Below are 55,917 nucleotides of genomic sequence, written 5' to 3'. Positions count from 1 at the left end.
CCAAATTTTTAGACTGTTATTTTATTGATTTTCAATTATTTAACTGTTTTGTCATGTACTAAGGGCAAAAATATAGATTTAATCTGTGGAGGCATGATGTTTTTTGCATTTACTATCAAAAGTTCTTTCAAAATACAGCTTGACAGCACACTAATATATTAGACGTGCTGTATGGTTGTGCTGATAGTTTAGATCTAACCTATATTATATATGAGGTAGGTAAGGTGTAAACAGGCTGAATGCCTGAGAGAGATAGGAGGCTGTCCAAAAAGTCCAATTTTTATGTCATTCTGAGTGGCTACCCCAAATAATTTTGGGTCATAATGCGGATATGACTGAATTGTCGCGTCCCCGCAGGGAGCAAATTTGAATAACCCCGGGTGGATAACCCGGGGTAACTGGAACAAATGAAACCAGGTCCCCGAATGTGGGTCAATTGTCAACTTGTTGATAACTTGGTTTTTACAAAAAAACTGTCATTGGTAGCTTGTCGAAGAATCTGTTCGTTTGAAAGACAGATGTTTCCACAACGCTCAACATGATACTTTTTTAGTGCTTTGGACTTTTTGGACAACGCCTTTAGAGGTATCCCCACGCCCCCTCTCTTCCTGGTTGTTTTGCGACCAGGAAGAGAAAAGTCATAATCCTGCTTTTCGGACGGTTGCTTTCTGATTATTAGAATTTGTTTGCTCTTTGCCACATTGGGATACTGCATTTGGGATTATTCGAAGATTTACAAAAATGCAAAAACCACCACCAGTGCAATTCCGGCCACAAACCACCAGACACCTCTGCGCATAAATCCGTTCTTTCCGGGAACCATGAACAGGCCTGAGAGTGCCAGAAATACCAGAACACCGGCATAAATGTCTGCAATAAAGCCCCAGCCTTTTACCTGATTTTCGTGCAACTGACTCATAAATAGGACCAGCGGACGGTCTTTATAGGTCTCATAATTGGTGGTACCGGTAGCCTTTTGATAGTCACCCATGCCGCCTGGAAAGTAAAATACAATCTGTTCAGAACGTTCTTCCAGGTAAGTGATGGCTTTTTCAGAGGCTGCGGAAGCCCATGCGTTTTTGAGGGCATCAGACGTTAAATCCGGAGACAGCTGAACAGTTTCTTCTGTTGTTTTAACGCCCATCTTGTGGTGAAGGAAAAATCCCGAAAGTGCATATACCAAAGTAATTCCCACAACAAAATAGCCTGCGTCGCGGTGAATGCGACGCAGCCATAATCTTACTTTATTTTTTGCCAGCATATTGTTTATATTAGGGCCTGCTGAAAAAGTCAAAAGAGGAGAATTTACAAGCCGACCCAATCGAAGGAGTATTGAAATACTTCGAGTTTGGGGCGGTGAAGTAAATTTTATTCTTTTGATTAGCTGTTTGTATGAGTAAGTGCAAAGAAATCCGTCTGGGAGATAAAATAACCTTGCACTTAAGTGTTTGTTGATATAATTTAAAATTCTAGTAGATAATAAAACAGGCGTTTTTCAGCGCCCTATTCTATCACTTCATAATTGATACCATCCACATAAAAAACTGAATAGAAGTTTTTGTTGTTGGCAGTCATCCAGTCACGCATCTCTTTTATGTTTGCCAATTCGGCACTGCATTGGTTTTCATTGATTTCAGCCTGCTCTTTCTGGTTAATGGTTTTCTGTTCCCATTGGTTGATATACTCCTCCGAAAGGCGGTTTTCACGTACAACGCCTTTAACCACAAGTCGTGTCCCGTTGAGTTCTGAATTGAAGCCGCCGATTTCTCCTTTGGCTTCTACGCGAATGGAGTTATCGCTGCTTTCATCTTTGAGGAAACAGCGTTTCCCGGAATGTTTACAAACGTGGGTAACCACTCCTTTGATGACCACTTCTTTGTCCACATTTTCTGCTGCTATTTCCATCAGGCTGGCTACATTGACCGCTTTGGAGATATCTACTGACGGGGCCTCTGCCGCTTCAGTAGTGTTTTTTGTTTCTTTATTGTCTGATTTGCTGCCTGATGAGGCGCAGGATGTTAATAAAAAGAGTGATGCAAAAAGGAAAAATAACTGTTTCATTTTGATGATTGTTTAGTTGGTGAATTATTTAATTTTCTTCAGTGTTTCCAATAATGATTGATGCCAGCAGCCCAAATGTTCCCGTAAGGAAAATTAACGCTGCCGTCCAAAAGCGTATGGACTTCTTCTGGTACCGGCGAATAAGAATGTACCCCAAAAGTAGTAAAACCGCTGAGATCAGATATCCGAAACCGGTGAATTCTATCCTGGGTTTAACAAATTCATTGTTTACGGATGTGAAACGCAGGCTGAAAGGGAAAAGGATATTGTACAGCTTTTCATTTTCTTCGGGTGCAGAAAAAGTTATGCTGTCTTTCAGCTGGTAATCAGATGCACCCACGGCAAAAAGAGTTTGTGCTGTTTCCGAAGTGACTTCCACATTCCAGTGAAAAAGGTTACCCATAATCAGGAGGTTGTCTCTTTCAGGATTGAAAGCGGGAACCGGTATTTCTTTTACTTCATATCCTCCTGTGAAAATGGTAAACAAGCGGCCATCATCTGTAATTAGAAAAGCATAAAACTGTCGGGCCGGATACTCTGTTACTGTAATCCAAACAGGATTTATATTTTCAGGGAGATCAACAGAGCTCACATAAGGACGTCCGTTGACCATTTTCAGATGAAAGAGTTTGTTTTGGCTGTCCACAATGAAATAGCCTTCGTCATAAGCTTTCCGGGTAGTGGGGTTACCGGCAACGATTTTGGGAGGTCCCAGAAAACCTTTTTCCCGGAGAGCGGCATCAAATTGGTTGCTCTTTTCTATGTCGATGGTGTTGGTTTCCGGTTGCACAAACTCCAATTTTCGGGTAAGCCGGAATCTGTCTCCCGGCATTTCCAAATCCACTCTTTTGGGCATCGATTCGAAAAGTGTGTATAAGGGGATAACCGGTTTGTTTTTATCGGCCGGACGGTAGCGGAAGTAGAAATTGTTCATGGCAATGATTTTCTGATTCATTTCCACACCTTGTAATGAGTCGGGGAGATTGCCTTCCCGTGTCAATTGCCGGAAATAGACCATCGGCAAAATGCTGTCGAACTGTGCCTGTGTATAGGTGTTTCCTTGGGCATCTTTGAGGGTGGTTTGTTCGTTGATGGTTTCCCGGATGCCAAAGGTTTCGGCCACACTGCTGTAATAGGTAAATGGATAATGATTGGGCTTGTCGGTGGCGATATTCCATAGCCAGGGCAGTACCCATGCCAATAGGAAAATGGTGGTGAGGGATAATAGTATTTTTATGATCTTCATTCGTTTACGATTTGCATGTTAATATTTTTGTTGCTCCGGAGATTATTGTCTTCCTACTTTCAGACGGAAAACAGAGAGCCATAGAAACAACACGAACAGTAGTATCCCCGCAAACATCAGAACCGGGATGGGAGCATAAGCCGCCGGGAAATCCGAGAGAAAAAGGATGCGAATAAGTCCTGTTGATAAGAGCATGTTGGGAATTCGCATTCTCCAGGTGGGTTCAACTGCTACAAATACACAGGCCATATAAGCCCACAAACCTGCTAGATACCACGGCAGAACGGTAAGGGCACCATTGTTCACAATTTCAGGGGCAAACAACAGGTGCATTCCTGTAAACAGACCGGCAAACTGCACGAGGAAAAGCCCCGTCAATAGTATAAAACCAAATCCAACCATCCAGGTGGTGATGGTTTTCTCACGCAGCGGCAGGTGAAACGTTAGTTTTATTCTGCGATTGGTGATTTCGGGGATAAACTGAGACAATCCCAGTAGTGCTCCGCTAAGCAAGGGGAGATATTTCAGTTCCGAAAACAGGAACTGGTTGCGTGTAATAATTACATCCCAGATGTGTTCTGCGCCCACCAGGCGGATGGAGCGACCCACACGCATAAACATATAGGTGTGTAGCAGTAATCCCGCAATGGCGATGGCCAGCATAAACCACCGGGTTTTAATCCATTCTTTGTATAATAGTGCTTTTATCATGGTTTTAGTATTTTCCTGTGAGACCGATGAAGGCTTCTTCCAGCGTTAATGATTCTTCCTGCAGATCACTTGCTTCAAATCCCTGTTCCTCCAAATTCTGTACAATGGTTTGTCTACCTGCATCGGAATAGAATTCCATTTTGTTCCGTATTTTTTCGGGGTGCACCACCGGCATCTTTTCCCAATTTGGAGCAAGGGAGGAGGTCATTCGGTAGCGTTTAAAGGAATCAAGAAACCTGTCAACGGGTTGTTGGAGCAATAATTTGCCATAATCCAGAATCATGCAGTCATCGATCAGCCGCTCCATATCCTGAATGATGTGGGACGTAACAAATACAGTTTTGTCTTCGGCATGTGCATATTCACTCAGGTAATCCACGAATAGTCGCCGATATCCCGGGTCAAGTCCCATGGAAAAATCGTCCAGAATCAGCAAATCTGCATTTTGGGCCAGGATAATGCCCAGGGCCACCTGGGAACGCTGACCGCAGGACATTCTGGAGATGCGCTGTTTGGGAGCAATTTTCAGTTTGTTCATCAGCTCCCAGAAAGGCACCTTGTCCCAAAGCGGATAAAATGAAGCGTAGAATTTCTCAATTTGCGCGATGTTCATAAATGAATATTGAACATGCCCTTCGAGCAATAACGCCACTTTTTGTTTTACCGAAGGGCTGAGTCGTCCGGCTTTTTGTCCAAACATGCGACACTCACCCGATTTTGGCTGCAAATAACCATTCAGGATATTAATGGTGGTGGTTTTGCCGGTTCCGTTTTTGCCCAACAACCCAACAATCCGTCCTTTGGCGATGGCAAAGTTCAGGTCTTCATAAATGCATCTGTCGCCATAATAATGGGTGAGATGTCTACACTCTATAATATTTTCCATTGTTTTTATTTTTCCTTTACTAATTAGGGTCTGTCCATAAAGTATCATTTACTGCGTTACGCTTGTCCGAAAAGTACTCATCCCGATTGTGCTTTTTGTTGGTTTTTTGTTCAAAAAACCTTACAAAAGCTACTTCGGGACTCCGCATTTCCGGGAATGGCAAGCCCCCGAAAAAAAATCGGGGCAGGCTTTGCAACTGGCACTTTCTGATCAGACACATGATTACTAAGATACTTTCCCGACTTTATAGACGGGCACTAATTACGAACTACTGGCTACAGGCTACTTGCTAAAAAAGCATTACACTTAGAGATAGCCACACTTTTGTGGCGGTTTCCCCACGGGCCTTGAGTAAGCTGCATCCGGCTTTGATTTGCCATGCGTTCCGGTTTTTCATGGTTTGTATATGTTTGGCTTCCAGTTGTGTGTGAAATTTATTTGCAGACCGGAATTGAAAATCGGGTACCAGGGTGTGTTGTACGATGAGGTTATCTTCGGGTGCCAGTAACTCCTCGCTGGTCTGGTCATCCATGCTGTGGCGATATTCAGTCCGCTTATCGATTGTCTGTGATTTATCAGAATGCCCACTGATGGTTTAATAATTAGTTGATTGATTGCTGTTTTCCAGCGAGTAGTTCTATACTCAGATGAATGAAGCTGAATACCGGTTTTCAGTTCAGGAATGATTGTCCACCGATCCTTCGTTATCCATCCTTTACCTGAAAGGAAGAGCGAGGAGTTTTGCCGGTGGAACTTTTGATTTTTTGACAGCAGCTGCGTCTCGGTGGTTGCAGTAATAGTATCCACAATAAAGGTTTCATAATAAAATTCTGTGCCTTTGCCTATATTATGATTGGCATCCATGCTTATTCGGTATTGATGCGCAGGTGTTTTCCACTGATATCCGCCTGTCAGTAGCAGGTCAGTTGAGGAGTAACTGCCGCGGGTACGGTGGCTGTAGGCTGCTTCAATGGTTTCCTGGGCGTATCTGGTATTCAGGAACCATCCCTCTTCCTGTAATTGCAGAAGCTGAAATTCAAGTGCATAACTATTGCCTTTGTAATCATTGGAATAGTTGGCAGAGGAGCCGGAAAGGTTCTGGTTGTAATACCCATAACCATACATGAAATAAATCAGGTCGGTTCTGCCTTCCTTGTAAGATTTGATATTTAGAGCCTGGTCGTAACGGCCATAGGTAACAGAGAGGGCTGCCAGATTTGATGTGCCGAGAGGAAGTGCCCAACCGGCAGTGAATTTAAAGTCGGAGATGATGGAGTAACTTCGCGGATCCCGGGTTCGGTAACTGCTTTGAGCCCGGTAGCTTGCGGAAAGGCCGAGTGTTCCTGCTGTGGTTTGGTGCGACAGCCCGCCCGATAAAAGGTAGGTCTCGTAGTCACGTGTACCGATAGTACTGTCTGCTATTATATATGGTCCCAGTCGATGCACATCCTCTACCTGTGACCAACGGATGTTTTTCTCTTTTCCACGGAGGTAGGCTGCTGTGCCAAAGAGCGTATTTCTATCTTTTTTATGGTATCCCACAACTTCTCCTGCCAGTATTTGGTGTCTATCTCCCTGATGATGGTAGTGAAGAGAATTGTTGTTTTGAAGTGTTGTATTTACTGATATTTCTGTGTATTTATCCAGTGGAAAGAATTGTTTGAGGGCCGGCTGGTTTTGGGCCAGCCGGATGATAATTTGTTTATCGGATTGCCACAGGTGGGCACGCCTGGAGACTGATAAAGTATCGGCTCCCTGCATGGCCACGTGACAAACGATAAAAACAAATGTTATGAAAAATCTCTGAATCATTAGCTTTGATAAGTATCCCTCAGGTTTTTTATTCTTCTATGATGCCTGGTTTGGGAGCAACAGTGCTGAGAAAGTCCACCGCTGAGTTGTTGGTGTCCATGTAAATGATGCGTCCATCCTGAACCGACTGAACTTTTCGTCGCACCACCTTGCCATATCTGGCATTGTCGCCATCCCCACAGTTGATGTAGCTCAGGTCCAAAGCAGCAGAGAGTCCCTTGCTGAGAAAGTCGGAGGGAGTTCCCATTTCTACAGCATCCAAAATGGAACTGTTGGGTATTCTGTAGCGAATGGAGGTACTTCCGTTGGCAGTTTGTTTTTCAATCAGGCTATTTTCCATATAATCATCCATGGAGTCCTCCGGTCTGAAAATGACATACGATTTAAACCCTCTATTGTGAGGCGTCCAGATAGACTTTGAATAACTAAAGTTTTTGACCAGATTGGGTACTTCAGGAACATCTACATCCAGAATATGATCATCATACCACTCAAAATCGGCACCCGATAAATCAACGGAATTGGCATTGTCAACTGTATGGTCAATGGCTACATCGGCCAAAACAATACTTTCGCCGGGCTGAACAGGATAGGTAGAGCCATCTCCCGGAATGGTGTAAATCAGCTGTGTTACAAAGTATTCGTCAATCATATCGGCCCAGATATTAAGGTCTGATGAGGAGGTATGATCCGACTCTCCAATGGAGATTCCGTCAGCATACAAAACTTCATCACTATTGTTGTAGATTTCAAAGTATTTGTCTTTGTAATAACTTCTGCCTTCGGGTGTTTGTGAACCGGTGACATACAACTCTTTGAACACCCAACTCTCACTGGCAGGTGCAATAAAAAGACCGATTTCTGATTCGAAGGCGGTTCCTGAAACACTGATGTTTTCTGTCAGTCCGGTAAGTGTCACTGTTTGTTCAAACTGGTCATCGCCAATTTGAGAGATATAGTTTTTCTCTCCGTTGACAAGAATGTTGTACACTCCTTCTTCCACAGTAGCGGTGTAGATTCCTGTTTCATCAACTGTTCCGGTTGTTTCATTTCCGTTGGTCGTATTGGAGAGTGTTACTGCCAGTCCTTCGGGATTGACATCGTCACCCATTTCCTGAGGCAGGGTAACCGTTAACGTAAGTTCCGACATGGGAACTGTTTCATCGTCGTCGCAGGATGCAGCAAGCAGCAGCACGGACATTGCAAAAAGTAAATTGATGTACTTCATGATATGTGTTAAATTAGATATTAAACTTGAGTTCCATTCCGAAATAGGGTTGTTTACTTCTGATGTAGGTGGCACCTGTTCTGAGTTTGTAATCGGGCAGGTAGTTGATCAGCCGGTTCACAAAAAAGGCGAATGTCAGATGATCCCCGATTTCTTTACTGACTTTGATGTTTACCCCCATATCGATGGGTTTTTTCAGTTCATCGAAATGATAAGTGGTAAAAGTGCGTGTCAGCAGTTTCAATAACGGATCCTCCTGATCAGCTTCTGTGTAAGGATAAATATTGCCTTTGTTGTCCATATATGCTACCGGAGTTCCATCGTAAGGGAGATATTGTTGTTTCTGATACCAGGTAGTTTGCAACGCCAGCGTTAGCAGCAGCCGGTGTTGCGGCAGGTGGGTGTCAAATCGTAAATTGGTGTTGAACAATTCCTTTTTTTCGCTTTCTGAATCATCCACTGCAAATATGCCCACATAAGGATATTCTGTTCCCTGGTAAACAATGGAGCGTCTTTCGTATTCGGGCAGAGAAATGTGATACCGCGTTTTGAACCAGGCACCGCTGATGGTAATGCGTGTGTTGAGTGCCCTGATTTTTGGCGATATGATTTGGTATTCCAATCCCTGCTTGTGCAGTTCAGAGCCGTTTACATGTTGTCTGTATTGGAATAACCGACTTTTTTCTTCTGCCGAAAAGAGATCGATGGCAGGTGGAGCAGTCAGATTTTCGGAGGATACAGATGCCGGATCGTAATAATTGTAAGTGTAGGATACAAAGTTTGCAGCCGACAGGGTACCATCATTCAAATATTCATCGAAGAGCGAAAACATCACTTTGGTTTTGCCGATTTTTGCATTCAGCCCGATTTCTTTTTTCAGATTTCTGACCGGTCGAATGCTGTAATTGGTACGATCCTCAATTTCAGTCATCACATACAGTTGGCGCAGTTCGGGCGTTTGGGAATAATAGTTCAGCTCCACTATGTCGAAATACTCTTTTTGTGGATAGAGCATTGCCAGCGCAGGCATTCGCGTCATTTCTCCCATTGCGGCATGAAGGGTGAGCTTGACCTGCTGCCCGGCCACCTGAAACATTGGGAGGGTATAACCAATATGTCCACGCAGGTCGGTGTACGCTTTCCCCTGCATATCAAAATCCTTGCTGATGCCGGGAAGCATCTGTATTCTGATGCCGGGACGTACTTTTAAGTAATGTTCTCCCATGTTGAAATTCAACTCTTCTTCCGCATAAAAGGAGAGGGTGTGCATGGCAGGAACCGTACTGAAATCATAGGGCCTTCCTCCTTTGGTGGGGAATACCGGACGTGACGCATCAAAGATGTCTCCTTTGCCGAAATTTTTGAGCGTTTGCCAATCCACACCGCTACTGAACTGATGGGTTAGGTTATGCTCCTTTCCGCTTAATGAAAAATCCAGCGAAGCAAAGAACTGAAAAGGTTGGTCATCCCGTTCAAAAGATGCTTCATATCTTGATGGCAGATATTCGGCGTAATATTTCCCTTCTTCCATAGAAGCCGGAATTGGTTGGGGGCCTGTCAGGGCAACCAGTCTGTTGCGCGTAAGTGTGTTTTGGGTGTGACTTGCTTTTATTCTGAACTCTAAATTTTTGCTGACGTCTCCTGGAATGTGCAGATCGCTCTGTAAGCTAAAATCCATTTGGGAACGCTCTGCCCGGTACTCATCTTTCATTCCATAATTCAGTTCCGGATCTTCCTTGTCTTTATCGATCGTCAAAAGATAGTCCAGCCCTGTTTTCACAGATAAGGTGCTTTGGCCAATGGAGTAGTGGTTGGAGTAACGCAGTGAGGACTGATTCCGGAGGTAAGTTTGTAGAAGACTTCTGGGATCATCTTTGTAATGCAGAAGTTCAGTACCAAGATTAAGAATCCCTTTGTGATTACCCATGTTGATCCCTTTGCTGATGGCAAAAACTTTGTTCTCCAGATCTGTTTTGGCCCTTGCCGACAGAGGCGATTCGCCCCATTTTCGTTTGATGATGACAGCCCCGGTGGAGAGGTTGCCCTGTTTGGCAGAGGGAATACCGCGTACAATCTCGACTTGCTCAATGTCATCCGTAGGAACCTGTCGCATATCAATGCCATTGGCTACGTTGATGCGGTTTTTCAGCTTGAGACCGGATTCCGCTAAATTGTTGCCCTGCATGGATGCATCACTGCTGAGAGGCATGCCGTCCACATAAAAGGATGTTCCGTAGGCCGTATTGAGATCATCACCGGCCTGTCTCAGTTTTATGGAGTTGATTTCCGACAAATTTTGCTTTTCCCAGCGGTATCCGGGTAGCAATTCCAGCAAATCACCAAATCCGGATGGTTGCAGATGCTGCATGGCCTGACGATTGATGACGGAAGTGCCCGGCTCGTTGGTTTTTTCAGTAGCTGTAACAATGACCTCCTGAATTCTGAGATCCAACCTCTGGAGCATTATCGTTTGTGTCCGGTTAGTCTGAAGGTCAATGCTTGTCTCAAACGGAGTGTAGCCCAGACAATGTGCCACCAAAGTGTACTTTCCTGTAGGAATATTTTGAAAAGTGAATTCTCCGTTGTTATTCGAATATTGCCAGCGGTTTAATTCTTTTAGTCCTACTGCAACATATTGTATAGGGTTGTTGGATGCTTTTTCCAGAATTGTTCCTGAAATTGAATGGAATTGTTGAGCTGACGAATAGGATGTAAGCACTGAAAGCAGCAAGAAAATCAACGGGTAATTGACTTTCTGTTCTACAAACCAATTGTGTTTAAGGAAAATTTGCCTTCCGGAAACCATGTTGGTTTCATTTGATATTTGTGGATTGTGCAGCTTCAATACAATGTGTTATTGTTTCGGAAGACAAAATTAGGGGAGGAGTTCATAAGCATCAATCCCCATTAAATGGGGTTTTGAAAGGTATTAATTCATTGACTTCAAGGGTGGGATGATCCTTGTAAGGAGTTGTTAGTGTGCGATATGTGAATATTGGAGGTAAATATTCCAATATTTGAATGCTCCCAATTAATAGGGGTATTGCAGGATTTTTAATCATTTCAGAAGATATCTGAATCAGGAGTAAGGGTTTTTATTTATATCATTGTCTAATGTTTGAAGATCATTCACTTTTGACGGTTAAACCACTTTCATTATTGTTGATCTAACAATTGTAGCTGAATTAACCCTGATTTTTAAATTATAAGGAGAAACGTTATGAAGACTTATTTTTTTAGTATCCTACTCTTTGTTATTCTGGCTGGATTTTCGACCAATGCCCAGACCAGAATTATAGAAGGACAGGTAACGACTTTGGATAATCTGCCCGTGGCCAATTTTGAAGTTCATGCCAAAAAGAGTGGAGCCGGAATCAGTACAGATTCTCTTGGGCGTTTCAGTATCGTCACCAAAGAAAAAGATGTTTTGCTTTTTAAGGGAAAAGTATTTCGAAATGAGCGGGTTCGAATAAATGAAAAAATTATAGATTCTGTTTTTGTTCATGTTAACTTTATTCCAACACCGGAAAATAAAAAGCGGGCAGTTGGATATGGGTATGTGGATGAAAATGAATTGATTAATTCCATTTCTCACATGGGCCCCGAAAATGAGGACTTCTGCAATTATTCGGATATTTTTGAGCTTATCCGCGGACGGCTTCCGGGGGTTGAAGTCCGGGGAGGTGGCCAGAATGCAGAAGTAGTTATTCGGGGGACCAGTTCTCTGAATCTATCGAGCTGTGCCTTGTATGTTGTGGATGGGGTTGTTGTTAGATCCATTTCACATATAAGCCCCTGCCATGTGGCCAGTATAGATGTAATCAAGGATGCGGGATCATCTATTTATGGAAGTCGCGGAGCCAACGGAGTGGTTTTAATTGAAACAAAAAGAGGCGGTGAATGAGATTTAATTGTTCTAACCTGAATTATTTATCCGTTTAAAATTTGTTTATTATGGTCGTATTGAACTCGCAAACTTGCTCGTTTCGTTATTCCCTTCATCAATTTTCTTTGCGGTTGCCATTATTTATTGGTATTTGAGCATCTCATAACGAAAACTTATGAATAGACCAGGATAAGAGGGCTTTTTTTGCAAAAATTAAGCAATTTCAAAAAGACAATTCATGGTACCAGTTTTGGGAGTGTAAATAAAGAAGCAGGAAAATGGAATACCAAAAAAAAGAGAAAAACACCTCCTCTCCGATTAATAAATTATATTTTTGTGGAATAAAAATTAACTATTTGTTATTTTTTTAGTGCAATTTGAAGAAAGTTGTCAGAAACTGGTAACCAAAATGACTCAAATATAAATTATGGCTAAACGAAACGACATCCACAAAGTGTTAATTATCGGGTCAGGACCCATTATTATTGGTCAGGCTTGTGAATTTGATTATTCGGGCACTCAGGCTTGTAAAGCACTGAAATCACTGGGGTATGAAATTGTATTGGTCAATTCAAACCCGGCAACCATCATGACGGATCCTTCCACTGCCGATGTAACCTATATCGAGCCTTTGAATGAATTTGCACTGACTAAAATTATAGAAAAGGAGCGTCCCGATGCGTTGTTGCCCAATCTGGGAGGACAAACAGCCTTGAACCTTTCTTTGACGCTGGCCAATAAAGGGATTCTTGATCAATACAATGTGGAGGTCATCGGGGTGAACCTGAAAGCCATTGAAAAGGGTGAAGATCGTACAGAGTTTAAGAACTCTATGGTTTCTCTTGGCATCGACATGCCGAAAAGTAAGGCGGTGGAGACCGTGGAAGATGCCGAAGCTTTTGCTGCAGAGCTTGGATATCCGGTGGTAATTCGTCCTGCCTATACCATGGGGGGAACCGGTGGAGGATTGGTTTATAACCTTGAGGAGCTGCGAACTGTGGCTGCTCGTGGTATTGCGGCCAGTATGGTGAATCAGATTCTGGTGGAAGAATCGGTTCTGGGCTGGGAGGAGCTGGAGCTGGAAGTAGTTCGTGATTCCAAAAACCAGATGATTACTGTCTGCTTTATCGAAAATGTGGATGCCATCGGAGTGCACACTGGTGACTCGTTTTGTACAGCACCTATGCTGACTATTTCTGAAGAGCTGCAACAGCGTCTTCAGGAATATGCCTACCGTATTGTATCTGATATTGGAGTGATTGGCGGAACCAATGTGCAGTTTGCACACGATCCGGTGACGGACAGGGTCGTGGTTATAGAAATTAACCCGCGTACTTCGCGCTCATCGGCCCTGGCCAGTAAAGCAACAGGATTTCCTATTGCCTATGTTTCTGCTTTGCTGGCAGGTGGATTAACGCTTGATGAGATTCCCTACTGGCGCGATGGTTCGCTGGAAAAATATACTCCAGGTGGTGATTATGTGGTGGTGAAGTTTGCCAAATGGGCCTTTGAAAAATTCGATGGGCTCACCGATAAACTGGGCACACAGATGCAAGCCGTAGGTGAGGTGATGAGTATTGGTAAAACTTATAAAGAGGCATTTCATAAAGCCATACGTTCGTTGGAAATTGACCGCTATGGACTGGGGTTTGCAAAAGATTTTAACGAAAAATCCCTTGATGAACTGATGCTAATGCTCAATGTGGCCACCAGCGAGCGGCAGTTTATCATGTATGAGGCTCTTCGCAAGGGTGCCGGGGTGGATGAATTGTTTGAAAAGACCTACATCAACCGATGGTTCATCACGCAAATGAAAGAACTGGTTGAACTGGAAGAAAAAATATTGTCGTTCAAAGGGAAAGAGCTGCCTGATGAGGTTTTTATGGAGGCTAAGAAGGATGGCTTTGCTGATAAATATTTGGCGCAGTTGCTTGGAATTGCGGAGAAGGAAATCCGTGACAGGCGTAAAAAACTCGGGCTGAACGAGGCCTGGGAGCCTGTTCCTGTCAGTGGTGTCGAGGAAGATGCCGCTTATTACTACTCGACCTACAATGCCCCCAACAAAGTAAAAACCAGCGATAAGAAAAAAATTATGGTGCTGGGTGGAGGCCCAAACCGCATTGGTCAGGGTATTGAGTTCGATTATTGTTGTGTACATGCAGCTTTTGCGCTCAAGGATGCCGGCTACGAGTCTATTATGGTGAATTGTAACCCGGAGACAGTTTCCACCGATTTCGATACGTCAGATAAGCTTTATTTTGAGCCACTGACTGCTGAGGATGTATTGAGCATCTATGAGCAGGAGCAGCCCGAAGGTGTGATTGTGCAGTTTGGGGGTCAGACTCCGCTGAACCTGGCCAAAGAATTGGAAGAAGCAGGAGTGAAGATCCTGGGTACCTCTCCGCATACAATTGATTTGGCCGAAGACCGGGACCAGTTCCGTCAGATTATGGAGAAACTGGAAATTCCACAACCTGAGTCGGGTATGGCCAGTTCGCTGGACGAAGCGCTAAAAATAGCTGACCGCATCGGATATCCTTTGATGATTCGTCCTTCGTATGTATTGGGGGGACGTGCCATGCGCATCATTCTTGACGAAGAGATGCTGGAGCAATATGTTAAAACAGCCACCATTGTCTCTCCTGACCGTCCGTTGTTGATTGATAAGTTTCTGGAAGACGCCATCGAGGCGGAAGCTGATGCCATATCTGATGGAACAGAAGCTTTTGTGCCTGCGGTAATGCAACACATCGAATATGCCGGTATTCATTCGGGTGATTCGGCTTGTGTTATTCCGCCTGTAGTGATTCCTCAGAAGCACATCGACACGATGAAAGAATATACCCGTCGTATTGCATTGGAGATGAATGTGAAGGGATTGATGAATATTCAGTACGCCATTTATGATGATACGGTTTACATAATCGAAGCCAATCCCCGCGCATCGCGTACGGTTCCTTTGGTGTCCAAGGTTTGTGGGGTCTCAATGGTGCCCATCGCCACTGATTTGTTGCTGGGTAAAGACCTGAAATCATTTGCGCTCAAAGAGAAAGTTTTTAAGCACTACGGGGTAAAAGAGGCCGTTTTTCCGTTTAACATGTTTGCCGAAGTGGATCCGTTATTGGGACCTGAAATGCGTTCTACCGGTGAGGTTCTCGGACTGGCAGAGAATTATGGAATGGCCTTTTTTAAATCTCAGGAAGCTACCAAATCAGGACTGCCAATTGAAGGTAATGTACTAATTACTGTGGGAAACCGTGACAAAGACAAAATTGTAGAGGTTGCAAAGAATTTCCGGGATATGAATTTTGGTATTCTTGCAACAAAAGGAACTGCTGCTTTTCTGAAGGAGCATGGTATTGATTCGAAAGAAATCAAAAAAGTACATGAAGGACGCCCCAATATTGTGGATGCCATTAAAAACGGAGAAATTCAGCTGGTTGTAAATACTCCGGAAGGCAAGGAGAGTGAATACGATGATTCATACATCCGCAAGAATGCAATAAAGTTTAATATTCCTTACATTACCACCACTTCTGCTGCATTGGCTGCCACTGAAGGAATTCGTGAGCGGCTCAAAGGGGATTACAAAGTGAAGTCTCTACAGGAGTATCATGCAGAAATCAAGTAGATTCCAAAGTTCGGGCAGTATGAAACGAGTCCTGTAAAGTTTGGACTTGTTTCATTACCCTAATTAGTGCCCGTCTATAAACTAAGCGTTTTTCACGTGTTTGAGATAGAAAGTTCAAATTCAAGGCGTGTGAAAAATCTAAACCGCAGAATACTAATGTATTTGAGGATTTAGATTTTGAGCAACAACGCAGAAGTTGGTCTTTATAGACAAACACTAATTTCACTGATAAATTATTTACTGATGAAACGAGCATGATATTATATAAGCATAAATTTTACAAACCGTGTGTAGCTGAAGCTTTACCGCCGCGCCTTCGGCAAGCCTTTGGCGTCCGATGGGAGGCACAAGAATATTTTTAAAAAATATTATGCATGAGCGAAGCGGTTCCATTCGTTCTCATTTTTTTTAATCGGTCAATTACAAAATTTTAAAAGGATGAAAACATTCACAATTTTGCTTTGGATAATGTTTGTGTTAACCTCTTGTCAGGTTAAAGAAGCAGACGGTAAGTGGCGATCATTATTTGATGGCAGGACTTTGGACGGATGGGAAATTTCAAACACTACCGGAGGTAATGTCAATATTGAAAATGGGAGTATTGAATTAAACGGTTCAGATGTTGTCTTGTTTTATGATGGTAGATACAGGAATTTTGAATTTGAGGCTTTAGTGAAATCAGGCAAAGATGCTATTGGCGGGATATTATTTCATACGCAGAGTGGTTCAGAAAGAGCTTTTGAGGAAGGTTATGCAATTCAAATCAATAACAATCATATAGGAAGATTAGGTCGTAAGACAGGGAGTATCTGTAAAGTAAGAAATATTTATTATCCAATTGTTGAAAATGATGAGTGGTTTAAAATACGAATTAAGGTAGTTGAAAATCACATCCAGGTTTATATAAACAACCGGAAAGTCAATGATTATGTTGAGCCTGAAAATCCATGGAGATGGGAGGGGGCAGAGTTGGTGAGAACTGGTATTGGAACTATTGCGCTCCAAAGTGAAGATGCCGGAGGTTCATTGTGGTATAAAGAACTCCGTATCCGTGAAATACCTGAATCTGAGCCAAGAGAAATGGTCGTTTCAGAAGATTGGGATAAACAAGTAACCAGACTGATGTCTCAAGGTTTTCCGTTGGTTGACTATCATGTGCATTTAAAGGGGGGATTGACGCTTGGTGAGGTAGTGGACCAATCTCAGAAATTAGGTATCAATTATGGGATTGCTCCTAATTGTGGATTGCATTTTCCGGTTACTAATGATTCTTCTTTGTATGCATATTTTGAGGGTGTAAAAGAGGCTCCTGTCTATAAAGGAATGCAGGCAGAAGGACGCGAATGGGTGACCCTTTTTTCTCCAGAGGCGATTGCAGGTTTTGACTATGTTTTTACCGATGCCATGACTTTTACTGACGATAAAGGACGTAGGAACAGAATTTGGATTCCGGAAGAAGTCTGGGTGGATGATAAAAAGCAATTCATGGATCAATTGGTAGCGAAAATTGAAGCGATTTTTTCCCTTGAACCGGTTGATATATATGTTAATCCTACCGTTTTGCCCGATGTGCTTATGAATGAGTACGATGAGTTGTGGACTGAAGACCGGAAACAAAGAGTGATTAATGTTTTGGCTGAAAACGATGTGGCGCTTGAGATAAATGCCCGTTACAGGTTACCAAAACCTGATATGATCAAAATGGCCAAAGAAGCTGGAATTAAATTTACATTTGGAACCAATAATACAGGCAGGAACTTAGGGAAACTCGACTATTGTTTGGAAATGATTGAAGAGTGCGATTTGAGCCCTGAAAATATGTTCGAGATAAAACCGGATACTTTAAAACCTATAAATGTAAAAGGATTGCCACAAAGTATTACCGGATAATCGGATATTATTTAACATTGGGCAATTCTTTGGTGTTTTAGTTTTCGTCGAAGGGATTGTCAAAAGGGACGTCATCATCAGGATCCTTATCAAATGGTCCTACTCCTGGAGGGTTGAAAAGCCCCCAACGATCGATGATGTAATTCCACTGGTCGAAGGATTGTACCCAACGAATAAAAATCAGGCGGTATTCCTCTATCAGGTCGCGAACCATATCGAAATAGTCCACATACTTGAATCCATAAATCTCCAGCGAATGGTTGCTCACCATCAAATCGTGGGCGGCTTTTCTGATTATGGCCGCATTTTCCATACGAATGTCATAAAGGTCACCTCCTTCAGCTCCGCTTACCTTGGCTGTTAGCATCATGGCATCACCAAGCATTTGGCCTTTGAGGTGCTGCAGTTCTTTTGAATCTTCAGGAATAAGTTCTCCTATTTGGTGTACAATGTCAAAAATCTCTTTCCCTTTGGCTGTGAGTTCCTGATGTGGTTTAAGCATGGATTAGTGTTTTGGGTTCGAAAATTCATTTGTTAAGGTCGGTTGGAGTTCGCATGCAATAACTAATAGCAATCGTCGCCATGCTCGTTTCATTCCCATTCCGGAAACTGTGTGGTGTTTAAGTCCAATCCGGAAATGATATTCATATCGGTTTCATCAAGTTTAAAATCAAAAATATTGAGGTTTTCCATCATGTGCGCCTTTTGCGAAGTTCTTGGAATGGCAACGATTCCTCTTTGGTAGTGCCACCTTAAACTCACCTGGGCATTGTTCTTATTGTATTTTTTCCCTATGCTGGCAAGTGTTTCATTGGTGAAATGACCATTTCGGCCCTGAGCCAAAGGCGACCAGGCCTCCATTTGTATGTTGTGTTGCTCCAGAAACTTATTTGCTTCAGGTTGCTGGAAAAAAGCATGTGTTTCAATTTGGTTAACTGCAGGCTTAATTTTACTTGTTGCCATAAGATCCTGCAGGTGATTTTGTTCAAAGTTACTAACACCAATGGCCCTTATCCGACCTTCTTTATAGAGTTCTTCCATGGCTTTCCAGGATCCTTTAACATCCCCCCGTGGTCTGTGTATCAGGTATAAGTCCAGATAATCCAACCCCAGTTTATTCAAGGATGTTTCAAAGGCTTTTTTTGTTTTTTCATAGCCGGAGTCATCCACCCAAACTTTTGAGGTTACGAACAGTTTATCTCTTTCTATGCCGCTTTTTTTAATACCTGCTCCCACGGCTTCCTCATTTTCATAGATGGTGGCTGTATCAATAAGCCGGTACCCCAGGGAAATGGCATCGCTAACACATCTTTTCCCCTCTTCTCCGTTCAGGTAAAGGGTGCCAAATCCCAGAACAGGCATTTTTATGCCGTTGTTCAGCAGGACATTTTCTATTGTAGTTGTTGTTACAGGAGTGTGAGATGCACCCAATAACCTTGTGGCACCGAAGGTGGCTAAAAAAGCAGATGCTGAATATTTTGCGCTTTTTTGTAAAAATTCCCGTCGGTTTATCCCGTCTATTTGAAGCTTGTTTTTCATGATTGTTGCCATTTGAATTGAAAGAAAAATCTGTAAACTGTGAAAAGTTTAACGGATACCAATATACAAATGTTTGGTTAGATGGAGTTCGTATGCAAATTTAGATTATATATTGAGTTTTATTTGTGTTAAAACGATGGTGTATATGAAAGACCAGATTACTTGTCCCAAAGCAAGAAACAGATAATTTGTCCTCTTCTTTCCATAGTATTTTGTTGTAAGAAAAGTACCTATCGGTATTGACAAGAGCACAGGAGTAAGGATCGCAATTCCGGGCATTCCATACTTTGACTTTAACATTACCAGCCGTCTGTTGGATTTTGTGAATTTTTTCTTCTTTTTCCGTTTTGTGCCGGACTTCCCTGGAAATATTTTGTTCCACAGCAAAATAAGTCCTTTGGAAAAAAACAGAGAGACGATAATACCAATAAACCCTCCAACATTGGTGTATAAAATTATCTCGGTAAAAGTCATCTTAAAAAGATAGATAGCTACCGGAAAAGTAGCGGCAAATTTCCAGGTGGATGAAAGAATGATGAGGATTGCGTCCATTTGGTATTGTTGAGTTTTAGCGCCGGCAATAATACAAAAAATAACACTATTGTCCGGGAAAAACTATTATTTTGGAAGCAGATTGCTTCCCACTTCGCTTCTCGCGGTCGCAATGACTCCGTCTTAAAGGGTATAGCAGGGTTGGTAGGGATTCGTCAATGCGAGTACTTACCCCAAAAAAAGTTTTGGGAATAATGTGTAAATGACAGAATTGGCTCGTCCCTGAAAGGGGGCAAATTTGAATCGAAGATCGACGATAGTCAATAACCCCGGGTCGATAACCCGGGGTAAGGCAGAACGATTGGGATCAGGTCCCCGAATGGGGGCCAACAATTACAACCTTGACTTTCCGCTTGTTGTAAAAATCTGTCATTGGTAACGTAGTGAAACAATCTCCATTTTATAATCGGACACCAATATTAATAAATTATTGTTTTTATGAGTTTTACGTTGCTTTCTTCTCCGTTACAGGGCTTCACAGATTTCAGATTCAGAAATGCCGTTGAGAAATATTTTGGTGGAATAGATGCCTGGTATGCGCCTTATATAAGGTTACAGAAGCATTTGGAGATAAAGAATTCTTATCAGCGGGATCTTTTGCCGGAGAATAATCAGGTAAGCAGTTTGATTCCTCAGGTGATGACCAATAGTGCGGAAGAGTTTCTATTTGTGGCCAAATATGTGCTGGATTTGGGATATAACGAACTGAACTGGAACCTTGGGTGTCCGTATCCGATGGTGACAAAACGTGGTTTAGGCTCCGGAATGTTAAAGCATAAGGAGCAGATTGATGACCTGTTGACCAGAGTTGCCGACGAATCAGATATTACCATATCCCTGAAAATGCGTCTGGGGTATGAGGATAACCGGGAAATATTAGACTTGCTGCCACTTCTGGAAAAGCACAGTATCAAAAATATTGTGATTCATCCACGTCTGGGCAAACAGTTGTACAAAGGTGAGGCAGATTTGGATCAGTTTCAGCGATGCATTGAAAATACCAGTCATCAGATCTGTTATAATGGGGATATATCTTCAGTAGCTAAATTCAGAGAACTGCGGCAGCGATTTCCTTCTATTAACAGTTGGGCTATTGGTCGGGGAGTCATCGCCAATCCTTTTTTGCCGGCCATGATACAGGCGGATGCAGACCAATTGCCGGAGAATTGGATTGAATCCTTCAGTCGTTTTCATGATGCGCTTTTTCAATCCTACGAAGAGGCTTTGTCCGGCCCTGGGCATATCTTGATAAAGATGCAGAGCTTTTGGGAATATTTTTCTCAACTGTTTTCCAATCCCCATAAAGCATTTAAAAGAATAAAAAAGGCCAAAAATATGGAAGCTTATCATGAGGCAGTACGTGTCAATCTGACTTGTGAGGGAGATTGAATAGGAGCTAAGAGTTCATGTGTCGAAGAGGAAAGCTTGAAATAACATTATTTTTAGTTGAAATCCAACATAATTTTCGGTTCTTATTAGAGAATTTTGTTAAAAATATGTAATAAATAGTTTTTATACTCTTCTGAAATATTTTGGCTAAAATGTCTATCAGTGGGTGTTGTGAAGAAAAATAGAAAAACACCTCCAATGGTTAACCAAACTTAACATTCTTTTAAAATATTCAAATATTCGTGTGCACTGTTTATTTTCAGTCTCTTTTGTGGTAGCTTTAGGTAAAGGTAACAGGATCTTAACATCGGCTTAACAGCCTGATTGTTGCTCTCTTCTTCTTTTATTGTCAAACCCTCCTAAAGCACTTTACCATGCGAACCAAAGATCTTTTATCCAAAGCAACAGTATTATTTATTATTTTGTCTGGTTGCATCATGACTACTGCCATGGTACAAGACAAAAATGCTTCTCCCTATTTCGTGGTATTATCCGATGCGGATGAGAAAGCCAGCCTGCCACTGAAATCGACTGATGTTGATGTAGAAATTTCCGGGGTTATTGCAGATGTAACGGTCAACCAAACCTACGTCAACACAGGTGAGTCTGTTATTGAGGCCATCTATGTGTTTCCTGCTTCTACCAGAGCTGCCGTTTACAAAATGGTGATGAAAGTGGGTGACAGAGTTATTACGGCCAAAATTGAAGAAAAAGACAAAGCCAGAAAACGATATGAGAACGCAAAGAAGGAGGGGAGGACAGCATCATTGCTTGAGGAAAAGCGTCCAAACGTTTTCAAAATGAATGTGGCCAATATTGTGCCCGGGGCCACAGTTGAGGTGAAGATGTCGTACACCGAGCTCCTGGTGCCATCTGATAAAATATATGAATTCGTTTATCCCACCGTGGTTGGTCCCCGATACGTAAGTAAGGGAGAAATCGCCGAAGCTTCAACAGAAACCTGGACCGGTAACCCTTATCTTAAAGCAGGAGAAAAACCAGCTTCCACACTTGATATCGACATTGAGTTGAATACCGGTTTGCCCATTCAGGATATTCGATGCGAGACTCACAGTAACAAAATAGATTATCAGGCGAAATCATCTGCATCATTATCTATGGACGAACCTTATGGGGGCAACCGCGATTTTGTGATGCAATATCGTCTGGCAGGCGATCAGATTGAAACAGGGGTTTTGTTGTATGATAGTCCGGATGGGGAAAAATTCTTTTTGGCCATGATGCAACCTCCGGAAAGGGTGCAGCCGGAAGATATTCCTGCCCGTGAGTATGTCTTTATAGTGGATATTTCCGGCTCTATGTCCGGCTTTCCGTTGGATATTTCCAAAAAATTGATGAAAAGTCTGCTTTCCGGATTACGCGGGAAAGATCTTTTCAATATTGTCTTCTTTTCGGGCGGTTCCTTCATCTATAATGAAGAATCATTGCCTGCTACGGAGGCGAATATTGATGATGCCATTCAGTTTATGGATAACCGGCGTGGAGGAGGAGGAACCGAATTGCTCAATGCGCTGAAGAGTGCCATGGGATTGAATGGACGTGAAAATTATGCCCGGTCGTTTGTTATTCTTACCGATGGCTATGTGTCCGTGGAGGATGAAACCTTCGATTATATTCGCAACAACCTGGGAAATGCCAACTTCTTTTCCTTTGGAATAGGACGTGGAGTAAACAGACATCTGATAGAGGGAATGGCCCACGTGGGATATGGCGAAGCTTTTGTGGCCATGAATAATGGCGAGGCTGTTAAGCAGGCCGGGAGGTTCGAAAAATACATCTCTAAACCTGTATTAACCGGCATCGATTACTTCTTCGAAGGTTTTGAGGCTTATGATGTTCTGCCTGAAAATATTCCTGATCTGTTTGCCGAAAGACCCATTATTATATCAGGAAAATATCGTGGCGAGCCAAAAGGTGTTCTGAAAGTAACAGGAACATCCGGGAGGAGTGAAATATCAAAAACGCTGAACATTAAAGCTGATGGTCAGGAAAATATGGCGTTGAAATATCTCTGGGCCAGAGAGAAAATTCGTTTGCTGGGGGATTATGCTTCTTTAGACAGCTATGACTATGGGAATTCTGACAAAAAGGAAGCCCTTAAAAGGGAAATTACTCAACTCGGACTGAAATACAATCTTCTCACTCAATACACTTCATTTATTGCAGTTGATTCCGTGATTTCCAATAAGGGAGGGAAACAAATGACTGTTAAACAGCCTAATCCTTTGCCGGAAGGTGTAAGCAATTATGCTATTGGTGAGGATGAAGAGGAGATTATTCCCATTACCAGTCAGGAAAGAGTCCAGCCACCGCCGCCACCTGCACCTAAGGTCACCGATGTGTTGAATATTGTTGACGATGATGTGGCGCTTGAAGAAGCCCTGATTATTGAAGATAGTGAAGCTATGATGGAGACTGAAATTTATTTCTCCGGTATTCAGACTGAATATGAAAGTGAAGAATCCGCTGTCTTTTTTATTGTAGAGGATATGCCGGAATTTCCGGGAGGCGATGTTGCGATGCATAATTATCTTACGCAGAATATTCAATATCCGCCCGAAGCACGGGAAAATGGAATTCAAGGTCGTGTTTACGTCTCCTTTGTCATCGATACCGATGGTAGCATTGTTGATGTTAGAATTGTACGGAGTATTTCGCCTTCACTCGATGCGGAAGCCATCAGAATAGTAAAATCCATGCCCCGGTGGAAACCAGGTGCGCAAAGAGGAAAATCCGTGCGGGTATCTTATACGGTGCCGATCAATTTTGTGTTGGAGAAGGGTGAGGAGAAATGAATAATATCGGAAATCATGTAGTACTTACCTGTTAAAGATATCAGATTTAGATTTAAGCCCGGTGTGATTGTATGCCGGGCTCTTTCATACCTTTAATTAGCATTAGCTAAATGAAACGAGCATGGCAACGATTGTCACAAGAGAACATGTATAAACTCTTGCATGCGAGTTCCATCTTACCAATAATTTAGATAAATTATGAATAGTTCAGGTTAGATATAATTTTCCATTTAACGGCGATTTTATTTGTTAATGAATATAACAAATGCTGTTTTTTTTTCTTTGCTGGAGAATGTTTTTTGAAAAATTGCACTACAGATAGTGCGATATTTGTAATAAAATGCACTCATAAAGTGCGTTTTTTAAAAATAATAATAAATTCCAGTGAGTTTTCCACCTCTGCATTTCAGGTTTATAGTTTAAGCTTTGTGTTACCAGAGGAGGATTATTCAGAAAATTTATTTGGTAATCTGTTTTTTTCTAAAGAATACGACTTCACATAAATAAGGTAAAAAGCCTAAGAATAAAAGTAAAATCATCCATCCATATTGATTCTCTCGAGCACAGAGCCATACTGAAAAAATACTCCAAACGATGCCGACAAGAAAATGAGGTATTTTTGTGTGTTTTTTGAGGAGACTTACTTCTATCCTTTGTTCTTTATTCTTTAAAATTGGACTTTCAGATATTGGAAAATATGTATCTAATTCGTGCATGCATTGATTGAAATTACCACCTGTTTTTTTGTGATAATTAAGTAAATCTTCGAATTTTTCAAGAATTGTCTTTTTTAACTTTATGTCCAATGAATGCTTTAATTCAAACTGACATTTAGGAATAGAATAGTTCTTTGATTGGCCAGATATATCTTTATAATATGCTGTATCTGATTTATCTGCGAAACATATATGTATAATATCCTGCTTAAGGAAATTTTTAATAAATTCCTCTGTCTCTGAATAATCTAAACCTGTCAGGAATTCAAATACAGGAAATCCATGAGGAGATACTTTGGATAATTCATTGGAAAACACATTTAAAAACATGCCAAATACACCACCAGAAGGCATTTTGTAAAATGAATATACAAGTTCCATTTGTGCATTTTTGAGCTTTTGAATGTGTTTATCCGCTCGAACTAATAAAAAGGTTTGTTTTTCATTGTCAAGCTTAAAATGGCCTATTGTCCATTTTTTTGAAAGCAATTGTGAGTATTTGTCTGAAAGAAGTAAATCCCCAAATTTGGGGTAAGTTATTTTGGAAGAATCTAGCTTGATTTTTATTTGAGTTGTTTTTTTTTGTTTATTGTCAACTATCTGAAAATCATTGTTGGTATTTTCTTGACTTACACTTTTAAATGTTTTCTTGTTTGTAACTTTGGTATTTTCTTTACTAAACAATAATACATATCCTGAACCTCCATCAACTGGATTTTCATACACTGTATATTTTCCTTGTCCTACAATTAGTGGAACTTCATCTGGTATATTTTTATTAAAAGCACAATACATTGATAATTTTGTTGGACTTGTTAAAAATGGACTATCCAGATTCGGAACCCATATTCCAATTAGGTTATCATCTGAGTTCATTGCAAATCCGATACCTGATTTTCGGTCGTTTAATATTCCTTTTATCGGAACAGGACATTGCTTTTTCATAACTAATTTAATAAATAGTGTTGAACGTTTCTATGGTCATTTATGTGTTACAAAAATCCCATAGCAACTTACTGTTTTATGGCTATTATGGGGAGCACCAATTCACTTCGCTAATTAGTGTTGAAAAAGCCACATACTGGAGTGTTTTAACAATTTACCTCATAATTAATGATTTGTCAATGCTGGCGGTTAAACCTTGAGAAGAAAATACAGAAAAAGCTCCACTTCGACTTTTTGAGAAATAAAAACTGGACAGCTTCTGTCCTAAATTACGTTGAGATCCTCAAACGTCAAGAAATATAAATAACCGCCAATGAAACGAGCATGGCAACGATTGTCACAAGAAAATATGCATAATCATCTTGGGATAAAGCAATATTTGAATCAATCCACACTATTAAGAGCTAACGAGAACAGAGACTCAACAATCTTTGCAGATCTTGGCAACTACATGATCCAGGAGATCAGGTCATTATATGCGGATTTTTTAATTCCCGATGTGCACATCAAACATGAAGTTTTCGCTTTAGATTCGACAACAGTTTCACATAGCCTTAAGTTATTCAGTTGGGCTCCTGTTAAATACTCCAGAGGAGCAATATAAATCCATACGCTACTGGATTTAAGAGGAAGTATTCCTTCCTATATTCTTATCACTGATGGCATTTTTTTGGTAATTTTGATGCTCTCCCATATGCATGTATCCCAGCTGATTCGTTACCAACTTTGTGCCACTAATTTTCGTCGCAGGCAAGTTTAAAGGGTGATGCCTGTAAATCCAATAATCAGTAAGTAATTACTTTCCGATACAGAAGTTCTTAAAAATATTCCCCAGCACTTCATCCGTAGATATCTGACCCGTAATTTCACCCAGGTAATGCAACACTTCCCGTATATCCTGTGCAATAAAGTCACCCGACAAGCCGGTTTCAAGTCCCTGGCGGGTACGAAGGATACCTTCGCGTGCATTTTTGAGGGCCTCGTAGTGGCGGGCATTGGTGACAACCACTTCGTTGTGATCCAGGGCCCCAAGATTTACTGTTTTCAGGAGTTGGGAAGTTAAAGCTTCCAGGTTGATGTGTTTTTTGGCGGATAGGGGAACGATGGCATCAGTGCCAGTGAGTTCGCGGAAAGTATTTTCGGAAAAACGTTTGGCGGTGGTTTCGGGATCCACCAAATCTGTTTTGTTAATCACCACGATGAGTTGTTGATCATCGTTTTCCATGTGGTTTTTAACGTCGGAAACCGCCTGATGAATTTTCTCATCTTCATCGCGGGCATCCATCATCAGGATTACAATGGAGGCCTGCTTTATTTTGCTGTATGTGAGGGCGATTCCCATGCTCTCCACTTTATCGATGGTGTCGCGTATTCCGGCGGTGTCAATAAAACGGAAAGTGATGCCTTCAATGTTCATCACATCTTCAATCACGTCGCGTGTGGTGCCGTGAACATCCGAAACGATTGCTCTTTCTTCCTGGAGTAATGCATTCAGAAGGGTCGATTTTCCGGCGTTGGTATGTCCCACAATAGCCACGGGGATACCGTTTTTGATGGCATTTCCCAGTGAAAAAGAGCTGATCAGGCGACTGAGAACACCATCAATCTCATCAACCAGTGCGATGAGTTGCACACGGTCGGCAAACTCAACATCCTCTTCGCTGAAATCCAGTTCCAGTTCAATCAGAGAGGTAAACTCTAACAATTTACTTCTGAGGTTGATGAGTTCATTGCTAAAACCACCTTTCATTTGTTTGAGGGCAACGCGTCGTGCTGATTCACTGCGGGCAGCAATGAGGTCGGCTACTGCTTCGGCCTGACTAAGATCCATTTTCCCGTTGAGAAAAGCACGTTGAGTAAATTCACCGGGGCGGGCCAGGCGTGCGCCGTTGTCGGTGAGCAGGTGAAGGACTTCCTGTTGGATAATGGGAGCTCCGTGGCAGGATATTTCGGCGATGTCGTCGCCTGTAAAAGAGCGTGGTCCTTTAAAAATGGTGACCACCACTTCGTCAATCTCTTTGTTACCGTTGTTAATGGTTCCAAAGTGAGCAGTATGAGGAGGTTGTTCTGATAATTTTTTGTTTTTAGAAGCAGGACGAAATATCTTTTCCACGACAGAAAGAGCTTCGGGACCTGCAATACGGACTACGGCAATGGCACCGCTTCCGGGAGCGGTGGATATGGCACATATGGTATCTTCAAGAAGCATAGAATTCTTTTTTGTGCAAATGTAATATTTATAAACAGGATGGTGGATTATGAGACCTTCATATCTCAAAATCCACCATCTTTGGCTGAATCCTATTTTTTGCCCCTTACACTTGTCTTGTTTTATGTCAGGGACCAGATGGAAGAGCCAAGAGCTATGAGCTATGTGCTAACAGCTATCCCAGTTACTCAACCTCATATTCATAAATCTCCTCTTCATTCACAAAACCTTCTGATACCACGGTCATTTTTATATTCTGACGGTCAACGACCTGGGCAGAGAGAAGAACAGAGGGTACCAGTTTAAATCCATTGTGAACGGTTACATTGGTATTGAATTTTTCTTCATCTTCTGCCATTTTTATGGCCATTTCGGCAGCCGTGTGGGCCATGGCATCAATGGGCTTAAAAATGGTAATGGTTTGATAACCGGCTACGATGTTTCGGATGGCTTCCAAGTCGGCATCCTGACCGGCAACCAATACTTCTCGTTGCAGATTATGTTCCTGAAGCGCTCGGATAGCACCTCCGGCAAGTTGATCATTCCCTGCAATAATGGCGTCCAGTTCAGGGTTGGAATTATTCAGATAATCGTTAACCAGGACATAAGCTTCATCAGCATCCCAATTTTCCACATATTGATCCAGAACAATTTCTATATCTTTTCGTTCGATGAGGGGCTGCAACACATTCATCCATCCCAGATGCAATAACGCGGCGTTGTTGTCTTTCTGAGGCCCTCCCAGGAGTGCATACTTCCCAACAGGGGTTATTTTGGACAGATAATCTGCCTGCAACTCTCCGATGTTAATGTTATCAGTGGATACATAATAGTCAACATCACAATCCCTGATCATTCTATCGTAGGAAATTACAGGAATATCCTTTTTGTGGGCTTCGCGCACGATGTCCCTGGAAGAGAATAGGTCAACAGGAATTACTACCAGAACGTCCACGTGATCGTAAATCATTTGCATGGCTTGTTCCAGTTGTTTCGGTGAATTCCCTTCGGCCACACTTACCATCACTGTTCCTCCCATCTCTTCTATCTTTTTTTCAAACAGTTCTTTGTCCTTTTGCCAGCGTTCAATTTCGAGTGTGTCCATCAAAAACCCGATTTTGGGTTTGTTGCTGCAACTTGTAAGAAGGGCCACAAGCAGCAGTGTGCTGAGTAGATACCTGAATGCCTTCATCTGATTGAGATTTAGTATTATCCATTGGCGAAAATTGCCTCTCGTCCAAAGGCTGATCAGGGTGTCTGCCAATGGATAATAAGGTTAACTATTTTTTGATAATTTACGATAAATATGAATTAACGTAAAGAGTTTTTCTTCAGAGAAATTGATTTTTATCAGTTTTGCTTGATCTACGGTGAATTGCCTGAAGCTTAATTAGAGTCTGTCCATAAACTAAGCAAAATTTGTTTCTGGTTATGTGTTTGTCAAGAAATTGCCAGTTACAAGGCTTGCGAAGCCCGAAAATAAGCAGTCCCGAAGTAGCTTTTGTAAGGTTTTTTTGAACAAAAAACCAACAAAAAGCACAATCGGGATGAGGAATTTTCGGGCAAGCGTAACGCAGTAAATGGTACTTTATGGACAAACATTAAACAGTTTCTTATTATATTCACATCAAAAATCAGATTATGCAGGTTGATTTGTCCAAATACGATAACAGTTGGTTTGATCCCGGTCGGGGCATGATCGTGAGAACTGCCTGGCATTATGTAAATACATTGTTCTTTACCAATGGGTTTTTTCCGGTTTCCGGGTTTAAGGTTTTTCTGTTAAGAGTGTTTGGGGCAGAAATTGGGAGAGGGGTGGTGGTCAAGCCCCGTGTAAATATCAAATATCCGTGGAATTTGTGCGTGGGAGACTATACCTGGATAGGCGAGGAGGTGTGGATCGATAACCTCACAAAAGTGAAAATCGGATCCAACTGTTGTCTTTCGCAGGGGGCCCTTCTTCTTTGTGGAAATCACGATTATAGAAAAGAGACCTTTGATTTAATGGTAGGAGAGATTGTTATGGAAGATGGAGTATGGATTGGAGCCAATGCTATTGTTCCCGGAAATGCAGTATGCCACACGCATTCTGTACTTTCTGTTCAAAGTGTGGCTCCTGCGATTATGGAACCTTTAACAATTTACCGGGGTAATCCCGCTACCGCGGTAAAAAAGAGGATTTGATTTGCTTTATTGGCTTCATCGATCTTCTGGTCATGAATAATTCGCGGATAAAGCCCATTAAAAATAATCATAGTAAATATTTCGTAACGACGTGCGGAAAGCTACATGAAAATAGGTGCCATCAGATGTTTCCAACTCATTGGTCATTTTTCGTTTTCTGACGCCCATTTGTAGATTCATATTATTTCGGGGGTTTATCAAAAACATCACATTAAACTCAGTTTGTGTTAGGTCCGATTTTAGTCCCTGGCCGATGGAGTGACCATATTCGGCAGGGCGGGTAACATTGGGACGGTGAATATTTCCGCCATAGCTTATATCCTCATTGTAGTCCAATCCTTTGGTGGCTATCTGGTTTTTTAGTTCGAAATGCCATCGGTTTAACCGGTAACGCAGGAATGTAATGCTCTCCCTGAAATTGGCACCCAGCACATGTGCTAGTTCCTGATTGTAATGACCATAGTTTGTGATGGGTTGATAGTGAGAATAGGTATAGGGTCTAACCTGACTGTATTCTGTCTGAAAGTCCAGGTTTTTGATCCCCAGAAAATCAAAGGATTTCAGCCCCAGTTGGAATCCTTGCTTATTGGCCCACCACTTGTTACCCGAAAAAACTTCATCGGCTTTGAACTCTCCAATGACAAACTGACCGTATAGAGCGGCATTTTTCCATGGGATGTATTTCAGATTGATGCCCATGGTCATATTATCCGGTGATCCCAGGTTGTATTCCACCGGTCGGTACATAACCAAAGGCACCAGGTAGTTGGGATCAAAACCACGATGCCCCACTGTATCTTTTGCGGCCCACACAACACTTTCAAAAAGTCCCAGGCTCCAGCGTTGGCCAATGTTCCAGTTTAGGAAGTGAAAAGCACCATATTTGGAGCGGTATCGTGTATCCCCCAGCGCATCATCTCTGTAAAAGTGCTTTAGTTCACTTACCATAACCATGTATTTGGCTTTTAGGAATGTGGCAGTCATTTTTAGATAAGGATAACTGTAAGCAGCATCAGAAAGAAAGAGAGAACGGTGTCCGTCGCCAATGAAGTGTTTCCCGAATCCGGCCTGGAAATTGAAATAGCGTCCTGCATTGTAGCTGATGTATCCTGTAGATTGGGCAAAATCGTGACCATCATCACCAAAGTCTTTCCGCTTCCCCTGACCGGGAACCACCTCCCGGTTGTTTGCAAAATCGTCAATGTAAGCGGGAAAGGTGGCCTGATTTTCATACAAGTCCACATAAAAACCGACATTCTTACCCAGCTGACCTTCAATCATTGCCCCCCGGGTATTGACAAACCAGTTTTCACCGGCTGCATTGTCCCTGCCAACCTCGAAATTAAAAAGGGGATTGATGCGAATCCAAACATCATCTTCATTCCATGAAAAAAGGTCATCGGAGAAGAACCTTCCAAAAATGTTCTGCTGATGCGTTGGCTTTTTTAGGCCTCTTTGAATCAGCGAATCGACGTTGTGATATGGGGCAATTTCATCCAGTCGTACCGGGCCCACAGAACTGTGAATATTTTGTCCCGGCAGATGCAGGACTCTCTCCACGGGATTAAAAACGTGATTGTTCCAGCTGTTGTAAACCTGCCCGCGGGTATTTTGACCCGCAATAAACAGAACGATTGTGGCAAGGTAATATAATAGCGCTTGTAATTTCATGTTCCGGGAAGATTAAATGTCGGTTTGCATTGATGAAAATTATTGCTCCTCATAGTAACCATGTCCATAACCGTAACCATAACCGTACCCATATCCATAACCGTATCCATACCCGTATTTTGCATTTTTCCGGCCTTTTTTAATCTGGATATCGTTAAACAGAACACCGGTGTTGGTGATTCCTTCTGTTTCCAGATGTTTCAGTGTTTGATAAAAAGCTTCGCGGATGGTATAGTTTTGACGCGCCAGGAATATTAATGTATCTGACTTTCGGGCCAGCAACACAGGATCTGCCACTACGCCCATGGGAGGGGTATCCAGAATAATTACATCAAAACGTTTGCTAAGTTCTTCAAACAACTCATTGGTTTTGGGGGAGGAGATGAGTTCCGAGGGGTTGGGTGGAATTGCTCCGGAAGGAATTACAAATAAATTGTCCTGCTCGGTTGTGTGAATGATATCATCCAGCTGAACCTTACCGATGTAGTATTGCGATAAACCTTCATAGTCGTTAAGGTTGAGTACTTTATTTAACCCTGGTTTTCGCATATCAAAACCAATAATGACTGTTTTCTTTTCGGAATAGGCAAAAACCGCAGCGAGATTGAGGGCGCAAAAGGTTTTTCCTTCGCCCGGCATTGAGCTTGATATGGCAATAACGGGAGTCTTAACATTGTTGGTCAGATATTCCAGCCGGGTTCTTACCCTGCGGAAAGTCTCGGTGATTACAGACTTGGGGTGATTCACAACTACATTGGTAACGCCCTTATGACTGTGCATGATATGACCAATAATAGGAATGGAAGTGAGCTTTTCAATTTCATCCGTAGTAGTGATGCGATTGTTGAGAAGCTGTCGCAGCACAATAAAAATGAGGGGGAGAAGGATTCCGGCAAACAGTGCTTTTTGATAATTAGCGTTGGTTTTGGGATAAACAGTGCCTGTAAAACGGGGTTTCTCCAGTACCGAATGGTCCGAAGTGTTGGATGCTTTCTGTATTTGTGCTTCCGAACGCTTCCTGAGAAGAAATGTATAAACCTCACTGTTCAAATCAAATTGGCGTTCTATCCCCAGTAGACGACGTTCTTTTTCAGGCAGTTGATAGAGCTGGCTGGTAACCGAACGCTTTTCTTCTTCAAGGCGGGATATGGATTCCTCAATGATTTTTTTCTGATTGTTGATGGCCTCAATCAGGGTGTTTCTTGCAACCATTATCTGCTTGTCCAGTTCATTTTTATACGGATTGTTTTGTCCGCTAAGGGTTAGCCGCTCATTGTTCAATTCCAGAATTTTATTGATCTGGGTTGAGATAATGGGATTGTCGATGTTGAAAGATGCCGGTGCCAGACCTTTATTCAGAATGTTTTCGGACGAAAAATAATTGTCCAGATAATCGTAGTAATTATAAGTTAACCGTTTTTCCGAAATCCTGGTGGTTAATTCCTGAATCTGGGTAAACAAGTGTTCCGCCTCTGAGCTGATACTCTGAATCTGATGTTCGGTACGGTAGGTGCTCAATTCTGTTCCTTTTTGAGATAAGGAGTCTGAAATGATAATCAGCTGTTCTTCAATAAAACTAATTGTATTGGTGGCAATTTGGTTTTTCTTTTCCAGGTTGGCATTGATAAATGTTTCGGATAGCTTATTCAGAAAGGTGGTGTTTTTCTGATGGTTATGCCCGGTGACTGAAATATTAACAATGGAGGAGTTTTCACCGGCTTTTTGTGCCGAGAGGACTGATGAATATCGGGCTGTAAGACTTTCAGGATGGTTGAATTGAAAGTAATATGCGTTGTCAGGGCTTGCAGAAAGTCCGTTGTTTTCAACGATAATTCTTAGCCATGGAGTTTCCACCAATTCACCAAAGTTGAATTTTCCTTTGAAATCAATCACACTTTGGCTTCCCTGCGTGGACTCGTTGTTGTAAACAATAGTGCTGTAGCCTTCTGATTTTACGGTAAGTTCAAACTGGTTTTCATTGAGAACTGTGAGGTAAATGGGTACATTTAAAATTTGAGCCGAAGAAGAATCCGGGCGGATACGAAATCCGGGATTGGAATAAATTTCTGTGTTTTTTAATCTGCCTGCAGCAAAATAGCTGATATTAAAATCCAGTTGGTCGATGGTTTGGCGGATGATATCCCTTGAAGTCAATACAGCAATCTGATTGTCGAGGTTTCTTTGCCCGGGAGTAAGCCCGAAGCCTTCCATCATACTTTCTCTGGAGTTTTCGGTTCCCCGTTCTTCCATCAGCAACGACATCGAGGCCCGGTAAATGGGTGAGGAGTAACGGTGAATGGCAAAAACAATACCCAGGGCCAGAGGAATGGTAATGGCAAACAACCACCAGAAACGAAGCAAATCGATTAACAGTTTCTTGTAGTCCAGCATAAATTGTGATGACTGTTGCTGGTTTTCCTGATTACGTAACTGATGGAGCTTATTATTTTGTTGCATTGTTTTCAGAGTGCTTTAGCAGATTTATTAGCGGGAAATCGCTTCAATGGTCAGGTAAAGGGCAAGAACGGAACTGATGATGCCAAAGGAGAATGTTTCTCCGATGCCAAAACTTTTGGCTTTCATGGGGCGTACGTAAATCAGATCGTTGGGATATACATAATATTCATCGGAGCCTACAATATTATTGTCCGTAATGTCCACAAAGAAGGTTTTATAACCATCTCCGTCGGGACGTATAATTTTTATCTCTTTGCGTTTACCGAATGTTCTTACATCTCCTGCCAGGGCTATTGCTTCATAAATAGTGATTTGTTCTTTCCCCATTTTAATTCGCCCCGGACTACCCACTTCCCCTAAAATCACAAACGAATCACTGGCAAGGCGCATTTTTACGTGCGCATCACTGACGAATGGAACTAAAACACTTTCCATTTTCTCTCTGGCCTGTTGGAGTGTGCAGCCTTCAAAATTGATGGTTCCCACAAACGGAAAATCAATGTTCATGTTGTCGTCCACAAGGTAAGTATATAATGACTGACTCTGTTGATTGCTGCTCCCGCCGGACCGGTTAGGATTAAAGAACTCTGAAAGCTTGGGGTTGCTGGTGTTTACCTGAATGTAAAGCAGGTCGTTGGGACGAAGAACATATCTTTCAGTAATGGTGGTCAAGTCAGAATATGGGTTCTCATAGTTCCGGTCATCAGCCTGGTTTTGCAGATAAACCGTCTCTTTTTGCGGAATACAGCCGGAAATAAGACCGATGAGAATAAAAAACAAAACGGCGTTTCCAATCCGGAAAGAAAATTTGTTTGGCAACAAAGTCATATTTTTTTGCATAATGGAATATTGTGTCCGGTTTTAACTGCCAAATTTATGGTTTTCTTTTTTAAAATTAAACATTCATAAATTTAACTTTCTCAAAAGGGTTTTGTAAATTTGCACCAGAATTGTTTATTCTCTTTTATATCATTTAAAAAGAGGGCCTTTTTTACCTGAAAGTTATATTTTGTCAGTAGTTGTTCCTTGCTGGTAGTGAGTGTTTTGCTAATGATTGATATTTTTTATGTGCAAAATATCAGAATGTTTATTGGAGGAATAACGAATGGACATCAATAAATTTGATAACCCTGAGCTGTTGACTTCGTAAGAAAAAGCAGGAGATTGTATTTCCTTTCGAATTGATGATGATGCCGGATTTGAAAAAGATTCAGTAATCTGAGGATAAAAAGCGAAACGGTTCCCGGTAATTAGGGAAGTATTGATAATATCCGGAATTCGAGTTATATTATCTTGATTTGCATTGGGTTACTAACCTGGAAAGATTGAACAGATGATTGATTATTCTACTATTTTGATGGTTTTGTTTGCCGCAATACTCTCTTTTTTGCTGGTTTTTCTTTCGATACCCACCATTCTCAGAGTCTCACATGCCAAAAATTTGTTTGATGAACCCGGAAAAAGAAGGATTCATAAGCAGGCCGTCCCGAACCTGGGAGGTCTTGGGATATTTATCGGAATACTTTTTACCTATTCTTTATATATTGATTGGTTTGACATCAGAGCTGTTCCATTTATTATTCCTGCTTTACTGGTGATATTTTCTATTGGCATCAAGGATGACATCATGATTACTGCACCAATGGTTAAATTACTGGGGCAGATTCTTGCGGCTTTTATCATTGTGGGGTTTGGTGATTTACGCCTTACCGATTTTCATGGATTTTTCGGACTTCAGCCTGATTATTTTTCAAGTATGGCCATCTCCATTCTTTTTGTGATATTTATAGTCAACGGGTTTAATCTGATTGATGGAGTGGATGGACTGGCTACCATCAGCGGTATGATCTCTATAATGGCTTTTTCCTTGTGGTTTTTTATCAACGGTAACTTTCACATTTCAACGCTGGGCGCGATTGTGATGGGTGCATTATTAGCTTTTCTCTATTATAATGTATTTTCTAAGCGGCAGAAGATATTCATGGGTGATACAGGCTCTATGATTATCGGATTTATTCTGGCCACGATGGCATTGCAATTTATGGAGGCCAATGCACCTGCGGTCAGAAGCAACCTGAATATTCAGATGATTTCTGCCCCTGCGGTGGTCGTCGGGATTTTGATAGTGCCGGTGATTGACACTTTGCGGGTTTTCTTCCTGCGATTGTCGAAAGGAAATTCTCCGTTTGTTGCAGATAAAAATCACATTCACCACCGTTTGTTGACGCTCGGATTCTCACATATTCAAATTGCTTTGATTCTGGGGGGTGTTAATATCTTTTTCATTGTGCTCAATTTTTTGTTGAAAGACTTTGGGATGCTGAAACTTATGGTTTTAAATCTCGTATTGGGATTTGTAATATTTTATCTTCCTGCTATGTTTATTCGCATTAAACTGAAGAAGTTGCGGAATGATCAGGTTGAAACGAGCATGGCAAGTACTGTCTCAAGAGAACAAGAATAAGTTTCTGCATGCGAGTTCCATCAAACCAATACTTAGACTAATTTTATACTGATGAAATTACCAATCCGGGAATGGATTGATTATACGAAAGAGCAAGATGAACAAGAGAATATCCCTTATTACCGTTACATATCAGTCAGCTGAAACGTTGAAAGATACCATTGAGTCAGTTCGTCGTCAGCATTTTACCGATATGGAATATATTGTAGTGGATGGTGGATCTGTGGACGGCACACTGGATATTCTGAAAAATAGTTCCGATGTTGTTGACCAATGGATCAGTGAGCCTGATAACGGAATTTATGATGCAATGAACAAAGGAATTGCGCTTGCGACCGGCGAAGTGATAGGGTTTCTACACGCGGATGATATGTTCGCAAATGGTGAAGTGATTGGAAATGTGCTGGATAGGTATGAAGACTCCAAATTTCACCTGCTTTATGGTGATTTGGAATATGTGCATTCTGAAAACCCGGAGAGAGTAGTACGGTTTTGGCGGAGTGGTTCCTTCCGGAGACAGCAGTTACAGAGAGGCTGGATGCCTCCGCACCCAACAGTTTATGTCAGGCGCGATTTCTTTAAAAAAATAGGCGGATTCAACACCGAGTACCGCATCTCAGCCGATTATGAATGGTTACTGAGAGCCCTTTCTTTTCCGTCCGTCAAGGTGGAATATCTTCCCGAGGTTTTGGTTAGAATGCGGATGGGAGGCGCAAGTAACAAGTCTCTTCGCAATGTAATTGCCAAATCGGGAGAAGACCTACGAGCACTGAAAGACAGTGGAGTAGGTGGTTTTCGGACGCTTTTCTGGAAAAATGCTTCAAAAATTTCCCAGTTTGTACGACGTAACTGATTTTACAGAAAAAAAAGTCCCTTTCTTCGGTTTTTTTTATTGATGTTTGTTGGTTATTTTAGCACCGCAAAATAAAACTCATTCTGTATGGCAATACCTCCCAAAGGACCAGCAAATGCAGCGGGGCACGGGCCCGGTTTCAAAAACGATGGTTTTTCCGATATCAAAAAGATCGTAAGGCTGGTGTTGCATCACTGGTTCCTGTTTGCATTGAGTATTCCGCTGTTTCTGGGTGGGGTTTACATCTATCACCGTTATACTTTGCCCGTTTACAAAGGGACTGTTACCATGCTTTTTAAGAGTGAAAGCGAGAGGATGATGCGTGATATTAACCTTATGGAGGGATTTGGCCTCTCGGCTGAAGTTCGGAATATTGAAAATCAGTCTTTTATTATCCGTTCACAAAAAACCATCAGGGAAGTTATTGACAGACTTGACTTCCGAGTTTCTTATTTTGCTGATGGACGTTTTAAAGATACAGAGTTATATCAGTCTGCTCCTTTTGTTATCGAACTTGAAGAGTCACATCCCCAGATGCTTGGAGTCCCCATTTATATTTCTATGGCGGAAGGTGGCTTGATAAATGTTTCTGCCTCTTCAGAGTCGGGAATTCTCCATCGTTTTGATGAGGACCGGACTGTTGGGAGAGCTGTTCCGTTCGAATTTGAGAAAACCGTAAAAGTCGGAGAGCTGGTAGAACATCATAATTTTGCTTTCCGGATACATCGCAACGACGGTTTGACCTCCGGAAGCGGTGAGTATTACGTGCAGTTTCATTCCCATGCTCAGTTAACCTCCCGGTACCGGTCACGGGTTAATGTAAGTAATTATCGCGAAGGCTCCTCTATTGTTTTTATAGGCTCGACAGGAAATAATCCACGTAAAATTGTTGCTTTTCTCGACGTGCTGTCTGACGTGATTGTGGAAAACAATCTGAAACGTAAAAACGATATGGCTACCCGGTCACTGGATTTTATTCAGAATCAGCTAAAGAATGTAGCTGATACCCTGAACCAAACCCAGCAGCAGTTGATGGCGTTTCGTAAGGAAAACCGGTTTATGGTGCCGTCTGAATTTGCATCCGATCTGGCGGGACAGTTCATAGAGAAAGAAAAGGAACTACGTCTTCTCGAAATCAGATATGATTATTTTCAGCAGCTTAAAGACCGGCTGAAAAACGGAGATATGAAAGAGGAGTATTTGCTGACTGCTTTTGCCAATGATGATGCCGGGGTCGTGAATCAGTTGGTGGGTAAATACATGGATGTTTTATCAGAACTTAAATCTGTAGAACTTACCGCCGGAACGGCAAATCCCTATTATCGTCAACTGGAACAGGAACTGAAAATTGTGAGTGAAACAATGATTCAAGCCATCGACAAGAGAATGGAATCAATTCTTGTTCGCCAGGGAGAAATGAACAGGCAGATTGCCGCTCTCTCAGGAAGGATGAATAATCTGCCCGAATTGGAAAAAGAGTACCTGGAACTGGAAAGAGCATTTAAGTTGAATGATGCTATTTATACATTTTTACTTCAGAAGAATTCAGAAACTCAGATTGCAAAAGCATCAAATATTCCTGACAATGAAGTGCTGGATCAGGCTACAATATCAGGGATTGTATCTCCCGATAAAAAAGGAAATTACGGAAAAGCTTTTCTTCTTTCACTGATTCTCCCGGCTGCCATCATTGGATTGCGGGAGATGTTGAATACCCGGGTACGCGACCGTCAGGAGATGGAGACAATTGCCGGTGACTTTCCCAATATGGGCAGTATCGTTCGTAATCGCGTGGTGGGCGAAAATGCGATTAACCAATCGCCTCACTCACTTTTAGCCGAATCGTTCAGGTCGTTGCGAACCAAAATACGGTTTATGCTGGCCGAAGATACTCATCAGGTGATTTTGCTTACTTCCACTAATACAGGTGAAGGTAAGACTTTTTGCGCGCTAAATCTGGCTACGGTATTTGCCATTTCCGGAAAAAAAGTTGCATTGCTGGGTTTTGATATGCGAAAGCCGAGATTGTCAGAGATTTTTGATAAAAATCAAAACATCGGTATTTCCAATTACCTTTCTGGAATGAATGAAATTGAAGAGATTGTTTATCCTTCTGAAGTTGATAATATGTGGCTGGTGCCTTCTGGTGTTACACCACCTAACCCATCCGAGTTGATTGCGGGTGAACGTACCAGTGTTTTGTTTGATTACCTCAGAAGCAATTTTGATGTAATTATTGTGGATACACCTCCAATTGGTTTGGTAGCCGACGCGCGGATTTTAATTCAGTATTCGGATTGCAGATTGTTTGTGGTAAGAGCAGGAATGACGAATAAGGAACATTTTGCGGCAACCATTGATGAACTGCGCGATGAAAAGATAGACAGGGTAGGGTTGGTATTGAATGACATCAATCCGGGAGATAAGCGTTACGGTTATTACAATACCGGTTATTACGGACCTCCCGCAGAAGATTCAAGATAAGTTGTCCGGAAGTTTTCATTCCTTTTTTCTTTGGCGAGAAAAATAATTCGACCTGACTGGTAAAAAAACCAGGAATCAGGTTCTGTTTTTGTAAAACACAACTCTCCTTATTTAATGCAACACTATACCAATTATTCTCTTAAAAAACGAAATACTTTTGGGCTTGATGTAAAAGCAAAAGATTTTTTTGTATTTGAAAATTCAAAAGAACTGAGCACCTGGCTTGCTCAGGGACATTCGAAAGGTCAGATTCTGGTAATTGGTGGCGGAAGCAATCTTCTTTTTACCAGAGATTATGAAGGGATTGTATTGTCCCCCGAACTGAAGGGAATAGAAATTATCGCAGAGGATGAAAAAAAGGTGCTGGTTCGTTTTGCAGCAGGCGAGGAGTGGGACACTTGTGTGCAATGGGCGGTAGAGAACGGGTTAGGGGGAATTGAAAACCTTTCCTACATTCCGGGAAATGCAGGTGCTGCACCTGTTCAGAATATCGGAGCCTATGGTGTGGAAGTTGCCGATGTGGTGGAGTCTGTGGAAGGCGTGATGCTGGAGGATGGTTCGCCCTTTCGGAAATCCCGGGGAGAGTGTGATTTTGAGTATCGGTATAGTATTTTTAAAGGGCCGTTGAAAAACAAGGTAGTAGTGACTGGGGTGATTCTTAAATTGTCTAAAGAGCCTGCTTTTTCGCTCGATTATGGGGCAGTTAGAGAACAGGTGAGTCGTCTTGGGGGCCTTTCTCTTGGGAACATCAGAAATGCGATTGTGGACATTCGGAAAGAAAAATTACCGGAACCCGATGAATTTGGAAATGCCGGAAGCTTCTTTAAAAATCCTGTGGTAGAGGCCTCCTCTTATCAGCAATTACAGAAGAAATGGCCGGAAATACCCGGATATGTGCTACAAAACGGGGAAAAAGTGAAAGTGCCGGCCGGCTGGCTGATTGAAAAGGCCGGCTGGAAAGGCCGTGAGTTTGGAAATGCCGGGGTTCACAAGAAGCAGGCACTGGTGTTAATCAATCGCGGTCATGCTACAGGCAGCGAAATTGCCGGTCTGGCAAAGGCGATTCAGGAGGATGTGTTTTCCACCTTTGGCATACAGCTATATCCTGAAGTCAATTTTTTATGATCGTGGGTTTTCTCTTATTTTTTGATATTTCTCTTTGAAAGTCTTGACCTGCCTTATACAAGTGTAAAGCCCCTTAATTTTCCAAACATTATTGTCTGGAGAAATTTGGTTTTACCTGTTTAGATTACTTCGGTTTCTTCCGCCAAACCTCCCTAAAGTACCTGTTATTGCAAGTGACTACCCCAATTTAAGGTTTATTACACTACCGCCAGATTCTTCTTTGACTCAGCGCTCTCCGGTATTTTGCAGCATTGATGTTATGCTGACGCAACGTTTTGGCAAAATTGTGATATCCCGAAAAATCATCTTTGGCACACATATATAAATAGTCATGGTCCTCATGATTTAAAACTGCCTCAATGCCCGATACAGATGGGAAACGGATGGGGCCGGGGGGAAGTCCCCGGTACATATAGGTGTTGTAAGGAGAATCAATCTCCAGGTCGCGTGATAAGACTCTGTTTATTGTAAAATCCCCAAGAACAAATTTTATGGTGGGATCGGCCTGCAAGCGGATGCCCTTGTCCAATCTGTTGATGTACAAGCCTGCCACCGTTGCTTTTTCATCACTTTTTACCGTCTCTTCATCCACAATACTGGCAAGAGTGGCCACCTCTGTTGGTGTCATCCCCGATTTATCGGCCTTTTCCAGTCTGGATTCGTTCCAGAACTGGTTGTATTCCCTGTGCATGCGTGCGATAAATTCTTCTGCATCCGTATTCCACCAAATTTCATAGGTATTGGGAATAATCATGGCAGGTACAGTTGCCGGGGAAAATCCGTATTGGTTTAATAAACTGGTGTCGCGGAGAGCCTTTAATAGAGATGAAGAGTCTGCTTCTATGATTCGTGCAACCTTGCCTGCAAGTTCTTCACTGGTTCTCACATTATTGAAGGTCAGTTTGACGGGGGTTTGCAATCCGCCCCGGAGCATGTTCACCAATTCATTATTACTCATACCGTCCCTGAGCAGGTAATGTCCCGGATTCACTCTTTCCGGATATTCTTTTATTTTTGCCAGCCATACAAATGATTCGGTGTTCTTAAGGAATCCTGAAATCTCTAACAATCCACTTACATCCTCAAAAGTGGTGTTGGTAGGGACATAAAAACTTTCTGCTTTTTTACTATCAAGTACAACGTTAGGCGCAAATATTTTCTGTTGAAAACTCAGTGCCAGCCATGCCCCAGAAGCTATAACAATAGAAACAACGACAAAAAATATGATTAGTTTTCGTCCGTTTTTCTTATTTCGTTTGGTTGATTGTTTTAAACCCATTGTTTTCAAATATGATAAATTGTGTTCTATGGTAACAAAAAGGGCCGTAAAAATACAACTTTATAATAAATGGGTGACGGAACTTTTTGTTTGTTTCCAATGATTTTTTTTGCAATTTTGATGCCGTTCTTTGAAAGCCGGTTTTGCAGGGAACTTGCAGTCGCCGGCATAGAAAATGAAAAGTCCGGGGAATAGAATTTTGAGCGATGGAACGAGTCCTGAATGCTCGGGACGGGTTCCATTAGATTTATACTTAAATTTTAACCGAATGAAACGAGCATGGCAAGGGATGCCACAAAAGAGAATGTATAAATTCCTTACATGTGAGTTCCATCGGACCAATAACTTAGATAAATTATATACTGATGAGAAAGATATTTTTTATTTCAATGGCTGCGTTGATGCTTTCCTCCTGTGCTTCAATGCGAAAAGGATCCTCCAAAATGGCTTCTTCTCCTTATGCAGAGGGAGTGAAGGATGATGGTATTGAAGTCAGGGAAGATGTACAACCGGTTGTGAGAGAGGAAACTGAAGATGCATCCGAGCCTGCGATTGTGGTGCGGGAAGAAAAGGTAAAAACAGTGGATGTGGAGGAGACCACCGAGACCATTTTTCGCTATTATGTGATTATTGGTTCGTTCCGCTATATCGACAATGCACGTAATTACAAAACTGAATTGATTGATGAAGGGTTTGTGCCGGTAATTCTGGAGAATGAAAACGGATTGTTCAGGGTGTCAGTGGCCGCCTATAATGAGGAACAACCCGCAAGAAATAATATAGCTGCCATACGACGCAATTATCCTAAATATGCAGATGTGTGGCTGTTGATCAGAAAGCAATAACTGTAAAGAACTTTATTTAATAAATCAACTGTATTTAATTATGTATCAGCCAGTACAATTATCCGAGGATATTTTTTACATTGGTGTAAACGACAGACGAACAGAACTTTTTGAAAACATGTGGCCCCTTCCCCGTGGAGTGGCATACAATTCATATCTCATTAACGACGATAAGGTTGCGCTTCTGGATACTGTTGAGATAGGTCAGGTGGAGAAGTTTCTGAAGAAAATTCATGCTGTTATCGGTGATAAACCTGTTGATTACCTGGTGATAAATCATATGGAGCCGGACCACGCAGGGTCGGTAAATATCATACGTCAGCTTTATCCCGATATGCAAATCGTGGGTAACAAGAAAACACTTCCCATGGTGGAAGGCTTTTTTGGAATAACAGAAAATCTGGTGGAGGTAAAAGAGGGAGATGAACTGGATCTGGGAAAACATAAGCTTCAGTTTTATCTGGCACCGATGGTTCACTGGCCCGAAACGATGGTGACCTACGAACAGACACAGAAAATTCTTTTCTCGGCCGATGCATTTGGCAGTTTTGGAACTCTGGATGGAGGCGTTTTTGATGATGAAATGGATTTTTTATGGTTTCATGATGAGATGCGGCGTTACTACTCCAATATTGTGGGTAAGTACGGAAGTCCGGTACAGAAAGCGCTCGAAAAACTCAGTGCCCTGGATATAAAAATGATTGCAGCCACTCACGGACCCATTATCCGTAGTCACATCCCCGAGGTATTGAAGATGTATGATGACTGGAGCAGTCATAAAACGCAGGAAGGTGTTGTGGTAGCTTTTGCATCTATGTACGGGAACACTGAAGAAATGGCAGAGGTAACCGCCAGGGCAATTGCAGAGCAGGGCATCAGGGATATCCGGATTTATGATGTTTCCAAAACACATTCGTCCTATATCATTTCAGATATTTTTAAGTATAAGGCGTTGGTGCTGGCAAGTCCCACATACAGCAATGAGCTTCATCCCAATATGGAGGCTTTGGTGAATAAGCTGAAGCATATGGCAGTGAAAGATCATTATCTGGGGGTTTTGGGATCCTTTACCTGGGCCGGAACTGCCGCAAAAAGGTTGAAGGAGTTTGGTGAAGACCTTAAATGGGAAATTATTGGTTCCCCTGTGGAAGAAAAACATGCATTAAAGAAACAAAAATATGACGAGTGCCGTAAACTCGGAGAAGCTATTGCCATTAAACTGAAAGATGACAGAGAGGGATAACCTCACATGTTGTTGAGGAATAATGAAAAGCTTCTTTTCTTTTCCTTTTAAGACCAGGGCTGTTTCCGTTCACCGGAGACAGCCTTTTTTCTTAGTACTTGCAAGAAAATGACAATTTTCAAAACAGTCATTTGCTAAAAGTAAACTCCTGTTTTTTTAGTCATCTCAAGCCTTTCATTTGCTGCCTTCTTGTATGCACATTTGGAAAACCTAAGTTTTCTTGAGGACACCATTTTGTGCCCGGCTATAAATTAATCATGTGTCTGATCAGAAAGTGCCAATTGCAAGGCTTGCAAAGTCGCCAAAAGCGCAGTTTACTTACGTAAATGAGTATTTTGGCGGTAAGCGTAACGAAGCAAGTGGTACTTTATGGACAGACACTACTTATCTGGTGCTGAGTTCATCAATATCTTTCCGCATGCTCTCCAAAGCTTTGCTTACGGCCTGGTTGGCAGTGGCTCCCGCATCCTCGATAATTCGTCGTCCCAATTCGAATGAGGGGACATTGGGGGGAACCTGGGTTGAAGCGGTGTTAATGAGCCGGGAGACCTCTTCGCGTGCCTTTTTAATTTGTTCCCAGGTTTGGGGAGGAATATAAACCTGCATGGCCAGATTGTGATTGAATTCGGTACGAATGGTTTTAAGTAAATGACTTTGTAATTGAAATGCATTCATATTTTTTTGTTGTTCACGCAAAACAAGAGACTCGGGCGATATGCGTTCCAAAAACAATGTGAAGCGTTCAAAAGCCTGAAGCCGTTGTGTCAGAAGTTGGTGCCTGTTGGCCATCAGGAATTCCTGCCGTCTTTTTTTTGATTCATGATCCAGAAACCATTTGACTAAAACCAGTGTGAAAACCACGATCAGAATGATCGGAGCAAATATCAGAAGTAATTCAGTATTATTCATTTTTCATCAACTTTTGTATCTCGGTGAACAAAGTTAATGATTTTCTGATTGTATAAATATTCTTAATCAATTCCGTTCTTAATAAATATATTGAAAGTACTGACGGGCTTTTTTGTATCAAGACAAAAAAGTAATTCAGGGTTTAATGGATGAAATCCCTTTTGGAAAAATGTTTAGGACACTATTGATTCCTAACCTTAAATATCCTTAACCTTGTCAGGTGCAAAAAAAGACTATTTTTGTGCATTCATTCTTAACCTGATACCATAAAGAATGAAAAATATGCTTTAACGGCTTTGCCGAATATAAAAAAGATACATAATATGGAACAATTATCAGACAGACTGGCCCGGTTGCCTGAATCAGAAACTATAGCGATGGCGCAACGAAGCAGAGAGTTGCGTGAGCAGGGGAAAGATATCATTAACCTGAGTTTGGGAGAGCCTGATTTCCCTTCACCTCCGCATGTGAAAGAGGCTGCTATCAAGGCTATTGAAGATAATTTCTCTCATTATACTCCGGTTCCGGGAATTCCCGAGTTGAGGGATGCCATTGCTGCCAAATTGAAAAGAGACAATAACCTGGAATATTCTTCATCACAAATTGTAGTATCAACAGGCGGAAAACAATCCCTGTCCAATGCTATTTATGCGCTGGTAAACGAGGGTGACGAAGTAATTATTCCTTCTCCTTACTGGGTGAGCTATCCTGCCATGGCTCAGTTAGCCGGAGGGGAATCGGTTTTTGTTTATGCAGGCATAGATCAGGACTTTAAAATGACTCCCCGCCAGCTTGAGGAGGCCATTACTCCGAAAACAAAAGTGCTTTTGCTAAACAGTCCTTCCAATCCAACAGGAAGTGTTTATTCTCTTGCAGAATTAAAGGCGCTGGCTGCCGTATTGGAACAACATCCTCATGTATTTATTATTTCAGATGAGATATATGAATACATCAATTATGAGGAACCCCATCATTCATTGGCCGAGTTTCCTTCTATTAAGGACCGGGTAATTATTATAAATGGTGTTTCCAAGGGATTTGCCATGACCGGATGGCGCATAGGATATATGGCCGCTCCGGCCTGGATTGCTGCTGCTTGCTCACGTTTGCAGGGACAATATACTTCCGGGACCTCAGGGGTTTCTCAAAAGGCAGCACTGGCGGCCATTGATGGACCTATGGATTATACCAATGATATGGTGGAAGCCTTTCGCAGAAGACGTGAGTTGGTGGTAAAGCTGGCCAATGATATTCCCGGTCTTAAAGTCAATAATCCGGCTGGTGCATTTTACCTGTTCCCCAATGTAAGTGCGTTTTTTGGGAAAAGTTTCGACGGGAAAACCATTGAAAATGCAGGGGATCTGAGCTTTTATCTTCTTGAGCATGCTTATGTGGCAACGGTAAGTGGAACAGCTTTCGGTAATGAAAACTGCATCCGTTTTTCATATGCCACCAGCGATGAATTGTTGGTAGAGGCTATGCGGCGTATTAAAGAAGCTTTGGCAGCTCTTAAATAGTGTTTGTCTATAAAGTCCAACTTCTGCGTTGTTGCTCAAAATCTAAATCCTCATCCCGATTGTGCTTTTTGTTGGTTTTTTGTTCAAAAAACCTTACAAAAGCTACTTCGGGACTGCGGTTTAGATTTTTTACACGCCTTGAATTTGAATTTTCTAGTTCAAACACGTGAAAAACGCTTAGTTTATGGACAGAGACTAAATAGTGCTTGCCCGGAAAGATCAATTTCTGAAAACAGTTATTTACGAAAGTAAACGCCTTGATTTTCAAATAGGACAAGTCTTCAACCTGAACTTTTGGAATCAAGCACTGAGAAAAACTAAGTTTTCTTGCTGGCACCAAATAGAGTCCGTATATAAAGTCGGGAAAAACGGTTATTTTTGATAAATGTAATTTCTCATTTATCTTTAACGATCGGGATTGCAACCTGATTAATAAAGCAATTAATTCATTAATGTAACGAGTTCATGGCAAAAGAAACGCAACCGGTGGTCAATAAAAAAGGAAATATTGTAGAAATTTCCGATGGTTTGGTGCGTCAAAAAGAGAACATCATTCTCAGAGATGTTAATCTGGAGGTCAAACCTGGAGAATTTGTATATCTGATTGGCAGGGTCGGGAGTGGAAAATCCAGCTTGCTGAAGACCTTTTACGGAGATCTCCCTTTTTCTGATGGCTATGGTTTTGTTGCCGGCTACAGCCTGAAAATGTTGAAAAATCGTCAGCTCCCTTATCTTCGAAGAAAGATGGGGATTGTGTTTCAGGATTTTCAATTACTGACGGACCGGAATGTATATGATAACCTTCATTTTGTGTTGAAGGCTACAGGTTGGAAGAACCAGACCGATATGGATCATCAAATCAGAGATGTATTGTCGAAGGTGGATATGGTGCATAAAGGATACAAAATGCCGCACCAATTATCGGGAGGTGAGCAACAACGGATCGGTATCGCCCGGTCGTTGCTCAATAAACCCGACCTGATACTGGCTGATGAGCCTACCGGTAATCTGGATCCGGATACGTCGGATGATTTGCTGGAATTGCTCCACCATATTTGCAAGGAAGAGTCAAAAACTGTTATCATGGCAACACACAATTACGGGTTGATCAAGAAATTTCCCGGACGAACCATTCGTTGTGAAAATACACGCTTGGTGGAATCAGCCCAGGAAGAAATTGATTTTGACCAGCTTATTCAATGAACAATTATCAATGAACAGTGATCAATGAACAGTGATCAATGAACAATGATCAATAAAGGGGGGAAGAAGGATTTGCTCATAGCCTTTAGCTCCCCATCCTCTTTCAACCATCTCGCCATCTCACCGTCCTACGCCTTCTTCTTCTGTATTTTTTCCTTCACAGATTTGATTAAGAGTCAAAAACTGTGTTACTTTGCAACTTGTTTAACGAACAAAAGAATATACAGAATGGAAATTGCAAGAAACAAATTTGTATCGCTTTCATATCAATTGCGTCTCAATGGTGCCGAAGGTGATTTAGTGGAAGAAACCGGAGAGAACAATCCTTTACAATTCGTTTACGGAGCCGGAAAAATGATTGAGATGTTCGAGAAAAAAATCGAAGGTCTTAAGCAGGGCGACAATTTTAAGTTTGAGTTGAAAGCAGACGAAGCTTATGGTCAGGTAAATACTGAAGCTATTGTGGATCTGCCCAAAAATATCTTTGAAGTGGAAGGCAAGATTGATGAGTCTTTGCTCAAAGTTGGTAATATGGTGCCTATGCAGGATGCCAATGGTAACCGCCTGAACGGAATCGTTCTGGAAGTAACCGACGATACCGTGAAGATGGATTTTAACCATCCGTTGGCAGGCGATGACTTGCATTTTGCAGGTCAGGTGCTTGAGGTTCGTGATGCTACTGAAAACGAGCTTGTTGAGGCTGTTGGTGGCGACGGATGCAGTTCCGGATCCTGTGGGGACGGTTGCAGCTGCTAATAAACAAGAAAATTTTATAGAAAAAGGTGTTTCATTGATTGATGAAACACCTTTTTTTTGCTCATGTAGCCTGCAACACCTATTTTTACAAAGCATTTTTTTGAAAACGATATTAAAACAATAATACAATGGCAGGTAATACTTTTGGCAGAATATTTAAACTGACCTCTTTTGGAGAATCACACGGACGCGGTGTTGGTGGAATACTCGAGGGTGTGAAGCCCGGTCTGGAACTGGACATGGACTTTATTCAACAGGAACTGGACAGAAGACGACCCGGACAATCCAAAATTACCACTCCCCGTGATGAAAAAGACCGTGTGGAATTTCTTTCGGGCGTAATGGATGGGAAAGCCACGGGAACTCCTTTGGCATTTGCCATCTGGAACAAAGATCAAAAGTCAAACGATTACGACAACCTGAAGGATCTTTACCGGCCATCGCATGCCGATTATACCTATGATGCCAAATATGGAATACGTGATCACCGTGGCGGTGGGCGTTCATCCGCCAGGGAAACCATTGCAAGAGTTGTGGCAGGTGCCATTGCCAAATTGATGCTGAAGGAAACAGGTGTGGATATCACTGCCTTCGTTTCTCAGGTGGGTGAATTGATAATGGAAGAGGTGCCTGCTGATTTATCGGCCATCGAATCAACACCTGTGCGTTGTCCGGATACAACAATGGCAGAAAGGATGATTGATTACATCGACAAAATCCGTCAGGAAAAAGATTCTGTTGGGGGAGTTGTCAGCTGCGTAATCAGAAATGCTCCTGCAGGTCTTGGTGATCCTGTATTTGAGAAGTTGCATGCTGTTCTTGGTCAGGCAATGCTTTCCATAAATGCTGTTAAAGGGTTTGAGTACGGTTTGGGTTTTAAGGCCTCTTCAATGAGAGGATCTCAGCATAATGATGAGTTTTACACGGAAGCCGGGAAGGTAAAAACCCGCACCAATCGATCTGGTGGTGTACAGGGCGGTATTTCCAATGGAGAGGAGATTCTTTTTCGGGTGGCATTTAAACCGGTGGCAACAATATTGAAAGATCAAAATACGGTGGATAAGTCGGGCAATGAGGTGGTGATGAAAGCACGCGGACGACATGATCCCTGTGTGGTGCCACGTGCTGTGCCCATCGTGGAAGCAATGGCTGCGATGGTCATTGTGGATGCCTGGCTGATGAATAAAACTTATCAGTAGATTATTGATCATTGCTAATTAATCATTGCTAATTGCTAATTGATCATTGCTAATTGTTTATTGATCATTGATCATTGCTAATTGCTCATTGTTTATTGCTAATTGAAAAATGAAAAAGCTTCCTCTTCATTGGAAAATCATTATCGGACTTGTGCTGGGAATCATTTGGGCACTTGCATCCAGTTGGCTGGGGTGGGGAACATTCACCGAAAACTGGATTGCTCCCTGGGGCCGGATTTTTATTGATTTGTTGAAGCTTATTGCCGTTCCTTTGGTTCTTTTTTCTATTATTGGCGGTATTGTAAGTCTTGGTCATCCGCGTGATCTGGGGCGACTTGGCGGAAAAACATTGTTGTTTTACCTGTCAACAACCATTCTTTCGGTTACAGTGGGACTTGTATTGGTAAATGTACTGGCTCCAGGAAAAACCATTGAAAAGGAAGTTCGCCTGGAAAACAGAATGGGGTATGAGCTTTGGCTTCAGGAGCAGGGGCTGACTCCCAAAGACGGTCGGTGGTTTTCCCGTGACAGCACTTATCATCAGGTTCTGAATCAGGTCGCACAAAAAAGGGGATTTGAAGAGACAGATGAGGTCCGGATTCGTTTGGAAACGGCACAAAAGGCAGAAAAAAATGGGCCGTTGGTGTTTTTGGAAGATATGGTGCCGGGCAATTTGTTTTTAAGTTTGTCCGACAACCGAAATATGCTTCAGGTGATTTTCTTCGGAATATTTTTTGGTGTGGCCCTTTTGTTTGTCCCTTCAGAAAAAGCGGCACCGCTGAAACGATTGATTGATTCGATAGCTGAGGTTTTTCTTAAAATGGTAGAGCTCATAATGGCTGCAGCACCATTTTTTGTCTTTGCCCTCATGGCAGGGATGGTGAACCAGATGGCCGGAGGCAATCCGGGACATGTTCTGGAACTATTCAAAGGCCTTACCTGGTACTCACTGGTTGTTGTTCTGGGACTGGTTATAATGGCCTTTGTTATCTATCCGGCATTCATGGCCTTTTTTGTTAAAGGAATATCTTTTATGGATTTTCTTCGAGGCATCAGTCCTGCACAAATGCTTGCGTTTACTACTAGTAGCAGTGCTGCCACACTACCGGTTACACTTGAGTGTGTTGAAGAGAATCTGAAAGTGGATAAGCGGATTTCCAGTTTTGTCCTGCCCATCGGGGCTACCGTGAATATGGATGGAACCAGCCTTTATCAGGCAGTGGCAGTGGTTTTTTTGGCGCAAATGCATCTGGTGGACTTGAGCATAGGTCAGCAACTCACCGTTGTACTTACCGCTACTCTTGCCAGTATCGGAGCTGCTGCAATTCCCAGTGCAGGAGTGGTAATGCTGATGGTTGTTTTGAGCTCGGTAGGCCTTAATCCGGCATGGATTGGTATTATTCTGCCGGTTGACCGAATTCTGGATATGATGCGCACCGTTGTAAATGTCACAGGAGATGCAACTGTTTCCACAATTGTGGATAAAACTACTAATCTGGAAAATAAAACGCTAAAGGAGTAGCCTATTAGTGTTTTGCTCCTGATATTCATGTTTTTTTGCAAAATATTTCTAAAATGGCTACGCCATTTTTTGTTTGGCGTCCACGAATTACCCGAATTTTACGAATTAATAGAACTGCAAGCAGTTCTTAAAAGAGTGTTGCAATTCAATACTCGCCTGAAGGCATAAATTCGTGTAATTTGTGCCCCTTAGCTCTCTTGCTTGCTTGCAAGAACTGACAACATCATAATTGACTTTTTAAGGTGTTACCGAACTCCTTTCGGTCGTTTCGTGGCCAAAAAGAAGTAATTGCGGAGCAATCAACTTATCCAGCTAATTATTAATTGGCTTTCTTTTACTTGTTTGGTTCTGGCGATGCAAGGTTAGAAGATTATGAGAATGCTTGTTCCTTTTCTATTATAGGAATATTGGCAGATTGTCCGGATTCTTTTTCACCTTCCTGACTTGTAAGAATATCGGTCGAGAAAGAAAAAATGAAGGTTGATCCTTTATTAACCTCGGAATGGAGTTTGATCTGTCCGTCTAAAAGGTTGAGAATGGCCTTGCAAATAGAAAGGCCAAGTCCAACACCATCTGCATTGAAGCTTACATCTGAGCCATTGTTGAGCTGACTGAAACGTTCAAATATTTTCTCCTGCTGCTGTCTGGGGATTCCCGGACCTGTATCAAAAACAAAAAAATGTACTTTTTGGTTCTTTAATCTTACTCCATAACGTATTTCCCCTTGCCGGGTGACTTTTATGGCATTGGTTATGAGGTTTGAAAATACCTGAAACAAAAGTGTTCGGTCACTTTTGATAACAATGTTTTTGATTTCATCCGGAATATCTTTCTCGAAAAAAAGTCTGGTTTTCCGGATTTGTGTGATGTGGGCATTGTAAATCTGGCTAAATAAAGAGGAGATGCTGAATTCTGATGTATTTATCTCTACCAATTTGGCTTCCAGTTTTGATAAATCCAGAATATTGTTCAGCATATTGAGCAATAAGTCGCTGTTTTGCCGGATGATGTCAATGTAATCATGTTGTTCATTTTTTGTCAGGTCAGGACTTTTAAGTAATTCAGCAAAACCCACGATGGCATTCATGGGGGTACGGATTTCATGGCTCATATTGGCCAGATAGGCTGATTTTTGCTGATTGTCTTTTTCTGCCTGTTCTTTCTGTTGAATAATAATCTTGCGGGAATAGGTGAGGGTGGGCACAACTGCCAAAAACAGGAAGGAAATAACCACTACAAAATCCATGGTCCGTTGTTGTGCGGATTGATACATTAATACAATGTCGGGAAAGAAAAGCTCCAGCAAGAGTAATGCTACCACATTCAGCCCAAGAAGCAGTGAAATAATACCGACCCCAGGTTTTGGCTCCAGAAATACGATAAGAGCCATAAACGCTAAAAAAATAATTGGAGAGGGACTCTGTGAACCTCCATTAAAAATCCACATTCCGTTGAGGGTAATTACAGCAGAAGTATAAAAAAGCCCCTTTGCAAAAGAGCGGTATTTTTTACCGGGATAACGATAGAGAAAAAAAACAATCAGGAGAAATAAACTGACCACAGCACTCCATAACGCAACCATTCCGGGTAAGCCAATTAAAAGATTAAAAAGCGTACTGACGGCCGAGAACAAAAAGGTCAGGCAGACAATTAGGCAAAAAAAATGATCCGTATAATCATCTTCCTCAGTCAGGAATCTTTCTACCAATGTTTTTGTAAAATATTTAAGCATATGGGGTTAAGCTTTTATTTCGCGCAAATTTCCAAAATTATCTTAACAATGTAAAGTTATTTCGTAAAAAAAATATATTTTTGCAATCGCAAACGGGAGATATTCCTTGTTTTCGGGGTGTAGCGCAGCCCGGTAGCGCGCGTCGTTCGGGACGACGAGGTCCCAGGTTCGAATCCTGGTACCCCGACCAGACAAAATTTTTACGATTAACAGAAAATACAAAAGCCGCATAGACGTCAATGTTTATGCGGCTTTTGTGCGTTTTGAGATATTCTTGTTGTGTTTTAAAAAAACATCTTCAATTCGTTTTTGTGATACATTTGTGACACAGTTAACCAGGATATTTTTCCTGATGTATCACATTTTTTGAAAAACGTATGACCCAACAAGCAAAATTTAAGTATGTTTTCAATCGAAGAAAGAAACAACTGGAGAAGGATGATAAAGCACCTGTTGAATTAGAAGTGTATTTTAGCCGCACTGAAAGGAAATATGTTTCCACTAAAGTTTTTTTAGAAGCAGATCAGTGGGGAACAAGTGGCAGATACAGAAACAGAGTCAAATCGTCTCATCCCAATTTTATCGCATTCAATCAATACCTTGATGATTTAGTCAACCGCCTTCAGAGGTTTGAGTATTCTCTGATAAACAGTGGAAGGGTTTTTTCCAAGTCTTCTCTTGAAGATTTTCTGAAAAATAATAATGCGCCTTTTGATTTGATTACCTTTCTTGAAAAAGAATATGAAGAAGAAGTACATGCGGCACCCGGCACCCGGAAAGAATGGAATTATACCATTAATATGTTTAAGGAGTTTTGTGGGGGAGATGGTTGTGAGTTTTCCGATTTTAATTATGATAAGGTTGTTGCCTTTGATAAATTATTGAGGTCAAAAAAATTAAAGCAAAACACTATTCATAAACACCATAAAAACCTGCTTAGATTCATTAATGTTGCTATCAAACGCAAGTACATTAGGGTAGAGGATAATCCTTACATTAACTTTTCTACAAAGAAGATACCCGGTACAAGAGAGAATCTAACTATTGAAGAAGTTCAGCGAATTGAGGAAATTGAATTTCCGGAGGTTGGGTTTGACCAAATTTCTTATGTAAGAGATCTTTTTCTTTTATCAGCTTATACCGGACTGAGATATTCTGATGTAATGGCTCTAAAAGAAGATAACCTTGAAAAGACAGAAGAAGGCTATACCATCCGCATCAGACAAAAAAAAGTAGAATATGCCAAAAGTATTGATGTGGTATTACCTCTTTATCTTCTTTTTGCAGGGAAAGCAGAAAAATATCTTAAAAAACTACTGGAGAGCAGAAATGGATTTAAAAGACTCATAAGGCCCATTCCCAACCAGGTGGTTAACCGACATTTGAAGGCTATTGCTGTAATGGCCAAAACCAGAAGAGCAATAAGTTTTCATGTGGCCAGGCATACTTTTGGCACTTTGCTGGCTGATATAACCGCCAATCCATATATGATCATGCAGCTCATGGGACACAGTGACATAAAAACCAGCATGATTTACATCCATCAGAGTGAACTGCGACTAAAAAAGCAGTTGCAGAATGTGAAATGGAACTAATAGGTCCCGATTACAGCACTTCTGCAGAAGAAAGGTGCCGAAAAGGTCGCGAAAGGTACTGGAAAGCTCGGGAAAGGTCAGGATGACTCAGCCTTTCCGGAAGAATTACCGGAGTCATGACGTTCTTTGTAAAGGATGAGTTGTTTGTGCAGGGAGTCAATCTCACTTTTAAGAGCAGTATTCTCTTCTTCCAGAATATGAATACGCTCTTCCCGGGAATCAATAAGATTATTGAGAACGTGGATGGTGGTTTTGGCCTCTTTTAGCCTGGCATGAGATTTTTGTACCATGGTGCCCTCACCGGTAAGAAGCCAGTTAATGTTTAGTTCCGGGTATTGGTGGAGAATGCTGGTTATCTTATCAGGTTGCAGCGATTTGCGCATGGCACTAACAAACGATTCAGATACACCTATGGTTCGGCAAAATTGTCGTTCACCAACGCCCCGGTATCTGATAAATGTTTTAAGTCTCTCTTTTACTGACATTTTGAAAATATTTACATGAAAGTGAAAAATATTTTATTAAAATTTAGAATTGAATCCACTTTTATTCTATGTTTGTGTTTAACATATCTTCACGTAAAAAACCTGTTAAACTCAAAGGTTACCAGATGGTTGAAGGTTGCTAAAAACACAGCATTTAATCGGGGCAGGCTGAAAACCGGAGTAAATATTGAAAATAATAAAACTTAAAAACAAAAATTTAATAACCAATTTCACAAAATGGTATGCAGGCTTTGGCACACATAAAACCCCTGCACTACTTAACTTTAAACATAATTATATGGAAACCCAAACACTTCAAAATCCTTTTGAAGTACTGATGTCCGAAATCAGACTTCTCAGAACCGAACTTGCCTCATTGAGCGGTCATATTGTATCCATATCGGATAAAGAAATTTTTGATACGGAACAGGCTGCAAAAATCATCGGAGTCCACCGCAATACTTTAGTTCAGATCCTTCGACGCGGTGAAATCAAAGCTCAACGTTCAGGCAGAAAATACATTATTACACGTGAAGCCCTGGATGAATTTCTTGCAGAATCAAAAACAACCGGAAGACGCCCTTACAGAGGGCATTAAATAGAGAAAGGGGACTTTTTTGGAGTCCCCTTATTTGAGCATTATTGGCGATAACACTCAATTTCACAAAATGACAACCACAAGGTGGCACCCCTGTGGAGGTCTATTCACTTTAAACATACTAAAATGAATTCGCTCCAAAAGTACAAACCTTTGGCTAGAATATCAATAGCCAGGCCCTATATAAAAAGGGAAAGTTTTCAGATTCACCAGCAAATTCTGGATAATTTCATATTCCATTCTAACCGGGAAATTGATGAACACAATCGGAATTTCCCT

41 protein-coding genes and 1 tRNA gene (1 of these 42 cut by a window edge) are annotated in these 55,917 nt (G+C 41.7%); 21 read left to right on the top strand and 21 right to left on the bottom strand.

Annotation, left to right across the window (positions count from 1 at the left end; genetic code table 11):
* Positions 1-733 precede the first annotated feature (733 nt).
* From W7W_RS0112470 to W7W_RS0112425, 8 genes are all read right to left on the bottom strand, one after another.
* Positions 734-1,261 (bottom strand): PepSY-associated TM helix domain-containing protein, encoded by a 528-nt coding sequence (locus tag W7W_RS0112470; protein ID WP_010664074.1) that lies wholly within the window; start codon positions 1,259-1,261, stop codon positions 734-736.
* Positions 1,262-1,503: 242 nt separating this feature from the next.
* Positions 1,504-2,061: a hypothetical protein gene (locus W7W_RS0112465; protein WP_010664073.1), complete on the bottom strand. Its 558-nt coding sequence runs from the start codon at positions 2,059-2,061 to the stop codon at positions 1,504-1,506.
* Positions 2,062-2,089: 28 nt separating this feature from the next.
* Entirely contained in the window at positions 2,090-3,307 is a 1,218-nt protein-coding gene (locus W7W_RS22185; RefSeq protein ID WP_010664072.1) for a DUF4857 domain-containing protein, read from the bottom strand.
* A gap of 42 nt (positions 3,308-3,349) precedes the next feature.
* Positions 3,350-4,018 (bottom strand): hypothetical protein, encoded by a 669-nt coding sequence (locus tag W7W_RS0112455; RefSeq protein WP_010664071.1) that lies wholly within the window; start codon positions 4,016-4,018, stop codon positions 3,350-3,352.
* 4 nt (positions 4,019-4,022) lie between these two features.
* Positions 4,023-4,904 (bottom strand): ABC transporter ATP-binding protein, encoded by an 882-nt coding sequence (locus tag W7W_RS0112450; protein ID WP_010664070.1) that lies wholly within the window; start codon positions 4,902-4,904, stop codon positions 4,023-4,025.
* 393 nt (positions 4,905-5,297) lie between these two features.
* Positions 5,298-6,716: a DUF6850 family outer membrane beta-barrel protein gene (locus W7W_RS0112435; protein WP_025007006.1), complete on the bottom strand. Its 1,419-nt coding sequence runs from the start codon at positions 6,714-6,716 to the stop codon at positions 5,298-5,300.
* A 28-nt stretch (positions 6,717-6,744) separates the two neighbouring features.
* On the bottom strand, positions 6,745-7,944 hold the full coding sequence (locus W7W_RS0112430; RefSeq protein ID WP_010664068.1) for a DUF4876 domain-containing protein: 1,200 nt from the start codon (positions 7,942-7,944) through the stop codon (positions 6,745-6,747).
* A gap of 13 nt (positions 7,945-7,957) precedes the next feature.
* Complete coding sequence (locus tag W7W_RS0112425; protein ID WP_010664067.1) at positions 7,958-10,750, bottom strand: carboxypeptidase-like regulatory domain-containing protein; 2,793 nt, start codon at positions 10,748-10,750, stop codon at positions 7,958-7,960.
* Positions 10,751-11,164: 414 nt separating this feature from the next.
* Here W7W_RS0112425 and W7W_RS0112420 point away from each other — a divergent pair, with 414 nt between their 5' ends.
* The 3 genes from W7W_RS0112420 to W7W_RS22180 all read left to right on the top strand — a co-directional run bounded on the left by W7W_RS0112420 (position 11,165) and on the right by W7W_RS22180 (position 17,351).
* Positions 11,165-11,848, top strand: coding sequence for a TonB-dependent receptor plug domain-containing protein (locus tag W7W_RS0112420; RefSeq protein ID WP_010664066.1), 684 nt, complete (start codon positions 11,165-11,167; stop codon positions 11,846-11,848).
* Positions 11,849-12,257: 409 nt separating this feature from the next.
* Complete coding sequence (gene carB, locus W7W_RS0112410) at positions 12,258-15,461, top strand: carbamoyl-phosphate synthase large subunit (protein ID WP_010664065.1); 3,204 nt, start codon at positions 12,258-12,260, stop codon at positions 15,459-15,461.
* 438 nt (positions 15,462-15,899) lie between these two features.
* The gene (locus tag W7W_RS22180) at positions 15,900-17,351 is read left to right on the top strand and encodes a DUF1080 domain-containing protein (RefSeq protein WP_025007010.1); all 1,452 of its coding nucleotides are present in this window, start codon (positions 15,900-15,902) and stop codon (positions 17,349-17,351) included.
* A 37-nt stretch (positions 17,352-17,388) separates the two neighbouring features.
* Here the strand turns inward: W7W_RS22180 and W7W_RS0112400 are convergent, their stop codons facing one another.
* The 3 genes from W7W_RS0112400 to W7W_RS22930 all read right to left on the bottom strand — a co-directional run bounded on the left by W7W_RS0112400 (position 17,389) and on the right by W7W_RS22930 (position 19,442).
* Positions 17,389-17,853 carry a hypothetical protein gene (locus W7W_RS0112400; RefSeq protein WP_010664063.1) on the bottom strand — a complete coding sequence of 155 codons (465 nt, stop codon included), beginning with the start codon at positions 17,851-17,853 and terminating at the stop codon, positions 17,389-17,391.
* Positions 17,854-17,942: 89 nt separating this feature from the next.
* Entirely contained in the window at positions 17,943-18,890 is a 948-nt protein-coding gene (locus W7W_RS0112395; protein WP_010664062.1) for an aldo/keto reductase, read from the bottom strand.
* A gap of 105 nt (positions 18,891-18,995) precedes the next feature.
* Positions 18,996-19,442, bottom strand: coding sequence for a hypothetical protein (locus W7W_RS22930; RefSeq protein WP_010664061.1), 447 nt, complete (start codon positions 19,440-19,442; stop codon positions 18,996-18,998).
* Positions 19,443-19,880: 438 nt separating this feature from the next.
* On the opposite strand from W7W_RS22930, the gene W7W_RS0112385 reads away from it, so the two are divergent.
* Together W7W_RS0112385 and W7W_RS22170 are read left to right on the top strand one after the other, a co-directional pair.
* Positions 19,881-20,831: a tRNA dihydrouridine synthase gene (locus W7W_RS0112385; RefSeq protein ID WP_010664060.1), complete on the top strand. Its 951-nt coding sequence runs from the start codon at positions 19,881-19,883 to the stop codon at positions 20,829-20,831.
* 374 nt (positions 20,832-21,205) lie between these two features.
* On the top strand, positions 21,206-23,647 hold the full coding sequence (locus tag W7W_RS22170) for a TonB family protein (protein ID WP_010664059.1): 2,442 nt from the start codon (positions 21,206-21,208) through the stop codon (positions 23,645-23,647).
* 458 nt (positions 23,648-24,105) lie between these two features.
* On the opposite strand, the gene W7W_RS0112370 is transcribed toward W7W_RS22170, so the two are convergent.
* The 3 genes from W7W_RS0112370 to W7W_RS0112355 all read right to left on the bottom strand — a co-directional run bounded on the left by W7W_RS0112370 (position 24,106) and on the right by W7W_RS0112355 (position 28,709).
* Positions 24,106-25,308 carry a hypothetical protein gene (locus tag W7W_RS0112370; RefSeq protein WP_010664058.1) on the bottom strand — a complete coding sequence of 401 codons (1,203 nt, stop codon included), beginning with the start codon at positions 25,306-25,308 and terminating at the stop codon, positions 24,106-24,108.
* Positions 25,309-26,104: 796 nt separating this feature from the next.
* The gene (mnmE, locus tag W7W_RS0112360; RefSeq protein ID WP_010664056.1) at positions 26,105-27,517 is read right to left on the bottom strand and encodes a tRNA uridine-5-carboxymethylaminomethyl(34) synthesis GTPase MnmE; all 1,413 of its coding nucleotides are present in this window, start codon (positions 27,515-27,517) and stop codon (positions 26,105-26,107) included.
* A gap of 184 nt (positions 27,518-27,701) precedes the next feature.
* Complete coding sequence (locus W7W_RS0112355; RefSeq protein ID WP_010664055.1) at positions 27,702-28,709, bottom strand: D-xylose ABC transporter substrate-binding protein; 1,008 nt, start codon at positions 28,707-28,709, stop codon at positions 27,702-27,704.
* Positions 28,710-29,158: 449 nt separating this feature from the next.
* Between W7W_RS0112355 and W7W_RS0112350 the strand changes: the two genes are divergently transcribed.
* Positions 29,159-29,701: a WcaF family extracellular polysaccharide biosynthesis acetyltransferase gene (locus W7W_RS0112350; protein WP_010664054.1), complete on the top strand. Its 543-nt coding sequence runs from the start codon at positions 29,159-29,161 to the stop codon at positions 29,699-29,701.
* 57 nt (positions 29,702-29,758) lie between these two features.
* On the opposite strand, the gene W7W_RS0112345 is transcribed toward W7W_RS0112350, so the two are convergent.
* From W7W_RS0112345 to W7W_RS0112335, 3 genes are read right to left on the bottom strand one after another with little or no spacing between them, the layout of a single operon-like run.
* Complete coding sequence (locus tag W7W_RS0112345; RefSeq protein WP_010664053.1) at positions 29,759-31,372, bottom strand: hypothetical protein; 1,614 nt, start codon at positions 31,370-31,372, stop codon at positions 29,759-29,761.
* A 39-nt stretch (positions 31,373-31,411) separates the two neighbouring features.
* On the bottom strand, positions 31,412-33,829 hold the full coding sequence (locus tag W7W_RS0112340) for a GumC family protein (protein WP_157202480.1): 2,418 nt from the start codon (positions 33,827-33,829) through the stop codon (positions 31,412-31,414).
* 27 nt (positions 33,830-33,856) lie between these two features.
* Positions 33,857-34,669, bottom strand: coding sequence for a polysaccharide biosynthesis/export family protein (locus W7W_RS0112335; RefSeq protein ID WP_010664051.1), 813 nt, complete (start codon positions 34,667-34,669; stop codon positions 33,857-33,859).
* A gap of 493 nt (positions 34,670-35,162) precedes the next feature.
* Between W7W_RS0112335 and W7W_RS0112330 the strand changes: the two genes are divergently transcribed.
* From W7W_RS0112330 to murB, 4 genes are all read left to right on the top strand, one after another.
* On the top strand, positions 35,163-36,293 hold the full coding sequence (locus W7W_RS0112330) for a glycosyltransferase family 4 protein (protein WP_010664050.1): 1,131 nt from the start codon (positions 35,163-35,165) through the stop codon (positions 36,291-36,293).
* A 97-nt stretch (positions 36,294-36,390) separates the two neighbouring features.
* Complete coding sequence (locus tag W7W_RS0112325) at positions 36,391-37,146, top strand: glycosyltransferase family 2 protein (RefSeq protein WP_010664049.1); 756 nt, start codon at positions 36,391-36,393, stop codon at positions 37,144-37,146.
* A gap of 87 nt (positions 37,147-37,233) precedes the next feature.
* Complete coding sequence (locus W7W_RS0112320; RefSeq protein WP_010664048.1) at positions 37,234-39,630, top strand: polysaccharide biosynthesis tyrosine autokinase; 2,397 nt, start codon at positions 37,234-37,236, stop codon at positions 39,628-39,630.
* A 114-nt stretch (positions 39,631-39,744) separates the two neighbouring features.
* Positions 39,745-40,755, top strand: a complete 1,011-nt coding sequence (gene murB, locus W7W_RS0112315) for a UDP-N-acetylmuramate dehydrogenase (protein WP_010664047.1) — start codon at positions 39,745-39,747, stop codon at positions 40,753-40,755.
* A gap of 202 nt (positions 40,756-40,957) precedes the next feature.
* Here murB and mltG read toward each other — a convergent pair whose 3' ends face one another.
* A complete protein-coding gene (gene mltG / locus W7W_RS0112310) occupies positions 40,958-42,034 on the bottom strand; it encodes an endolytic transglycosylase MltG (RefSeq protein ID WP_010664046.1) in 1,077 nt (358 codons plus the stop codon).
* Positions 42,035-42,399: 365 nt separating this feature from the next.
* On the opposite strand from mltG, the gene W7W_RS0112300 reads away from it, so the two are divergent.
* Complete coding sequence (locus W7W_RS0112300; RefSeq protein WP_010664045.1) at positions 42,400-42,879, top strand: SPOR domain-containing protein; 480 nt, start codon at positions 42,400-42,402, stop codon at positions 42,877-42,879.
* A 40-nt stretch (positions 42,880-42,919) separates the two neighbouring features.
* Positions 42,920-44,122 carry an FprA family A-type flavoprotein gene (locus tag W7W_RS0112295; RefSeq protein WP_010664044.1) on the top strand — a complete coding sequence of 401 codons (1,203 nt, stop codon included), beginning with the start codon at positions 42,920-42,922 and terminating at the stop codon, positions 44,120-44,122.
* Positions 44,123-44,506: 384 nt separating this feature from the next.
* Here the strand turns inward: W7W_RS0112295 and W7W_RS0112290 are convergent, their stop codons facing one another.
* Positions 44,507-45,031 carry a DUF7935 family protein gene (locus W7W_RS0112290; protein ID WP_010664043.1) on the bottom strand — a complete coding sequence of 175 codons (525 nt, stop codon included), beginning with the start codon at positions 45,029-45,031 and terminating at the stop codon, positions 44,507-44,509.
* A 323-nt stretch (positions 45,032-45,354) separates the two neighbouring features.
* On the opposite strand from W7W_RS0112290, the gene W7W_RS0112285 reads away from it, so the two are divergent.
* From W7W_RS0112285 to W7W_RS0112260, 5 genes are all read left to right on the top strand, one after another.
* Positions 45,355-46,548 (top strand): pyridoxal phosphate-dependent aminotransferase, encoded by a 1,194-nt coding sequence (locus W7W_RS0112285; RefSeq protein ID WP_010664042.1) that lies wholly within the window; start codon positions 45,355-45,357, stop codon positions 46,546-46,548.
* A gap of 465 nt (positions 46,549-47,013) precedes the next feature.
* Entirely contained in the window at positions 47,014-47,751 is a 738-nt protein-coding gene (locus W7W_RS0112275) for a cell division ATP-binding protein FtsE (protein WP_010664040.1), read from the top strand.
* A gap of 228 nt (positions 47,752-47,979) precedes the next feature.
* Positions 47,980-48,507 (top strand): FKBP-type peptidyl-prolyl cis-trans isomerase, encoded by a 528-nt coding sequence (locus W7W_RS0112270; protein WP_010664039.1) that lies wholly within the window; start codon positions 47,980-47,982, stop codon positions 48,505-48,507.
* Positions 48,508-48,635: 128 nt separating this feature from the next.
* Complete coding sequence (aroC, locus tag W7W_RS0112265; RefSeq protein WP_010664038.1) at positions 48,636-49,706, top strand: chorismate synthase; 1,071 nt, start codon at positions 48,636-48,638, stop codon at positions 49,704-49,706.
* A gap of 109 nt (positions 49,707-49,815) precedes the next feature.
* Entirely contained in the window at positions 49,816-51,228 is a 1,413-nt protein-coding gene (locus W7W_RS0112260; protein WP_010664037.1) for a dicarboxylate/amino acid:cation symporter, read from the top strand.
* Between the two features lie 370 nt (positions 51,229-51,598).
* Here the strand turns inward: W7W_RS0112260 and W7W_RS0112255 are convergent, their stop codons facing one another.
* The gene (locus tag W7W_RS0112255) at positions 51,599-52,960 is read right to left on the bottom strand and encodes a sensor histidine kinase (RefSeq protein WP_010664036.1); all 1,362 of its coding nucleotides are present in this window, start codon (positions 52,958-52,960) and stop codon (positions 51,599-51,601) included.
* A gap of 113 nt (positions 52,961-53,073) precedes the next feature.
* On the opposite strand from W7W_RS0112255, the gene W7W_RS0112250 reads away from it, so the two are divergent.
* Both W7W_RS0112250 and W7W_RS0112245 read left to right on the top strand, forming a co-directional pair.
* Positions 53,074-53,150 (top strand) — tRNA-Pro (locus W7W_RS0112250).
* 187 nt (positions 53,151-53,337) lie between these two features.
* Positions 53,338-54,555 carry a site-specific integrase gene (locus W7W_RS0112245; RefSeq protein WP_010664035.1) on the top strand — a complete coding sequence of 406 codons (1,218 nt, stop codon included), beginning with the start codon at positions 53,338-53,340 and terminating at the stop codon, positions 54,553-54,555.
* A 77-nt stretch (positions 54,556-54,632) separates the two neighbouring features.
* On the opposite strand, the gene W7W_RS22925 is transcribed toward W7W_RS0112245, so the two are convergent.
* The gene (locus W7W_RS22925; RefSeq protein WP_010664034.1) at positions 54,633-55,040 is read right to left on the bottom strand and encodes a phage repressor; all 408 of its coding nucleotides are present in this window, start codon (positions 55,038-55,040) and stop codon (positions 54,633-54,635) included.
* A gap of 298 nt (positions 55,041-55,338) precedes the next feature.
* Here W7W_RS22925 and W7W_RS0112230 point away from each other — a divergent pair, with 298 nt between their 5' ends.
* Together W7W_RS0112230 and W7W_RS0112225 are read left to right on the top strand one after the other, a co-directional pair.
* Entirely contained in the window at positions 55,339-55,638 is a 300-nt protein-coding gene (locus tag W7W_RS0112230) for a helix-turn-helix domain-containing protein (RefSeq protein ID WP_148660901.1), read from the top strand.
* A 153-nt stretch (positions 55,639-55,791) separates the two neighbouring features.
* On the top strand, positions 55,792-55,917 hold the 5' portion of the coding sequence (locus W7W_RS0112225) for a hypothetical protein (RefSeq protein ID WP_148660902.1). The gene runs 1,368 nt beyond the window's last position; 126 of the gene's 1,494 nt are visible here — the first part of the coding sequence; the start codon lies at positions 55,792-55,794; the stop codon falls past the right edge of the window.

It is taken from the genome of Marinilabilia salmonicolor JCM 21150, assembly GCF_000259075.1.
GTDB lineage: Bacteria > Bacteroidota > Bacteroidia > Bacteroidales > Marinilabiliaceae > Marinilabilia > Marinilabilia salmonicolor.
This window is presented reverse-complemented; position numbering and strand designations above follow the sequence as displayed.

Excerpts from the sequence above, each read along its gene's own strand:
- W7W_RS0112470 (WP_010664074.1), bottom strand. The coding sequence starts at position 1,261 with ATGCTGGCAAAAAATAAAGTAAGATTATGGCTGCGTCGCATTCACCGC.
- W7W_RS0112465 (WP_010664073.1), bottom strand. The coding sequence starts at position 2,061 with ATGAAACAGTTATTTTTCCTTTTTGCATCACTCTTTTTATTAACATCC.
- W7W_RS22185 (WP_010664072.1), bottom strand. The coding sequence starts at position 3,307 with ATGAAGATCATAAAAATACTATTATCCCTCACCACCATTTTCCTATTG.
- W7W_RS0112455 (WP_010664071.1), bottom strand. The coding sequence starts at position 4,018 with ATGATAAAAGCACTATTATACAAAGAATGGATTAAAACCCGGTGGTTT.
- W7W_RS0112450 (WP_010664070.1), bottom strand. The coding sequence starts at position 4,904 with ATGGAAAATATTATAGAGTGTAGACATCTCACCCATTATTATGGCGAC.
- W7W_RS0112435 (WP_025007006.1), bottom strand. The coding sequence starts at position 6,716 with ATGATTCAGAGATTTTTCATAACATTTGTTTTTATCGTTTGTCACGTG.
- W7W_RS0112430 (WP_010664068.1), bottom strand. The coding sequence starts at position 7,944 with ATGAAGTACATCAATTTACTTTTTGCAATGTCCGTGCTGCTGCTTGCT.
- W7W_RS0112425 (WP_010664067.1), bottom strand. The coding sequence starts at position 10,750 with ATGGTTTCCGGAAGGCAAATTTTCCTTAAACACAATTGGTTTGTAGAA.
- W7W_RS0112420 (WP_010664066.1), top strand. The coding sequence starts at position 11,165 with ATGAAGACTTATTTTTTTAGTATCCTACTCTTTGTTATTCTGGCTGGA.
- carB (WP_010664065.1), top strand. The coding sequence starts at position 12,258 with ATGGCTAAACGAAACGACATCCACAAAGTGTTAATTATCGGGTCAGGA.
- W7W_RS22180 (WP_025007010.1), top strand. The coding sequence starts at position 15,900 with ATGAAAACATTCACAATTTTGCTTTGGATAATGTTTGTGTTAACCTCT.
- W7W_RS0112400 (WP_010664063.1), bottom strand. The coding sequence starts at position 17,853 with ATGCTTAAACCACATCAGGAACTCACAGCCAAAGGGAAAGAGATTTTT.
- W7W_RS0112395 (WP_010664062.1), bottom strand. The coding sequence starts at position 18,890 with ATGAAAAACAAGCTTCAAATAGACGGGATAAACCGACGGGAATTTTTA.
- W7W_RS22930 (WP_010664061.1), bottom strand. The coding sequence starts at position 19,442 with ATGGACGCAATCCTCATCATTCTTTCATCCACCTGGAAATTTGCCGCT.
- W7W_RS0112385 (WP_010664060.1), top strand. The coding sequence starts at position 19,881 with ATGAGTTTTACGTTGCTTTCTTCTCCGTTACAGGGCTTCACAGATTTC.
- W7W_RS22170 (WP_010664059.1), top strand. The coding sequence starts at position 21,206 with ATGCGAACCAAAGATCTTTTATCCAAAGCAACAGTATTATTTATTATT.
- W7W_RS0112370 (WP_010664058.1), bottom strand. The coding sequence starts at position 25,308 with ATGAAAAAGCAATGTCCTGTTCCGATAAAAGGAATATTAAACGACCGA.
- mnmE (WP_010664056.1), bottom strand. The coding sequence starts at position 27,517 with ATGCTTCTTGAAGATACCATATGTGCCATATCCACCGCTCCCGGAAGC.
- W7W_RS0112355 (WP_010664055.1), bottom strand. The coding sequence starts at position 28,709 with ATGAAGGCATTCAGGTATCTACTCAGCACACTGCTGCTTGTGGCCCTT.
- W7W_RS0112350 (WP_010664054.1), top strand. The coding sequence starts at position 29,159 with ATGCAGGTTGATTTGTCCAAATACGATAACAGTTGGTTTGATCCCGGT.
- W7W_RS0112345 (WP_010664053.1), bottom strand. The coding sequence starts at position 31,372 with ATGAAATTACAAGCGCTATTATATTACCTTGCCACAATCGTTCTGTTT.
- W7W_RS0112340 (WP_157202480.1), bottom strand. The coding sequence starts at position 33,829 with ATGCAACAAAATAATAAGCTCCATCAGTTACGTAATCAGGAAAACCAG.
- W7W_RS0112335 (WP_010664051.1), bottom strand. The coding sequence starts at position 34,669 with ATGCAAAAAAATATGACTTTGTTGCCAAACAAATTTTCTTTCCGGATT.
- W7W_RS0112330 (WP_010664050.1), top strand. The coding sequence starts at position 35,163 with ATGATTGATTATTCTACTATTTTGATGGTTTTGTTTGCCGCAATACTC.
- W7W_RS0112325 (WP_010664049.1), top strand. The coding sequence starts at position 36,391 with ATGAACAAGAGAATATCCCTTATTACCGTTACATATCAGTCAGCTGAA.
- W7W_RS0112320 (WP_010664048.1), top strand. The coding sequence starts at position 37,234 with ATGGCAATACCTCCCAAAGGACCAGCAAATGCAGCGGGGCACGGGCCC.
- murB (WP_010664047.1), top strand. The coding sequence starts at position 39,745 with ATGCAACACTATACCAATTATTCTCTTAAAAAACGAAATACTTTTGGG.
- mltG (WP_010664046.1), bottom strand. The coding sequence starts at position 42,034 with ATGGGTTTAAAACAATCAACCAAACGAAATAAGAAAAACGGACGAAAA.
- W7W_RS0112300 (WP_010664045.1), top strand. The coding sequence starts at position 42,400 with ATGAGAAAGATATTTTTTATTTCAATGGCTGCGTTGATGCTTTCCTCC.
- W7W_RS0112295 (WP_010664044.1), top strand. The coding sequence starts at position 42,920 with ATGTATCAGCCAGTACAATTATCCGAGGATATTTTTTACATTGGTGTA.
- W7W_RS0112290 (WP_010664043.1), bottom strand. The coding sequence starts at position 45,031 with ATGAATAATACTGAATTACTTCTGATATTTGCTCCGATCATTCTGATC.
- W7W_RS0112285 (WP_010664042.1), top strand. The coding sequence starts at position 45,355 with ATGGAACAATTATCAGACAGACTGGCCCGGTTGCCTGAATCAGAAACT.
- W7W_RS0112275 (WP_010664040.1), top strand. The coding sequence starts at position 47,014 with ATGGCAAAAGAAACGCAACCGGTGGTCAATAAAAAAGGAAATATTGTA.
- W7W_RS0112270 (WP_010664039.1), top strand. The coding sequence starts at position 47,980 with ATGGAAATTGCAAGAAACAAATTTGTATCGCTTTCATATCAATTGCGT.
- aroC (WP_010664038.1), top strand. The coding sequence starts at position 48,636 with ATGGCAGGTAATACTTTTGGCAGAATATTTAAACTGACCTCTTTTGGA.
- W7W_RS0112260 (WP_010664037.1), top strand. The coding sequence starts at position 49,816 with ATGAAAAAGCTTCCTCTTCATTGGAAAATCATTATCGGACTTGTGCTG.
- W7W_RS0112255 (WP_010664036.1), bottom strand. The coding sequence starts at position 52,960 with ATGCTTAAATATTTTACAAAAACATTGGTAGAAAGATTCCTGACTGAG.
- W7W_RS0112245 (WP_010664035.1), top strand. The coding sequence starts at position 53,338 with ATGACCCAACAAGCAAAATTTAAGTATGTTTTCAATCGAAGAAAGAAA.
- W7W_RS22925 (WP_010664034.1), bottom strand. The coding sequence starts at position 55,040 with ATGTCAGTAAAAGAGAGACTTAAAACATTTATCAGATACCGGGGCGTT.
- W7W_RS0112230 (WP_148660901.1), top strand. The coding sequence starts at position 55,339 with ATGGAAACCCAAACACTTCAAAATCCTTTTGAAGTACTGATGTCCGAA.